Raw genomic sequence first — 57671 nt, forward strand, 5'->3', positions numbered from 1 at the left:
AGATGACAGTAATGCCTGATTTAAGCGTACCGTCATTATTGTAAGCACCTATGCCCTCCGAGCTGTTCCAGTGAGCGTAACCGCTGCGGTCATATGCCATTGTCTTGATATTGCAGCCTGCCGAGCCGTTTGAGCCCTGAATATTCACTGTATATTCAGTATTGCCCTTTAATCCGGGGATATCGACTCTTGTACCTCTTATGAGTGCAGAGTCAACTGCCGTATAGCTTGAAGAACCCGCAGGTGCATAGCTTACCTTTACATTATTGCCTATCTTTGAGCTGTCCCACTCAACAAAGGCTGTTTCAAACCAGCCGCCGCAGGTCTTTATTGCACCCTCAACGTTGGTTGAAGGCTGCTGGTCGTTATTTCCGCTCGAATCTCCTTCACCGTTAAGGAACGAAGGAGTCCAGTTGTTCATATAGCTCTTGATATTGATATTTGCAGCGTCATTGTCAGAAACTATATGACCCTTTCTCTGTGAAAGGTCTACTCTCTGACCGTTTGAAAGCTTTGTACCGTTCTCCTTGAAGCCGTCAACGCTCTCAGGCTGTACGCCGCTCATTGAAGTCCAGCCTGCACCTGTTATCATATTGCCGTTCTGGAGAGTTGTATTCACAAAGAGCACCTTTGCGGTCTGTCCCCACGGTCTGCCAAGATAGCCTGCGCTTACTGTGAGCTGTGAGTTTGCAGTTACCTTGCAGTCCTTGAAGAGATAGCCTGTATAAGGGCTTCCCTGCTCTCTTGCAGCTGTGATATAGCCGCCTACAGAGCCGCTGCTGTAGCCCTTCCAGCGAAGCTCGCAGCTGTCGAATACAGCGTTGCTGCCGCCGAAGATATAGTCTGTCTGACCTTCGATAAGGCAGTTCTTGTAATACTGCGGTGAACCGCCTGTGTAAAGTGTATCCTGACTTGACAGGAACTTGCAGTTAAGGAACTCGGCATACCCTGTATCTACCGAGAGAGCTGCCGCACGCTCTGTTGCAGCCTTTGAATTGGCATCTGTCCAGTTGTTTCTCACCTGAGTTATCTTTGTAACTGAGGTATCGCCTGTGAGCTCAACTCCGTCGGCAAGCTCCTCCTGAGTGATGTAACGGTTGAAGGAGTTCTCGAAAACGATATTCTTTGCCTTGAAGTTTGTAGCCTTTGGCCATAGCTGTACAGTTGCGCCCCAGCGGTAATTTGCAACGTTCTTGCCACTCTTTGCGTTTGCAAGATTAGCGTCGTAATAGCCCTTTGAGTTTGCACTGTAATACTTATAGCCGATGCCGTAATACCACGTAAGGACTGCGTCGCCCTTGCTGGGCTCGTCATTTACGAATGTAATGTAGGGGGTCTGTACGATTACCTGCTGTCTGTAAGTACCGGGGGCAATGTGTATGGTAACACGGGTCGCCTCCGATGAGGGATTAAGGCTTGCTGCCTTGTCAACAGCCGCCTGCACTGTGGAAAAGTTGTTGTTCCTGCCTGAGTATCCTACATACAGGTCTGTACCTGCCGCCTCGGATCTCAATGGCTGTATCACGGCAAGCGATGCCAGTAATACGATCATGGCTGAAACGAACGAAATGATCTGTAGACCGAGCTTTCGTTTTCTGTCCACCATTATTATCACTCCTTTGGAATTTTCGGGATCTGCGCTGCCTAAAGCGCGACCCTCAGCATGAAATTAATTACCTTAGCGCAACTCGCGCAGCCTACAGGGAACAGCCGCCGCAGAATATGCACCTATATACCATAATTATAACACATTCACTACAAAATGTAAATATGCTCATAAAATCTACACTCATTTTTGTGGATATGTACAATGGTGCATTACTCTCTTTGGGTAAAATACCCTTAAATAAAGCCTTATCATCAACGTTAAGAAAAATTTCTTACTTACTTTCTTATTTTCTTATTGACAATAGTTTACATAATGGTATAATAAAATTGGATAATTATTTCTGCTATTACTACTCAGGAGGATCATTATGAAATTTGACAGCGCAGAAGAATGGAAAAGTAAGATCAAGCGCGTCCTCATTTCCGAGGACGAGATACGCACGGCAATGAAAAAGGCAGGTGCGTACATCAATTCAATTTACGACGGTTCACCCATACTCCTTGTAAGCATATTAAAGGGAGCTTTCGTGTTCATGGCTGACCTTTGCCGCGAAGTAACAGTTCCATGTGAAATAGAATTCATGGCGGCAAAGAGCTATTTCGAGGGTACTGTATCATCAGGTCACGTTGAGATAACTATGGACTTAAAGCACGATATCAGCAAGTACCACGTTATCATTGTGGAGGATATCATCGACACGGGAAGAACTCTCAACGAGATAAAGAAAATACTCGGCGTGAGAAATCCCCTTTCTCTCAGGATAATGACTCTCCTTGACAAGCCCGACCGCCGTATTGTGGAGCTGAAAGCTGATTACTCCCTTTTCACTATCCCCGATTATTTCGTTATAGGCTATGGTCTGGACTACGGCGAGTTTTACAGAAATCTGCCGTATATAGCAGAATTCAGTGAATGAGGTGGCGGATATGGTCGAAAAACTGTTTAAGCTGAAGGAAAACGGAACTAACGTAAAAACCGAAATTGCGGCAGGTATCACCACCTTTATGACTATGGCGTATATCCTTGCCATAAACCCGAGTATCCTTTCAAGTACGGGTATGGACTCTACCGCTGTGCTCCTTGCGACCTGTCTTGCTTCGTTCATAGGCACGGTCTGCATGGCATTCATGGCAAACCTTCCCTTTGCTCTTTCCGCAGGCATGGGACTTAACGCCTATATGGCTTACACCGTATGCGGTTCCGATAATCTTGGATATTCCTGGCAGGTGGCTCTCCTTGCGGTATTTATCGAAGGTATCATATTCATAATCCTCTCGCTTACAAAGGTCAGGGAAGCTATTTTCGATGCTATCCCCCTTTCGCTGAAACGTGCGGTGTCCGTTGGTATCGGTCTTTTCATTGCTTTTATCGGACTCCAGAATGCAGGACTTGCAGTAAGCTCCTCCACTCTCGTAAAGCTTACCAACTTCCGTGAAAACTTCAATACCACAGGTATCTGCGCACTTCTTGCTGTCATCGGACTGCTTATAATGGCAGTGCTCTACATAAAAAGAGTAAAGGGGGCTATCCTTATCGGTATCTTCGTAACATGGATACTTGGTATTCTCTGCGAAATTACAGGACTTTATATACCCGATGCGGATAATGGTGTCTTCTCTCTTATCCCTTCATTCAAAATGACCGACTTCTCATCTATAAGCAAGACATTCGGTCAGTGCTTCAATGTGGATATGAACGCTGTCGGTATTTTCAACTTTGCTGTTGTAGTGTTCTCCTTCCTCTTTGTTGACCTTTTCGACACTCTCGGCACTCTTATCGGCGTAAGCACCAAAGCAGGACTTCTCGACAAAAACGGCAAGCTCCCTGCAATAAAGCCTGCTCTTATGGCTGACGCTGTTGCAACTACCGCAGGTGCTGTGCTTGGTACTTCTACCACTACTACCTTTGTTGAATCGTCCGCAGGTGCGGCGGCAGGCGGCAAAACAGGTCTTACAGCTCTTACTACTGCTGTACTTTTCCTGTTCTCCATGCTTCTTGCTCCTATATTCATATCTATACCTGCATTTGCAACTGCTCCTGCGCTGATACTTGTAGGCTTCCTCATGTTCAGCACAGTATCGGAAATAAAGGTTGACGAGAAGAATTACACCTCAGCTATACCTGCATATCTCTGCGTTATCGCAATGCCGCTGTTCTACAGCATTTCCGAGGGCATTTCTATCGGCGTTATCTCATACGTTGTGATAAATCTCGCCTGCAAGAAATATAAGGAGATAAATCCTATTATGTATATCCTTGCAGTACTGTTTGTGCTCAAATATATATTCCTGTAAATCTAAATTTGAGCCATTTGCAGGGGACGGTGTCCTCGACGTCCCGCATTTTGAACGCCCGTATGTAGGGGCTGATGTCCACATCAGCCCCTACATTGTGTCATTTACACTTGCATCGTTGCTCGCGGACTGCCAAAGGCAGTCCCTACATTGTGTCATTTACACTTGCATCGTTGCTTGCGGACTGCCAAAGGCAGTCCCTACAGTATGTCATTTATACTTGTATCGTTGCTCGCGGACTGCCAAAGGCAGTCCCTACATTGTGTCATTTACACTTGTATCGTTGCTTGCGGACTGCCAAAGGCAGCCCCTACAGTATGTCATTTACACTTGCATCGTTGCTTGCGGACTGCCAAAGGCAGCCCCTACATTGTGTCATTTACACTTGCATCGTTGCTCGCGGACTGCCAAAGGCAGCCCCTACAGTATGTCATTTACACTTGCATCGTTGCTTGCGGGGCGCACAATGTGCGCCCCTACAGGCTAAGGGCTAACGGCTAAAAAAGGACAGCTTACGCTGTCCTTTTTTAATGGTTCTTTCCGCCTTTATATTCCTTTGCGACTATTAGTATCTCCTCTTTTTCAACAAGCTCCCTGCCCTCGAATCCCATACGGATAATATATGGCATAAAGTCGATGATACGCATAAAATCATCTGCTCCGAAGCTGTTGTCGTAGTAGTGGAGTATAGTGCTGAGTGCAGTTCCGTGAGTTCCCACCATAATATTCTCATCTCTGTGAGCGTCAAGCATATCATTTACTGCGGCAATATTCCTGTCCATTACCGACTGTAAGCACTCGCCGTCGCTTTCACAGAAGCTAAGGTCTGCCCAGCGTTTACGGAACATCTCGGGATTATTGCTGTTTGCTCCGCTGATACGCTCGTGCAGTCTCTCGTCAATAATTATATCAAGTCCGTGCTCGTCTGCGGTCTGCTTTATGGTATCATAGCTCCGCTTATAGGGACTTGAAACAGCGCAGTCAATGCGGATATCCTTCATTGCACGTACTACCTCGGCAGTATCCCTCATGCCCTCCTCTGTAAGCGGACGATTTGCCGCATCGGAGCAGGTATGGTCGGGCTGTGCATGACGCACAAAGTAAATATTAGTCATTACAGTCTCTCCTTAAAATCAGCATAGCCGAAACTGCGCAGAGTCTCGAAGCTGCCGTCCTTTTTCAGAAGGAGTATTGACGGCAAAGGCATACCGTTGAAGGTATTGTTCTTGACCATAGAGTATATAGCCATATCACCGAATACCAGCCTGTCACCGATATGCAGCGGCTCGTCAAAGGAGTATTCTCCGATAGAATCACCTGCAAGACAGGTCTGCGAGCCAAGTCGGTAGCTGTACTTCTTCTCGCCGTTCTCACCCGAACCCACAAGGGGCGGACGATAGGGCATTTCCAGTACATCGGGCATATGACAGGCTGCGGAGGTATCAAGTATAGCCATAGGCATATCATTTTCCGTGATATCAAGGACTTCCGTTACAAGCCAGCCTGCATTCAGTGCGGCTGCCTCACCCGGTTCGAGGAAAACTTCAAGCCCGTACTTCTCCTGCATACGGCGTATGCAGCGTTCAAGCCTCGGTATATCGTAATCGGCACGGGTAATATGGTGTCCGCCGCCGAAATTTATCCACTCCATTTTTTCGAGCACATCGCCGAACTTCTCCTCCACAGCGTCAAGAGTAGCTTCGAGGTCATCGGAATTCTGCTCGCAGAGCGTATGAAAATGTATTCCCGTAACGCCGTCAAGGTCGTCTGTACGGAAGTTTTTCCGTGTAATGCCAAGACGCGACTTAGGTGAGCACGGGTCATATATCTCATGCCCCTCCTGAGTCGAAAACTCGGGATTTATGCGGAGTCCTATCTTCTTTCCAGCAGCAAGCACACGATCACGGTACTTGTCAAGCTGATTAAAGGAATTGAAGATTATATGTCCGCAGTAGTATATTATCTCGTCGATCTCGCTTTCGCGGTAGGCTGCCGAAAAGACATGATTTTCCTTTCCCATTTCCTCATATCCCAGCTTCGCCTCGAAAAGTCCGCTGCAAGCTGTTCCGTCCAGATATCCCTTCATAAGGGGATAGACATGATAACATGAGAAAGCCTTCTGAGCAAGTAGTATCTTAGCTCCCGTGCGCTGTGAAACTCCGCGGAGTATCTCCATATTCCGTATAAGAGCCGCTTCGTCTACAACATAGCAGGGAGTCGGTATTTTAGTATAATCAAACATAGGCTTATTCAAGGAAGTTGTTCATGGTGATCTTTACTCTGTGCCAGCCATTTGCATCAGGTTCGATCATCTCGACCTTTTCCATAACGATAGGTGTTGTCGGCTTTGACATATTTCCGTCACCGCCCTGTGTACGGGGAACTCTTGTAAAGTCCTCAACTACCTCCATACCCTCGGTAACGTTTCCGAATGCAGCATAATAGCCGTCAAGATCAGCAGTATAATTTCCCGTATAGCATATAAAGAACTGGCTGGAGGCACTGTCATAATCCTGAGCACGAGCCATTGATATTACTCCGCGCTGGTGCGAAAGCTCGTTGTTCACACCGTTTGCCTTGAATTCGCCTTTTATGGTGTTCTCGCTTCCGCCCATTCCTGTGCCCTCGGGGTCGCCGCCCTGAGCCATGAAGCCGTCGATCACGCGGTGGAATATAAGTCCGTCATAAAAGCCTTCTTTTACAAGCTTTTCAAAATTCTCGCAGGTTATCGGAGCCTGCTCCGCATTGAGTGTGATAATGATAGTATTTCCTGACTGTCCTGCTGCTGTAGTCGGTTCATTATTTTTCTTGTTCGATGAACTATTGCCGCAGCCCACCATCATAAGCATGGTTGCTGCAACAGCAGCTGTCATTACCTTTTTAAGGTTTCCGAGACACTTCATATTTTTCTATTCTCCTTATTAAAAGCTGATATCCGTAAATATCAGCTTTTTTACTATATTCAGCTTTGTAAAGGCAAAGCCAATGAACGCTCCCGAAATATTCAGGATAAAGTCGTCTATATCGCAGCTTCCGCGCATTGTAAGAAACTGAACTATCTCCGCACCTATGATAACTGCCGTAATTGTAAGTGCGAACACACCAAAGCTGCGCTGCTTCTTCCATAGAGCAGGGAAAAATATCCCCGCAGGCATAAATACAGCAAGATTGCCCCACAGATTGTCAAAGGACAGTTCTCCGTAAACTGCATCGTCTGCGCGAAAATACCTTACAAACTCAATAATTGTGCGAAAGGGCACGAAGTTGGTATTCTCACGAAAGTATTCACCATAGGTATAAAAGTTCAGCATACTGCTCCTGATATAAAATAGCAGATAATACACAGCGGCTGCATACAGTACAAAAAGAGCAAAAACTATAAGTCTTTTAGCTCTCATCTCAGTCAACGAGAGTAGGATCAAAGTCCTCCTCCCATGGGAGTCCCCACTTATTGAGAGCCTCCATGAACGGATCGGGATCGAATTCCTCGATATTGTAAACGCCAGCCTTCTTCCATGTGCCTGTCATTATCATCATAGCACCGATCATTGCAGGTACACCTGTTGTATAGGAGATAGCCTGTGAGCCAACTTCCTTGTAGCACTCCTGATGATCGCAGATATTGTAGAGGTAGTAGTTCTTATCCTTGCCGTCCTTCTTTCCGCGGAAGATACAGCCGATATTTGTCTTGCCCACTGTTCTCGGACCAAGTGATGCAGGGTCGGGAAGTACAGCCTTCAGGAACTGGAGAGGTACTATCTCCTTGCCCTCGTACATGATAGGCTCGATAGATGTCATACCTACGTTTTCAAGGCACTTCAGATGTGTGAGATAGCTCTGACCGAATGTCATAAAGAAGCGGATACGCTTGATGCCCTTGATATTGAGCGCGAGAGACTCAAGCTCCTCGTGGTGGAGAAGGTACATATCCTTCTCACCTACGCCTTTGAAGTTGTAAACACGCTTTATCTCCATAGGCTCAGTCTCTACCCACTTGCCGTCCTCGATGTAGCTGCCCTTAGCAGATACCTCACGGATATTTATTTCAGGGTTGAAGTTTGTAGCAAACGGATAACCGTGGTCGCCGCCGTTGCAGTCGAGGATATCAATGTAGTTTATCTCATCGAACTGATGCTTCATTGCGTATGCGGAGAATACTCCTGTAACGCCAGGGTCAAAGCCGCTTCCGAGGAGAGCTGTGATGCCAGCCTTTTCAAATCTCTCGCGGTATGCCCACTGCCACTTGTACTCGAATTTAGCAGTATCAAGAGGTTCGTAGTTTGCTGTATCAACATAGTGTGTCTTTGTAGCGAGACAAGCGTCCATTATTGTAAGGTCCTGATATGGGAGCGCAAGGTTCAGCACTACATCTGGCTTATAGCTGTTGATAAGAGCAACGAGCTCGTCAACATTGTCTGCGTTTACCTGTGCAGTCTCGATAACAGTCTTTGTTGTAGGCTGGAGCTTTTCCTTCAGCGCGTCGCACTTTGACTTAGTACGGCTTGCTATCATAATGCCCTCAAATACCTCGCTGTTCTGACAGCACTTGTGGATTGCTACTGATGCTACGCCTCCGCAGCCGATGATCATACATTTTCCCATTTTTTAATTCCTCCGTATCTTTAATAATATTATTTATGTTTATTATATGAATAACATCTGTATTTACTAAAACTCAGACAAGCTTTCCAAATAAGTTTTTGTCAGGTATATTCCCAGCACAACCAGCATTACAGCCCCGACAAATATACATATCCCTTTTATTGCCTGAATTCTGCCGTGTCTTTCTTCCTCAGGACAGATAAAGGAGCGTGGATTTTCAGGGTCTACCAGAAGCTCGACATGAGTTCCCGCAGGCTTCTTTTTTATCCACGAGCCGCTGCATTTGCCTGTACATCTGCATAATTCGCCCTTGTAGCTGTACTCATATACAGGCGCACGCTCTGAATATGTAGTATCTTTTTCTCTGTCATAAAAAGAAACATCGGTAAAATGAATTACTTCCGCAACAACTCTTTCGGTACATCTTGCTCTTTTTTTCTTTTCTTTCACTGCGCTCATTAACACCAAGAAAAGTATACTAACTGAAAACGCAATTGCTGCCAAAGCAATAAAAATAACAAGACCTTTTTCCAGTATTTTTTCTAAATCCATAGGCTCACCTGCTTTATAGTATCAACTTCATTGATATGAGAAGCAACTCCTTCTCAGCCGATGACAATACATTTTCCCGTTTTTAATTTCTCGTATCTTTGGTATTTTGCATACTATCCGAATAATTACCTTTCATAATTATTATTCCAACAGCAATGGAAATCACTCCGAAAATCATCAAAATTACAATGATAAGATTTTTTGGTGTCCTTCCTTTGAACAATATATTACATTCGGTTTGTCAGGGGCAACAAATATCTTGACCTTTTCACCTTCATCAAAAATCCATCTGCTGCTTTCGGTTCCGTTTACTCTTACAGATTTGCCCTCATAATTATACAAATATACAGGAGTATATGTAAAGCCGTCATCGTCACGTTTTTTGATTATCCTTTCAACTACAGCTTCAGTTTCAACAGTACATCTTTTTTTATTTCTGACTGATGAACTATTCAAAAAGTAACCTGAGATCAATAACAGAATTCCAATCAGCAGGAATACTATTCCTCCCAAACTGAAACATTTAAATAATCTTTTCATTCTATCAGACATACTCCTTCGTATCTCACATTGATTTTATCATACATATCATTATAAAAATCGGAAAAATAATAAGTATACTGCTCCATATTATAAAAGATGCCGTTTCCTTTGCATGAAAAAAATCACAAGGATTATCAGGATCTACCTTGATCTCTAAATGTGTACCTACAGGATACTTCTTTGCCGAAGCGGTATCATACGCTTGTTTATATACATTTCCGCAATAGTAATACTCTAAAACAGGGTGTTCGGTGTAATAATCTCCATTTTCACCTTCGTGCCGTTTAGATATCACATCAACTACTGTTGCGTCCGTACTTTCCGTACACTTTTTAAAAAGCTTGTATCTGCTTACTAAATAATAAACACCGATAGCCACGAAAAGCATGGGTATAAGAAATATAAACGATATAGAAAATATGAAAAATAAAATTATGATTATAACAAAAATAATACCTGCAACCATGTTTTCCTCTATTTAATGTTCAGCTTCATCGGTGTGAATGGTGATTTTTTATCCTCGAAGCCAAGCTTCTTATAAAGCGGATATCCGTCATTGGAAGCCTGAAGCTCGATATAGTCAAGCTCCATAGTCTTAGCGTCCTTGATAAGGAGTTCCATAAGCTCTGTAGCTATTCCCTGTCGGCGGTAGTCCGCATCGGTAAACACATTGAGTACCGTTCCTACTCGTCCTCTCGGGAAATTCGGGTTTGGCGGCATCTCCCTTACTGTAAGGAAAGCCGAGCCAACCAGCTTTCCGCCGTCCTCTGCAAGATAAGCAAAGAGGTCACAGTTAAGGTGATCCGCGTAATACCGCGGAAGCCTTGCCTTTATTTTTGCAGCCTCGGCATCTGTCATTTCGGGAAAGTCCTCACGAAGATACTTAATGCGTATGTCCGCAAGTCCCGAGGCATTCTGCGCTCTGAATATATTCATTTTTATCACCTGTAGTCGTCATTCGGATCTTCAGCATCTTCATCGCTGACGTTTGTTATATATACGTTATTCTGCGATCTTTTCTTCATTGCTGCACATACCGCGATCACAGCTATAGCAACAACTGCAAGCGGTACTATTATTATCACGAGCCAGAAGATCGAAAATTCGTGTTCTATATCCTTAAAGACCTTGTTTCGGTTGTATTCGGGATCGTACATCTTACCGGGGTCACCTTCGGATATCTTCACCTCAACCTTTTCGCCCACCTTATATTTTATTATGTTTGAGCTTACACTGCCCTCAACGTTATAGGTCCTGCCGTTGTATTCGTACTGATAAACAGGCGTATAGACTATAGATCTGCTGTCCTCAGTGACCTTTTCATGCTCACGGTTCTCGGATATGACAGCTGTTACAGATACGTTGTATATTGAAGTATCCTGCTTGACTGCGCCGTTTATCAAATTCTTTATTGCCACAAATGCCAGACCTGCAACAATGCCGAAAAATATCACGACAGCAGCGATAATAGCTCCAAGCTTCACGGCAACGCCTCTGTTATTTGGCTCATATCCATTGGAATTGTTATCCATTCACTGCACCTCTTATGAAAGGGCAAGAAGCATTTCTCTTATGATCTTGCAGGCAACTGCTGTAGAAACTCCGCTCTGATCGTAAACAGGGCTGAGCTCATTCACATCACAGCCAACGATATTGAGCTTGCTGCAAACAAGAGTTACAGCCTTTCTCAGCTCATCGAAGGTGACTCCTCCAGCCTCGGGAGTTCCCGTCCCCGGGAATATGGACGGGTCAAGCACATCAAGGTCAAGTGTGAAGTAAACATTCCTGCCCTTGAGCTTTTCAACTACCTCCTCAAGTCCGTCGAAGCTGAATTTATGCATCTCCGTATGCTCGTCCGCAAAGTAGAATTCCTCGCGGTCGCCGCTGCGGATACCGAACTGGAAGATATGGTCATCGCCAACAAGTTCATGACAGCGTCTTAATACACAGGCGTGAGAGAGCTTCTGACCGAGATAATCGTCGCGCAGGTCTGCATGAGCGTCAAAGTGAACGATATAAAGGTCATCGTACTTTTCCTTCACAGCCATTACAGAGCCGAGAGTAACAAGGTGCTCGCCGCCTATCATAAACGGGATTTTTTCATCTGCAAGTATAATATCCGCACGGTCAGTTATATCGGCTATGACGCTTTCAGTGCTTCCGAAGGGGAGCTCTAAATCTCCGCTGTCAAAATAGCTGTAATCCGTCATATCCTTGTTCTGGTAAGGACTGTAGGTCTCGATACCGAAGCTTTCATTTCTTATTGCCGAAGGAGCAAAACGAGTACCGGGACGAAAACTTGTAGTGCCGTCAAAGCCTGCACCGAAAAGGACTACCTTAGCGTCATCGTATTCAGCATCGCAGGCGATAAAGGTCTGTATATTCTTATTCAACATCTTTGAGAAGCTCCTCTACATAGCACGGAAGTGCAAATGCACCTACGTGAAGTCTTGGATTATAGTATCTGGTCTTTAAGCCCAGCATACTCCATTTTGTGCCGTTATAATCATTGGTGGGGTGATACTTCTTTGAAGCAAAGCCAAAAAGCCAGTGTCCCGACGGATAAGTAGGGATATGTGCCTGATAAACCTTGCTTATGGGGAAGCTCTCCACAATGCGCTTGTGCGAACGCTGCATAGCTGCTGCGTCCTCGTCATAGAAAGGACTTTCATGCTGATTTACCATGATACCGTCCTCACGGAGTGCCTTGAAGCAGCTTCCGTAGAACTCCTTTGTGAAAAGTCCCTCTCCCGGACCGAAGGGGTCTGTGGAGTCAACGATTATAACGTCGTATTTATCTGTACAGCGGCGAATGAACTTAACGCCGTCCTCATAGTAAACATGAACTCTCGGGTCATCAAAGCGGCAGGCTGTTGTAGGGAGGTACTTCTTGCAGACCTCAACAACAAGCTCATCTATCTCAACAAGGTCGATATTCTCGACAGAGGGATAGCGTGTGAGCTCGCGGACAACACCGCCGTCGCCTGCGCCTATAACAAGTATATTCTTAGGATTTGGGTGAACAGCCATAGGCACATGGGTTATCATCTCGTGGTAGATGAATTCGTCCTTTTCCGTCAGCATCATATAGCCGTCAAGAGTAAGAAAACGTCCGAACTCCTTTGAGTCGAAAATATCTATGCGCTGAAACTCGCTGTTTCCGCTGTAAATCTGATGATCCACCTTTATTGAAAACTTAACATTCGGAGTATGTCTCTCCGTGAACCATAATTCCATACTATACCTCCTATAGATAAAAATACAGCATAGCTGTATTTTTACCTGAGCCGTTAGCAATAAGCCCATAAACTGATTGTAGGGGCAGATGCCTACATCCGCCCGCTAAATGATGAAAATTAATCGGGGCGATGTGGGCATCGCCCCCTACAAAGCCGTTATATTTATTTTCTGTCAGCAGGAGGACCGCCAGCAGGAGGTCCTGACACACCATTCTTCTTCATAACGAATTTAAGGAATATAGGTGTTACGATGAAGATGACGATATATGCAGCAATAAGGCTGATTATAAGTGACTTGATAAACACAGGTACGAACGGCATCTTCTGACCGTGTGAGGTAGCCTGCTTGTAAGCCATGAACACCATTGAGAATGTAAGAATAGGTGTATAGATAAAGTCTGATACCAGTGTAGAAAGGAGTCTTGCAGGAAGGCTGTGCGGCTGAAGGTTGCATTTGCTCACGAGACCGTCCTCAACCTTTTTCATTGGAACTATCATACCTATAATAAAGCTTATGATCGTGCTTATTACGAAGCTTATAAGGAATGCGGGCACTGTGAAATGTCCTGATGAGAGCGTACCTATAAGCGAAAGGCAGAAACTGAGCGTAACCGCCATAAGTATATTCATCTGTAATCCTATCTTCTTCATATTCATAAAAATATCCTCCTAAAAATTAATACCCCATTGCTTTAAAACTGATTTATACCCCTTATATATCAAGGACATTCAGCCTTTCGATGCTGAGGTCCTCGGTTCCCGTCATCTGACAGCCCTTTTCCTTGGCATACTTTATATACTCGATTATTTCGGGAGTAATAAGCTCTCCGGGAGCGAGTATCGGTATTCCGGGCGGATAGCACATTACGAATTCGCTGCAAACCTCCCCTGCTGTCTCATCGAGTGGAAGTGAACGCTTTGTGGAGTAGAACGCCTTTCGCGGAGTTTCCGCAACAACAGGGCTGATATACTCCTGTGTGAGCATATTTGCTTCACTTTTGCCAAAACGCCGCTTTATCTCGGCTAAAGCACTGATAAGGCGCTCGATATCGCGTTTTCTGTCGCCTACGGAGATGTAAGCCAGCACATTGCCGATATCGCCGAATTCTATCTGTATATCGTACTCGTCGCGGAGAAGGTCATAGACCTCGATACCTGCAAGTCCGATAGGCAGAGTGTAGATACTCAGCTTTGACACATCGAAATCGTAAATACTGTCGCCGTTGATAAGCTCACGGGAATAAGCGTAATAGCCGCCTATCTCGTTTATCTCCGAGCGTGCGTACTCAGCCATTTCCACAGTCTGAGCAAATATCTCCCGTCCGCCGAGAGCAAGTCTCTTTCTGGAAATATCAAGGCTTGAAAGTAGCAGATAAGAAGCACTTGTGGTCTGTGTAAGGTTTATCACCTGACGCATATAGTCGGAATTGATATTCTTTCCCATAAGCAGGAAAGAGCTCTGTGTAAGGCTTCCCCCCGACTTATGCATACTTACCGACGCACAGTCTGCCCCTGCCGCCATAGCAGTCACGGGGAAGTTCTCGCCGAAGTAGAAATGAGTACCGTGAGCCTCGTCCACCAGTACGAGCATACCGTGAGCGTGAGCAAGCTCTGTAATTTTCTTCAAGTCAGAGCATATACCGTAGTATGTCGGATTATTGACCATTATAGCCTTAGCATCGGGATTATCGAGTATAGCCTGCTCCACCTGAGCCACCGACATACCCAGTGCGATGCCCAGCTTGTGGTTCACATCGGGATTTACATAAACGGGAACAGCTCCCGTGAGGATTATCGCATTTATCGCGCTCCTGTGTACATTTCGGGGCATGATTATCTTGTCGCCCTCCTTGCAGGCGTACATTATCATGCTCTGGACCGCAGAGGTAGTTCCGCCCACCATAAAGAAGGCATGAGCCGCACCGAAGGCTTCTGCCGCCAGCATTTCCGCGTCCTTGATAACGGAAACGGGGTGACACAGGTTATCCAGCGGCTTCATGGAGTTTACATCAACATTCATGCAGTCCTCGCCGAGAAACTCGGTAAGCTCCATATTTCCCCTGCCGCGCTTGTGACCCGGCACATCGAAGGGCACTACTCTCATGCGTCGGAATTTTCTCAATGCCTCATATATAGGGGCATTTACCTGGGAAAGCTCAGCCATTTCCGAACACGTTCCTTCCGCTGAAAATTTCTATCATCTCCCGCTGGAGCGCATTGGTTATCTCAAGTCTGCGCCTCGGCGGAAGCTCGTTCACATCTGTATTGAACAGATAGTTCTGGAGATCAAGCTCCTTTATAAGCATCTTTGTGTGGAACATATTAGCCTGATAGACATTTATATCCACAGCATCGTATTTATCAAGTATCTTTTCATCGATATAATTCTGTATAGAAGTTATATCGTGGTCGATAAAGAGCTTTTCGCCGTCAAGATTACGGGTAAAGCCTCTTACTCTGTAATCCATTGTGATTATATCCGAATCAAAGCTTCCGATAAGATAGTCAAGAGCGGTAAGAGGAGTTATCTTGCCGCAGGTGGCAACATCTATATCCACACGGAAAGTGGCGATAGATGTATCGGGGTGAAATTCGGGATAGGTATGCACGGTAACATGGCTCTTGTCAAGGTGAGCCACAGTTTCCGTACCGCCCGCCGGTATCATGGTATCATCGGCGATAAGGAAGGTAGCCGATGCGCCCTGCGGGTCATAGTCCTGACGGGAAACGCTGAGCACCTGTGCTCCTATCATCTCGGTTACATGAGTCATTATATCGGTTATACGCTCAGAATTGTACTGCTCGTCAACATAGGCGATATACTCCTGCTGAGAGCGTGCTGTCTTTGCATAACAGACATCATATATATTAAAGCTAAGTGATTTAGTCAGGTTGTTGAACCCATAAAGCTTGAGTTTATTCTCCATAATACCACACCTTTAAACAAAAAATGCACACAAAAGACCTTACCAGCCATTGTGTGCATGAAATATCACTGCGGTGCGCAGAAACTTCATTTACGGTTTCAGAGTCTATACAAGCAAGTACTACCTTTTACTACTCTTATTGACCTTTCACAAGCTGATGAGAACTTATAAAAACTTTATCGACGCACAGTCGAATCAATAAGGCAACAGAAGTTGCCAGCCGAAAAATCGGCGGTCGGCATTTGACCCGGCTGTCCGTATGGCCTCGACTCCGAAAAGGAGTGGTCAATAGTCTTGCTCCGAAACCTAAGCTTCTTTTGCAATTCAGTTTATTTTATCATATTTTGAGGTTTTTGTCAATACTTAGTACCGTATTTTATCATTGCAATTTCAGTATTTAAACCTGCATAAAAAAAAGACCTCTGATGCATCACAGGTCTTTTTCATATAATGTGCAAGGGGCGATGTCCACATCGCCCCCTGACTTCATTAGTATTATTATACAAAACGCAACTCGCAATTTCGTTAAAAACATAGAATTAAAAATTTATTTTTTCAATAATCAATGGTTTCCCGTTGATTTTTGCCATTTTTCTGCCCCTTTATAGAAAGGTGCTTTAATTCTTCCTTTGTTTTCTGCGTTTCTGCTTATCCTCATACATTTTTTCATCGGCAAAGCTGATATAGTCGTCGATAGTCTTTCCCTTTTCGGGAACACCGCAGAAAGCGCCCAGACTCGCGCTTACTTCGTAACGCTTGCCCGATGCGGCATTATATCTTTTGAAATAATCCCGTATATACTCAAAGTACTTTTTGACGCGTTCCTCTGAATAGTCGCCGCAGCCTATGAGCGCATATTCATCGCCGCCTATCCTTGCGCATACCTCATTCATACCGCAGCAGGACTGCAAAGCATTAGCAACTACAGTTATAGCGTTATCGCCTTCTATATGTCCGAAATTATCATTTATCATTTTAAGGCGGTCAAGGTCAACCATTATGACAAGGAGCGTTTCCTGCTCATCGCAGGCTCTGCGGAGTATTCCCTCAGCCATTCTCTTAAAGCCTTTTCTGTTATATACACCCGTAAGGGTATCACGGATAGAGCTCATAAGAATACGCTGATTCATACTCATAAGCTTAGTGCGTACACGAAGGTATTCAAGAGCCAGACCTATATTCCTGTTCCACTTTGCAAAGACTCTGCTCTCCACATTGCGGATATCATCAAATCTGAATATAGAATAGCCGAAGCATCTGTCCATATAATGCAGAGGGAGCAGAAAGAACGCCGAAGGTCCCTCGCAGTATTCTCCCATGAAATCAGGGATAATATCAGCCGAGCGGAACTCCCTGCCGATAAACTCCGTATGCTTTCTGGTATATATCATCTTTGCTTCCATTATATCTGCATAGCCTTCGCGGATATAGTCATCGTCGTTTTCATTCTCGATGTTGTCCCAGTTGCGGCAAAGGCAGAGCATATAGGTATCAAGACCTCTTATAGTATAAACAAAGCCGTTGAGCCTTCGTATCAGCCCCTCAAGATTTTCTTCCTCCATAAGGCTGTCCAGCATACAGCTCTTGTTATAGTAGTCGTCAAACCGTTCTATCCTGTTGCTGAAATCCTCGCCTGTTTTCACGCTGTAAATGGTATTGCTGCCGCAGCCGCAGGAACGTGCAAGTATAAGCCTGCCGCGCTCCAGTGTATCAAGAGGAGCAGCGTCCTCGCCTGTTATCTTCTTATGAAGTATACATACCGCATTTGCGCCCATTCGTATATTTTCAGGGCATACAGTAGATATGGAAGGTATTTCCAGCACAGCCCTGTTTGAACCGTCATAGCCCGATATCTTGAAGTCCTCGGGTATCCTGTAGCCGCCCTTTACCATTGAGTTGCACAGACTTCTTGCCATCTCGTCATTTGCGCATACAACAGCATCGGGGATAGGTCTTTCTCCCGTAATGAACTGCTTTGCAAGGCGCTGTGACACTATCTTCCAGAAGTCGCCGAAAATAATATCGTCCCCGGCAATTTCCAGCCCGTGCTTTTTCATAGAGCGTTTATAGCCTTCAAGCCTTGACATAGCAGGAGGACTTCCCTCAGGACCTGTAAGGCAGATTATCTTCTTACAGCCGTGAGCCTCGATGAAATGGTCTGTCATCTGCTCGAAAAGCTCGGTATCCTCAGCATAAAGGCTGTCGCAGAAATCGAAATCATGGTCGAGAGCCACAACAGGTATACCCCAGTGCGAGAATGTCTTCACGAATTTATCAACAAGATTCTGACTTGCAAGATTTCCTGCAAGCAGTATAACTCCGTCTATGACATCGGCTTTTATAAGGGAGAAGATATTTTCCTCGCCCTGCTGTATAAGTCCGCCGCTGTCCAGATTAAAAGCCATAAGAAATGTGAGCACATCATATCCGAGAGACCTGCACTGCTCGGAAATGCCGATAAATATTCTATTCATGTAGCTGTTGAATACATCAGCCGCAATGACTGCTATCGTTCTGCGTTTCTTCACAACAGATCCCCCTTTCCTGCAATTGAGCCTTGTATACATTATACACTAAAAGGCATATTTTTTCAACTCTTTCCAAAGAATTATAAAAAAAATATGCCTTTATCATATCAGTTATGTTATTGTTTTGCCATTATTTTACCATTCTCATGTCATTACTTCAGTTCAACAACGGTAACTCCGTCCTCACCCTCTCCGAAGAGTCCCAGACGGAAGCTTTTCACTGACGGGTGGGATTTTAGTCTCTTGTGAACAGCCTGTCTCAGCAGTCCCGTACCCTTTCCGTGGATTATAGTCACCATTGAGATATTGGACATAACAGCCTGATCGAGAAATGCGTCAAGCTGGTAAACTCCGTCATCGCAGGCACAGCCGCGGATATCGAGCTCCATTTTGCCCCTGCGCTCAGCCTTTACGCCTACCTTGTTCATCTTGCGGTTCGGACGTATGGACTTGTTAGCCACAGTTACCTTTTCAGGTTCTTCAAGGCGCAGACGGGAGATGTTCATTTTCGTTTTCATAACGCCCATCTGAACGTATACGAAGTCGCTTCCGTCAGGCTCGCCCGAGATTATGCCCTTGCGCTGTAAGTCCACAACATAGACCGTATCGCCGCGGCGGAGCTTTCTCGGAAGCACATAGCCCTCATTCGGGTCACGCTTGTCCACAGGATTAGCCGTATCGTACATCTTGTTGAAGCTCTGCTTCGACTTTGATTTAACGCTGGAAACATTTGCGCTGAAATCCTTTTTGTCCTTTTCCTTGCGAAGTCTTTCAAGCTCGTCGATAAGCTCATTGGACTCCGCCTTAGTCTGCTCAATAATAGTCATTGCGCGAAGCCTTGCCTTTTCAAGCTCCTCAGCCTTTGCGGCTTCAAGCTTTTCGCGCTCTATCCTTATAGCCTCCTCATGCTCGGCAGTCTGAGCTTTAAGGCGTGATATCTCCTCTTTCTGGCGCTCAAGCTCCAGACGAGTGCTTTCAAGCTTGCCTATAACCTCTTCAAGTCGGGTATTAGCCTCGCTCACTCTTGTTTTAGCGTCCTCGATTATGTCCGCAGGCATACCGAGACTTTCGGATATTGCAAAAGCGTTGGACTTACCCGGAGAACCTACTATGAGCTTGTATGTAGGTCTCAGAGTCTCGATATCAAATTCACAGGAAGCATTTTCTATGCCCTCGCCGTCAATAGCGAATACTTTAAGCTCCTGATAATGAGTAGTTACCATTATTTTCGCGCCGTTAAGCATAAGCCGGCGGATAATAGATATGGCAAGTGCCGCGCCCTCAACAGGGTCGGTACCCGAGCCAAGCTCGTCAAGGAGCACCAGCGACTGCTCATCGGCAGTTTTCAGTATCTCAATAACTTTATTTGTATGTGAGGAGAATGTAGAAAGGTTCTGCTCAATGCTCTGACTGTCACCGATATCAACAAGGATATGGTCGTATACGGATATCCTGCTGCCGTCAGCAACAGGAATAAGGAGTCCGCACATAGTCATAGCCGCAAGAAGTCCCGCAGTTTTGAGAGATACGGTCTTACCGCCCGTATTCGGACCTGTGATGATAAGTGCCTGATAGTCCTCACCGAGACTTATATCCACAGGCACAGCCTTGTTTTTGTCGATAAGAGGGTGACGGGCTTTTTTAAGATACATCTTGCCGTCATCGGTTATCTCGGGAAGTGAGCAGTTGAGCTTTGCGGCAAGGTTAGACTTGGCGAAATACAGGTTCAACTCAGTGCAGACCTTGTAATTCTCCGCAAGTATATCCGCATATTCGCCGCACTCACGGCACAGCTCGCGGACTATGCGCTCTATCTCCTCCTGCTCCTTAGCTTCAAGGAGCCTGATATCGTTATTAGCCTCGACAATTGCCATAGGCTCGATGAATATGGTCTGTCCCGTAGCCGAGGTATCGTGTATAAGACCACTTACCTGTCCGCGGTATTCGGACTTTACAGGCAGAACAAAACGTCCGTCACGGATAGTGACATTGCTCTCCTGCAAATACTGCTGTGTGGTCTTGTTCTTTATCATTTTGTCGAGAGTTTCGCGGAGCTGCATACCTGCGCGGTTTATCTTGCGGCGTATTGCGGCAAGCTCCGCACTTGCAGCGTCTGCTATCTCGTTTTCCGAGATTATCGAGCGTTCAAGCTTTTCAAGCAGCCAGTCATTGGGCTGCAATCTCGAAAACAGGTAGCTCAGCTCAGTTTCCATGTTTTCACAGTGAGCGTACCAGTCCGCCAAAGACTTTATCTGTCTCAGCATTGCTGCTATGTCCATAAGGTCGCGGAGAGATATAACTGCTCCCGACTTAGCTCTTGCAGCTACAGAGCTTATATCCTTGAAATTGCCGAAAGGCGGTGTTCCGAACTGCACCGAAAGAGATAATGCCTGTGAGGTCTTCAGACACTCATAGCGCACTCTTTCAAGGTCGTTGTCGGGACGTACCGCCAATGCCATGCGGTGAGTCTCCTCGTTTGAGGTAAGCTCCGCAAGCATTTCAAGTATCTTGTCCAGTTCAAGTGTTTTCAAATATTTATCCATAATCTTCCTTTATTCTGAAGCCCTTAGCCTTTAGCCCTTAGCTGTTAGGAAGTGGTTCGACCACTTGTTCATTGGAACGCCAAAGGCGTTCCCTACAACGGGCTAATTGCTAATGGCAAACTGCTAATGGCTCAAATGATTGTTTTGTAAAAGTCCAGTGTTCCGAAGCTGCGCTCCAGATGCGTAAGGGCATACATTTCCGTCAGAGCAGACAGCTTCTGCTGTACCTCCTCCGATACGCGGAAATTGAAAAGCCTGCTGAAATCAGCAAGCACTATATGCCGCACCGCACTCAGTACAGGCAGCTTTATCTTCATATAATTGTCTGATGACTCATTGTCAAAGCAGTCCGCACAGTAAAAGCCGCCGCTTTCCATGCAGAAATACAGCTCCGCAGGCTCGTATACACCGCAGCCACGGCAGGCAACCACATCGGGCATATAGCCTATCTCCGACATTAGTCTAAGCTCAAACACGGATTTCAGCAGTTTCTCATCGCGCTGACCGTTTTCCAGATAGTGGAGAGTATTCAGCAGAAGCCGCATTATATCGCCGTTCTGAGCCTCGGGCTTTATGCAGAAGCGCATTATCTCCGCAAAATAGCTCGCCAGCGATATCTTTGACAGCGAATCGCGAAGTCCGTAAAAAATATGTATCGGCTCTGCACTGTTGAGGTAAAGATACTTTCCTCTCTTGTCGATGCAGAACCGTGAATAGGCAAGAAGCTGAGTGGAGCTCCCCGATTTTCCGTTTATTTTCCTTGCGCCTTTTACGGAAACCTCGATGACTCCGCTCTCTCCTGTCAGTATATCTATGAATTTGTCCTGTTCACCCACAGAACGCTCTTTAAGGACGATGCCTTCAACAGTTGTCATGGTTATCTTCCTTATGTGCCGAATACCGCAGATAGTCCTCTACGCTGCCGCTTTCGGCGAATTTATTCCAAAGTATATCCTCTGACATATTTCCCTCCGCAATTTCTGATAAGAGCCTCAGCCCTGTCATTATCTTCTGCGGTACGGGATAAATTATCAGCGGAAATTATTTCTCGGAAAGTCCGAAGCTTCTGATGAGATTTTCTCTGTTTCGCCAGTCCTCCTTGACCTTTACCCAGCATTTAAGGTTGACCTTTATCTGGAAAAAGTCCTCCAGCTCTATTCTTGCTGCTGTAGAAGCCTTTTTCAGCATAGCTCCGCCCTTGCCGATGACTATGCCCTTGTGGGACTCCTTTTCGCAGTAGATAACAGCTGATATATCGAGGATATCCTTGTCCTCGCGCTCGCTCATCTGCTCTACGCCAACAGCAATACCGTGAGGTACTTCATCACTGAGGAGCATAAGGAGCTTTTCGCGTATCATCTCGGCTGCAAGCACCTTTTCGGGCTGGTCGGTTATCATATCATCGGGGAAGAAGTGTACCGACTCCTCAGATAATGCGATTATCTCATCTATTACTATGTCAACACCGCTGTTTTCGGTCACGCTTACAGGAACAACTGCCTGAAACTTCACCTTAGATGTAATGTCAGCGATAACAGGAGCAAGCTCGTCCTTGTTTTTCAGCAGGTCTATCTTGTTCAGAACAAGAATTACAGGCATTTTTGAAGCGTTCATGGACTTCAGCAGCTCAAGCTCCTGCTCGTTTATCTTCTTAGTGCAGTCCATAACAAAGACTACAGCGTCGATGTCGCTGACAGACTCCTTGACTGTATTCAGCATATGCTCGCTGAGCTTGTTCACAGGCTTATGCAAGCCCGGAGTATCAAAGAATACCAGCTGTACATCGTCGATATTGCGTATACCCGTGATACGTGTACGGGTAGTCTGCGGCTTGCTGCTGACAGAAGCTATCTTCTCTCCTACGATAGCGTTGAGGAGAGAGGATTTTCCTGCATTTGTGCGTCCTGCGATAGTAACGAAAGCGGTCCTTGACATCAGTTATTTTCTCCGTTCACAACGAAAGTAACATCACGGGAAATGCCCAGCTTTTCGAGCACGGACTCTTCCTTCTCGCGCATGATGCGCTGATCCAGCTGGCTTGTCTCGTGGTCATAGCCCAGAAGGTGGAGCATTGAATGTACTGTAAGGAAGCCTACCTCACGCTCAAGTGAATGTCCGTAGTTCTGAGCCTGCTTTACAGCAGTTTCAAGCGAGATAACAACGTCGCCCAGCTGTACTGCGCCTGTCTCAGGATTTACCTCAACAGTTCCGTCCTCGCTTGTGAGCGGGAATGAGAGAACATCTGTAACGCTGTCCTTGTTTCTGTATATCTTATTGAGATTTTTTATCTCGTTATTGCTTACGAATGAAACGCTTACTTCAGCGTCCTTGCCGAAATTTTCTGTAGTGAGGACTGCCTGACAGCATCTTCTGATAAGCAGTCTTATTCCAACAGGAACCTTCACCTCTGTCTGATTATTCTTAACATATACCTTTAACTTAGCCATGAATATTTTTTCTCCCTTCGTTATATTTTTCATAGGCTTTGATAATATCCTGTACAAGTCTGTGTCTTACAACATCTTTTTCGGTAAAGCGGTGTATCTGAATATCGTCGATACCTTTAAGTACCTTTATAGCTTCAACTAAGCCCGATTTTCTTGTATCAGGAAGGTCGATCTGTGTAATATCGCCTGTAATGACCATTCTGCTCTCGTTTCCGAGGCGGGTAAGGAACATTTTTATCTGCTCCGAAGTAGTATTCTGTGCTTCATCGAGTATTATAAAGGCTTCATCAAGTGTGCGTCCTCGCATATATGCAAGGGGAGCTACCTCGATTATGCCCTTTTCCATGTATCTTGCAAAGCTCTCTGCTCCGAACATATCGAAAAGTGCGTCATAGAGCGGACGGAGATAGGGGTCTACCTTATCCTGGAGATCACCGGGAAGAAATCCCAGTTTTTCGCCTGCTTCAACAGCAGGACGGGTGAGGATTATCTTCTTTATCTTATGCTCGCGGAAAGCCTTTACAGCCATAGCGACTGCAAGGTAAGTCTTGCCCGTACCCGCAGGACCTATACCGAGAACGATAGTATTCTCCTTTATTGCGTCTGTATAGCGCTTCTGACCGACTGTACGAGGACGGAGTATCTTACCCGAAGCTGTAACACATATACCATCTCCGCCAAGCTCCTGAAGCTCCTGCTCTGCGCCGTCAGCCACCATAGACGAGACATAGCGCACTGTCTGCTCGTTGACAGCGTTGCCCTTATCAGCCATGGTCATCAGGGCTCTGAGAGCCTTTTCCGCACCGCTGATATTCTCTTCATCTCCGATTATTTTAATGCCGCCGTCCCTGCTTACCACAGTGACATTGAAGTTTTTCTGTATTCTGTCCACATTTCCGTCAAGCTGTCCGAAAAGAGCGGAAAGCTGCTCGGGACTGTCTGCGGGCACAAATTTTTCTGACATCAACTGATTTCTCCATTCTATTGCTCGGGAAAAGCTCCTGCCTTTGCAAGTGCAGCATTTGAATAGCGCACATCGTCCGAGACCTCTTTCACTACCTTCACATTATCGGGGAAATCTATCTCCTGCTCGGGCGAACCGAGCTCAAGCTCCATTATTGCCAGCTTATCCGAAAACGGATAGGTATCCAGTTCAAAAAGCTGGTCGTGATAATCAAAGCAGTAACGCACCTTTTCTATAGGCGGACAATCTCTGCGCGCACCATTGAGAAGGCTGTGATACTCCTCTGCGCTTATCTCGAATTCATTCTCTTCCCTTGTAACATGGGTGTGGAAGATCTTTTCCGTGTAAGTATACTTTATCCTGCCGTCTTCATCGACCGATCTTACCCTGCGCTGAGAACCATTCTGCCCGCTTTTGAGGTAAGTCTGGACTATACCGATCCTGCGCCTTACATCAAGGGTGGAAATATCGGGGAACTCAACGAGAAATTTTCGTTCGATCTCGTATGATATACTCATAAAGCACTCTCCAAAAAGCAAAAAATGCTGCTCCGTATATGTTGAAATCTTTCAACATATACATTATACAACTTTTTTTGAATAATGTCAACAAAAATCCTGTTTTATTCTGTCTAAATTGCTAAGTTTTATCATACTGTCACACAGTTGTCACCTATTATGGGGGATATCTCTCAGCATGAGATTGAACGGGTCGAAGAAGGTATCGCCCAATTCGGGAGAGGGCGCTTCCAGTACTGCTGATTTTTCTCCTTCAGCGAGCGGTATTACGGCAGTTATCTCATCACCGCTCATCTGTGCTTCTGCACCGATACGGACAGCAAGTCCCTTCACGGTCTCATCGGGATAGGTCTCAAAAACATCGGGCAGACCGATACATTCTCCGTCCACAAATGTCCCTGAGGCTCTGATATGGATTTTGACATTTTTACCAGTTTCCTCACAAAAGGCTTCAAATTCATTTATGTCGGCATCGTTCGCAAGACTGTATCTCCTGATAAAGCTGAGCAGCAGCAGTCTAAGGATATTGCTGTCGGTACGTACCAGCGAAGCTGAACATTCACCGAGCACTATCCTGCACCTTCCTGCCGTGACTGCTCCGCAGTTTGCAGCAAGGTCTGCAAGAAAAGCATCCGTCCTGACAACGCCGAAGCAGCTTTTGCTGTCGGGATCAGAGATAAGAGCCTTGCTGAGCTCGGCATTCCTCATAAGCTCGCAGCACATAGTCATTATGCCCTCTATGAGCTCACTGTCCTTTTTCGTGCCCTGCTTGTCGGCAAGCTCCCTCAGAAGCTCGCAGGAAGCCGATATCCCCGTTACCGAACGCCTTACAAGATACTCTGTATAGGCTATATAATCCTCAGCAAAGGAGCTTTCAAAGAAGTCGTGAAGTCCGTATTTCCCGTCCATATTTTCTCCGTTTCCGATGTTTGTATACAAATAATGAATATATCAACGAATATATTTTATTATACTACATTTTAATATAAAATGGAATAGCCTGAAGCAAATTTGATACAGGGAAATTTGCAACAAAAATATTCGCAAGGTATTTCCGACATTTGTTTAATATGTACTTTTACAAAAAAATCTGTTATTTTTTTATCGAACCACTTGAAAAATTTTCCGAGTTGCGGTATAATTAATCTATACAAATTTTTAGGAGGTATATCCAATGTCAGTTAAAGTTGCTATTAACGGTTTCGGCCGTATCGGTCGTCTTGCATTCAGACAGATGTTTGACGCTCCAGGTTATGAGGTAGTTGCAATCAACGACCTTACAAAGCCTTCAATGCTCGCTCAGCTTCTCAAGTATGATACAGCTCAGGGCGGTTACTGCGGAAAGATCGGTGAGAACCTTCACACAGTTTCTGCTGATGACGAGAAGGGCACAATCACTGTAGACGGCAAGACACTTACAATCTACGCTAAGGCTAACGCTGCAGAGCTCCCATGGGGCGAGATCGGCGTTGACGTAGTTCTCGAGTGCACAGGTTTCTACTGCTCAAAGGACAAGTCACAGGCTCACATCGATGCTGGTGCTAAGAAGGTTGTTATCTCAGCTCCTGCTGGTAACGATCTTCCTACAATCGTTTACAGCGTAAACGAGAAGACTCTTACTAAGGACGACAAGATCATTTCTGCTGCTTCATGCACAACAAACTGCCTCGCTCCTATGGCTAAGGCTCTTAACGATTATGCTCCTATCCAGAGCGGTATCATGAGCACAATCCACGCTTACACAGGCGATCAGATGATCCTTGACGGTCCTCACAGAAAGGGCGACTTCAGAAGAGCAAGAGCTGGTGCTGCAAACATCGTTCCTAACAGCACAGGTGCTGCTAAGGCAATCGGTCTTGTTATCCCAGAGCTCAACGGCAAGCTCATCGGCAGCGCACAGAGAGTTCCTGTTCCTACAGGTTCTACAACAATCCTCACAGCTGTTGTTAAGGGTGCTAACGTAACTAAGGAAGGCATCAACGCTGCTATGAAGGCTGCTGCTTCTGAGTCATTCGGCTACAACGAGGATCAGATCGTTTCTTCTGACGTTATCGGCATGAGATTCGGTTCACTCTTCGATGCTACACAGACAATGGTTGCTGAGATCGGTGACGGCCTCTACGAGGTACAGGTTGTTTCATGGTATGACAACGAGAATTCTTACACATCACAGATGGTAAGAACAATCAAGTACTTTGCAGAGCTCGGCTAATAGCTGATATATATGCAATATCAAAGGGCGTTCATTGCGAACGCCCTTTTTGTATGTCAGTATACAAAGAAAAGGCACTCGTTTTGAGTGCCCTTTATAATTATTCTTCGCTTTTTTCTTCGGTTGCTTCTTCGCTTTCTTCAGTATCTACAGAGAAATATGTCTCACCCATTCGTGAAACGCTATATTCAGAACCTGTTGCCTTCAAGGTTGCCTGATCGAATTTTAACTTATACTCAACTAACGGACAATAATTATATAAATTCGGTTCAGCGCCCTTCATTTGAATGAAGAAAGCCTCTTTCCATTCTTCGTATGCATCACCGTAATACACATATCCGTTAAACATCTCATACTTTGCGAATTCACCATCTTCTTCAAACCCCTGCTCAATACAAAATGCTTTTGCATCTTCATAATCCATTGGCTTTAAATCCTGCGGATAAAAAATCAGCTCGCTGCTTATGTCATCAAGGTTAACAGAATCAGGGAAATAACCCATTTTACCTGTTTCAGTTAAATATACATCATCAATAGTTGCTTCAGTAACTTTTACTCGTGCGTTTTTTTCCGCATCAAATTTACCATAATATACAGTTAATTCAAGTCGCGGATCGTCAAATGATTTAATCCTTTTAGCGTCCGTATAAGCTCCTACGTTATCCGTTGTAAGATATTCGTCAACAGGAATTTCAGACATATCGAATTTGTCACCGTATTCCTCAATAAACTCTGCAACCGTCATATAATTTCCGCGTCTGAATACAGTATCACCTATCTGGATATAGCCTGAATTGAGAGCAGCCTTTTTTATCTCGTCTGTAGCTTCATACTTTATCTCAGCAACGGTCGTCGGCTCTGTCTCAGCTTCTGTTGCTTCTTCTTTCTCCTTTGCTGTCTCCTTGTCGAGCTTGCCAAGAGCTTCTTCAAGGTCTTTTTCTTCTATGTCCTCAGCAGATTTTGAACTTGTCTTTGTCTTCTTGTTGTCCTTGCTGTCGCCGCAGGCTGTCATTGAAACTGCACCTAAGCATACCGCAAATAAGAATGCAGCAATTCTTGTTTTTTTCATAATTATTTTCCTTTCAAATAAATATACTTGTATAAGTATAAAGCTGAAATGTGATGATTTAGTGAAAGCAGCAATATTTCAGCAATAATGTACTTCCACATCAACATCATTGACAATTTTTGACAGGTGATGTATAATTTAAGTGATCAGTGAATAGTAATTAGTCGGGACGACCTCTGACCCAACGTTTGCCCGATCATACTTATAAAATAATTATACGATGCCCCCTGCTTACGGAAGGAGCATCGAAAGGAGCTATAAATGCAGAATAAATGGAAAAAGGTCACTGATGAGCTTCATAAGCTGACCGATAAATATACAGCAATGAAAAAACTGCCGCAGTCACAGATACACGAGGATATACTTATAAGAGCATTGAAGCTGCTTGACGAAACAGCTCCCGAAGCCGCTGAGCTCATACGTCCTCAGCTGAAAATAATGCTCCCTTACACCGTGATCGCTGATGACAACGACGACCGCGAAAACGGTGCAGGCAGACATTATTACTGCGCCTGCAATACAAACGGCAAGCCTCAGCGAACTATCTGCGGCTACTACCGAAACGGAAAGGACCTTTTCGCAAAAAGCGCCCGAACTATGTTCGAGGAAGATTATACAATGGCTCTTACCATGCACCAGAACGGCTTTGTAAAACAGGGTGCGGTATATCTCGCAAGAGCCGTACATATGATGTCGGATATGTGCTGTCTCCCACACGCTGCTAAAATGACCTATTTTTCCAAGATGCGCAGCGTCCATATCCGCTATGAGGACCTCGCCCGCGCTATGTACCCCGAGTTCGTTCCCGAACAGCACATAACCTACGACCACCTCCGCCGCTTTTCTATGCGCAGCAGCTTCTCAACTGCCATAAATGCCAATTCTGCTGCTATATGCCGAGATGTGCATAAGCTTTTCACAGCTCCCGTCGAGGCAATAATAAATCGTCTTTACGATACCGAACAGGCTGTTGCTGCTCTGCTGTACCGCTTTTACCGCGATACAAAGGTAACTCCCCTGCGCGGACACTACATCGTAAGCGGCATGGTTTGTCACCCGTTTTCGGATATGCCTGCACTGAAGGTCAAGGTGACCGAAAAGGGCATAAGCTTCGAGCATGAGGGGATACCCGTAAATACTCACATCGGCAGCACATTCAGAGCTGCCCACCGCAGGAACGGACTTTTCTCGCTGTCTCCTCTCGGTAATCCCAGCGGCTATGTACTGTCCCGTCAGTCGCGTAAGCTGGTGCCCTTTGACCCACGGGACGAAAAACAGCTTTTCGGAATAATATAAAGAAAGCAGCCATTATGGCTGCTTTTTTCTTAGTATAAAGGTATAGATGCGCCCTTTCTCCTCTACTGCTCAGTTCTAAATCTCGTCCATATTTCCGTAGGAGCTTCTCTGTCTTTCTTCCATTTTTATAGCGTAAGGATCTTTTATGGACCGCTGGACTCTGTTCATGTCGTACTCTTTCAGCTTCGGCTCAAACTGCGGAAAACCGTCCTGCTGTTCAAGCCATTTGTACTTCTTTATATTATTGAAGTTTCTGACAGCAAACACAATGAATACGCCTGCCAACACAAATCCCAGGAGCGTGACAAATCCAAAAAAGAATACCCCTATCATCTCCGCAACGAGAAACACTCCTGACACTATGGCAAGAGCAGAATCCTTCCTGTATGCGCTGAGGAAACCAATTACCGAAGCGGCTGCCCCAAAAATCGAGGAAAACAGTATCTTTTTGTCAAACGACATAAAAAAAGCTATGAAAAGCCATATTGCCATTATCATATTCACAGCAAATACTATAAAAATCACAGTATCTTCTTTCTTTATTCTTTTCATTGCAGTCCTGTTCTGTTTGTATTCTTCTTCAAAATCCATTATATATGCCTCCAATAATATTTCATCAAGGAAAATTTTATCATTTTTCCGCAAAAAAGTCAATACGCCGCGAACTAAGAAACAGGCATTTTTCAGGCATACAGCATCAAAGATCTTTTTAACAGCTTAATATCAGCCCCTGCACCTTCAGTTCTTCAACACACTTTTTCAGAAATTCAAGAAAACTATTGACTATTTCAGCATTTTAGTTTATTATAGTATTGTATGACTTCTGACATATAATAAAGTCAGAGGATTCCATTTCTTGATAATAAAAGAAAATTCGGAGATGTGGGGAGTTGTTTCCGTTTATATGCATACTGTTTTACGCAATATTTTGTGTACTCTGATAGGCGGTTCCCTTATGGGTACTGCTGCCGCAGGAGCTTTGTTCTTTTCCACGGCTAAGGTGAATAAGGCGAAATATCCTGTTTTCGGCGTTGATGTCTCAAACTATCAGGGCGATATAAACTGGCAGGAACTGGAGTCTCAGAATGTCTCCTTTGCCTTCATAAAAGCTACCGAGGGAAGCGGTCACACCGATGAATCAGTGCGCAGGAACCTTGACAGAGCTGCCTTTACAGGAATAAAGGTCTCAGCCTATCACTTCTTCAGCTTTGACAGTGCAGGAGATACTCAGGCTGATAACTTCATCTCCTCTGTCAGCCCCGATGAGATCGACCTTCCTCCCGTTATCGACATAGAATATTATGCAGACAAACGCAGCAACAAGCCTTCAAAGGAGGAGACCGAGAAAATACTCTGTCCCCTTATCTCACGGCTTGAGGAGCATTACGGAACAAAACCCATTATATACACCACCCTCCCCGTCTACCTGAGATATATCAAGGGAAGCTTTTCGGACTGTCCGCTTTGGATAAGAAGCGTAAACTGCGAACCTGACCTCATAGACTGGAAGTTCTGGCAGTACAGCGACAAGGGCACTCTCACAGGCTATGACGGTGAAGAGGAGCACATCGACTTGAATGTTTACAACGGCTCTGTGGAGGACTTTGAAAAGGAATTCCCAAAGCCGAACAATAAAAAAGCATTATCATAACAGAAAGGTACTATCGTGAAACCATTTTTACTCAATGCACCTATTAAGGACTATATCTGGGGCGGTACAAAGCTCAGGGATATCTTCGGAAAGGAAAGCGACCTCGAACGCCTCGCAGAAAGCTGGGAGCTGAGCTGTCACCCCGACGGCGAGTCAATCGTCAGCGGCGGCGAATTTGACGGTATGAAGCTCTCGGAGCTGATACAGAAGCACCCCGAGATACTGGGAAAGAACTGCAAGAAATTCAGCGGATTCCCCGTGCTCGTAAAGCTTATCGACGCTAAAAACGACCTTTCAGTACAGGTACACCCCTGTGACGAATACGCTCACAAGTACGAAAACGACAACGGCAAGACCGAAATGTGGTATATCATTGACGCTGAACCGGGCGCAGAGCTGGTCTACGGCTTTAAGGAGAAGATAACAAAGGAAGAGTTCAGAAAAGCTATCGAGGATAACACCCTCATGGATAAGGTGAACCGCGTTCCTGTCAAGAAAGGCGATGTTTTCTTCATAGAGCCCGGTACTCTCCACGCTATCGGCAAGGGTATACTCATTGCGGAGATACAGCAGAGCTCAAATGTCACATACCGCGTTTACGACTACGGCAGACTCGGTGCCGACGGCAAACCGCGACAGCTCCACATCGAAAAGGCTCTCGAAGTAACAAACACCGAGCCCCTTGACCCCAAAAGACCTGTCTACGGCATGGAGCTCGACGGCGTTGTTATACAGCTTCTTGCAGAATGTGACTACTTCAACGTCAACAGGGAGAGACTGATAAAGGAAGCAAAGCTATTTGCAGATGACAGCTCCTTCTCTCACGTTCTCGTTATCGGCGGAAGCGGCGAGCTCAGCTTCGACGGCGGCAGCCTTGAACTGAATATGGGCACAAGCGTTTTTGTTCCCGCAGGCACAGGAAATTACGTTATAAAAGGAAATTGTGATGTCATTATCACCACAATTCCATAAGGAGGATATAAAATGAAATATTATGTAGGAATTGACCTGGGCGGTACTAATATCGTTGCAGGTGTTGTTGATGAAAAATATAACATCATCTCAAAAGCAAGCACAAAGACCAATTGTCCACGTCCCGAAAAGGAGATCGCTGACGATATGGCAAAAATGGCTATCGAAGCTGTTAAGAATGCAAAGCTCACTATGGACCAGATCGAATGGATCGGCGTTGGTACACCAGGTATCGCCAACAGCGAAAAGGGTATCATCGAATACTCAAACAATCTTGGCTTCAAGAACACTCCTATGGTAAAGTACATTCAGGAGACTATCGACAAGCCTGTATTCATTGAAAATGACGCTAATGCTGCTGCATACGGCGAATTCGTAGCAGGTGCTGCAAAGGGCGCAAGAAACGCTGTTTGCATCACTCTCGGAACAGGTGTTGGCGGCGGTATCATTATCGACGGCAAGATCTACTCAGGCTCAAACTTTGCAGGTGCTGAGATAGGTCACACTGTTGTTGAAGTAGACGGCGCACAGTGCTCATGCGGCAGAAAGGGCTGCTTTGAGGCTTACTCCTCAGCTACAGGTCTTATCCGCATGACTAAGGAAGCTATCGCCGAGCACCCTGACTGCATCATGGCTCAGTCCGAAAAGGAAAAGGGCAAGGTGACTGCACGTACTTCCTTCGATTGCATGAGAGCTGGCGACAAGTACGCTAAGGCTGTTGTTGACAAGTACATAAAGTACCTTGCAGCAGGCATCACAAATACTATCAATATCTTCCAGCCTGATGTACTCTGCATCGGCGGCGGCGTATGCAACGAGGGCGATCCCCTTCTCCTCCCTATGAAGGAGCTCGTTGCAAAGGAAGTTTATACCCGCAACTCTCCTAAGAATACCGAGATCGTTATTGCCAAGCTTGGCAACGACGCAGGTATTATCGGTGCTGCATTCCTCGGACGCGCAAACCAGTAATGAGCCGTTAGCGTGTATGGACGCGCATTGCGCATCTGAATGATACCATATATGAAAAACATTCGGGGCGATGCGAGCATCGCCCCCTGCATATTTAATTCGGCGTAATATAATAACGCACCGCTAAAGCCATAGCATTTCCCATGCTATGGCTTTTTTGTTGACATATCAATATTTTTAGGTTATAATTTCAGTATAATAAATCGTAACTAAGAAGGCAAACCCATGAAAAAACTTAATATAGTCGCCAAAACAGGCATATCTATTGAAATTGCCGCTTTGATTGTCATGTTGGTATTTTTAATTTCAGGCGGTCCTGTTCCGAAATGGGCAGTATTGTTATTATTTGCAGGAGCAATAATATGTTTTATATCAGGATTTCTCCCTGAAAAAGCGATAAATCCTGATATGCGCTCAAAAACAAACCCGAAAGCGTTCGGATAAACAGCTTTCGGGTTTTGTGGTTTATTTATGCAGTCATTATTGAACGGGCGAGCTTAACTCGCTCCTACATTCCCAATTCAGCTAACGACTCGGGACGTCGAGGACGCCGTCCCCTACACGTTAAAAGATGAAACGCCGCCCCTACACGTTAACGGCTCATTTAGCCATATTTCGGTACTGGTTAGGCGTTACGCCTACAGTTGCAAGGAACTGGCGCAGGAAGTATTTACTGTCCACATAGCCGCACTGCTCGGCAATTTCTGCCATACTCAGCGGCGTTACCGTCAGGCAGTAGGTAGCCTTTGCCATTCGTGCGTTGATGCAGTCCTTATGTATGCTCACGCCGAAGCACTTCTTGTATACCTCGCGGAGATGTCCTGCACTGTACGGATAAAGCTTGCGCAGCTTCTCCGACTCAAAGCTGTCCTGCGGATTGCTGTAGATATAGCTCCTGATACTGAGCATATCCTCATAGTGCGGACGCATACGCATCTCCATTTTCTCGCGCTGACGCTCGGCAAGTATATCCGTACACGCTGCCGTAAGCTTTGTGTACGACTTCTCCTTGCACTTTAGCGCAGCACATACAAATGAATCAAGTCCGTACTGGTCTATATAGACAGTGTGCTGGAGCATTATGGATATCAGTCTGTTTTCAAGGAGCTCGGTATCTGTTTCGCCCTGTATTATGCAGGCAAAGGTATTGTCATTTACTCTGCCGCAGATATCATTGCTTCCGCAGAACTGATTTATTGCCTCAGCTGCGTCCATAACAGCAGGTATCTTGCCGTTGAGCTCGTAAAAGCCTGCATTGGATATACCTATCCTTAGCATAACGACAGCGTACTCCTTATCGTCAAGATCAAGTGTATGATAAGCCTTTCTCATACCTGTCTCGTTATACATTCCCGTAAGTGTATCACGCATATCCGACAGATTCTGACACTGAGTAAGATACTGTATATCGTTTTTCATGCGCAGGAACTCGAGTCCGTTTGACATGGATTTGAGCCAGTTTCTGTAGATATCATCATAGGTATCGGGATCATGGTATTTCAGCACAAGATGACCGAAAAGCCTGTCGTTGAAAAACAGCGGATTGAAGTAATAGACCGCAGGCTCATAATTCTTGGAAAGAAGTGCAGCAAAATTGAACTTGTGCATATCAAATGGAGTTCTGTCCTCCCATTTCACCATACTCTGACAGGAAAGTATCTCGCTCAGCTCTGCATCTGTATCATACCAGTTTTTGTAAAGGCACAGATAAAAGCTCTGGATACCGCGCACCTGCCAGTGATACTCACTGCATATATCAGTGAATTCGCCCAGAGTACGGCACTCTGTCAGCTTCTGATCAAGAGGATTGAACAAATTCCAGTTGTCGTATTCCTTTTTACTGCGGGCAGTTTTCAGCTCGTCCTTGTACTGTACACGGTTCACGCCGCAGGTGCAGCTTGTACCGCATATCATCTCTCCCTTTGGCGGAGCAAAGAGGAATTCACGTTTTTTGATACGGCTGTACACAAGATTTGCCGCGTCCTCACCTATAGTTTCGCGGTTTCTCTTGTAGGTCGTGAGCAGCGGCGAATGCATAAAACGATCACCTACGAATTCGTAGCCTACTACGGTAACATCGTCGGGGACTTTTATGCCCAGCTCATCAAATTTGTCTATAAGTCCGTAAGCCATATAATCGTTGGCGCAGACTATAGCCTGTGGCAGAGGAAGCTCACCGCTGTGGTAACGCTCGGCAAGCTCTTCACCTGAATTCATCCAGAAATTTCCGTAATGTACCCGCTTTTCATCGTACTCGATACCGTGCTTTTCGAGAGACTTCCTGTAGCCGTTTACTCTTAAATTAGATGCTTCGATAAAATCATAGCCTGTTATGATATCTATTTCTGTAAAGCCATGCTTTTCTACAAGATGATCGGTAAGGTCCTCGATATCATTTTCGTCGCTGGTATTTATAAATGTACACTGCGGCATATCAAGCTCGGCAAGGTACGTGCCTACAACGACTATCGGTATCGTAGTCTTGCGCGAAAGAAGATCTGCTATGCCCTTGCGCAGGTCTTCATTTACGAAGGATTCTGAAATAATGATCAATGCGTCGATCTCTTCAGACATGATAAGATCATATATCCTGTTTTCACAGAAAAGCTCCTTCTCCTTTACATTAGGATTGTAATTGTTGGAGAAAATGATCGTATCTATTCCGACACACTGATCGAACCTTGCAATTCCCTTTATGATCTGACGCTGTTCAATACTGTTCGCCTCAGCAGCTACAACGCCAAAGATCATTCTCTTTTTTTTGATCAAGTTTCCCACCCCTATATTAGAAGTTACCTTTATTATACATTATTTATTAAGAATTGTCAATGAGATTTTCTGCGTTTTTTCCACCATAAGAGTATTTTTGTGGGTTGAATATTTATATACCGTTATATACAACAATCAGAAGATTAATATTTTGTTAATTTTGCTGATTTGTATTGTTGATTGCAACAATTTGTATTCTCAGCGACACATAGTTTATGAATTCGAATTCAAAAGGAGGGATCCATATGAACGACTACTCAGCAGATGTCCGACTTGCACAGGAAGGAAGTACAGAGGCTTTCGCAAGACTGTACGCTACAGTTTACGAAGACCTTTACCATATAGCACTTTACAGCCTGCGAAGTACGCATGATGCTGCCGATACAGTAAGCGATACCGTACTGGACGCATTCTGTTCGATCAAAAAATTACGCAGTCCCGAGAAATTCAGAAGCTGGATAATGACTATACTTGCAGCAAAGATAAAAAGAAAACAGCGCTCCTATTTTGAGCCTGCCGATGAACTCAACGAGAATACAGACATTACAGAAAGCTTCAGCTTTGAAAATGTTGAGCTTCATGAAGCCGTAGATAATCTGGATAATGAATCCCGTCTGCTGCTTTCCATGTCTGTGCTTGAAGGCTATTCAAGCGATGAGATATCCCGCGTCTGCGGTATGAAACCAGGCACAGTCCGCTCACGGCTGGCGCGGATAAAGCAGAAGCTCAGACTGGAGCTTACCCCCGAAATATGAATCCGAAAGGAGAATACATATGAACAATGACGAAAAGCTCAAAGAGATGATAACAAAAGAACCTATCCCCGACTCTCTCAAACCCGAGAATATAAAGAAGATGCTTGACGAACAAGCACCAAAGAAAAAGAGAAGCGGCATAAAGCTTGCAGGACGCATAACCGCTGCTGCGGCTGCCTGCGCAGTTATCGGCGGTACCGCCGCATATACACTGAACAATGGAAGTACAAATAAATTCAAGGACGAGGACGTGGTTGTTACCGAGCCTTCAACAGTACACGATATCCTGACAAACAGCGACCTGATAACAAAGAAGCAGGCAAGCTATATGAGCGGTGCCTCGGACTATGAGCAGGTATACACCATGTTCAAAAAGGCTTACAACAAAGCCAAAAAGAACGACTCACGAATAAAATACAAGGACGATATTGTGTATGAAGCTATTGCTGATGAAGAAACGGTTTCCGGAGATGACTCGCTTGCCACAAACGGCAACGCTTCTTATACCGGAGATGCCAAGGGCGGCGGAGATATGCACATAGCCGATCCCGAAACTCCTGTATTATCAACTCCTGATAACGGCGAGCCCACAACTGCTCCTGCATCTGAGCTTACCGAGCCTTCTACAGCATCAACAGAGCCCGATATAGAGCCTTCAACCGCTACGGAGGATCCCGATATTGAAGATACAACAGCTAATGTTGAACCCGAGGAGACAGACCCCGAGCACTCTGATACCTATAATCAGGAACAGGATATCCTCGAAGCAGATATCGTAAAGACTGACGGAAAGCATATCTATTATATCGCAAATCCTACGGATTTTTCATTCTCCAACACATATCTCCATGTTGTAAACGCTGAAAACGGCAAGTTCACAGGCAATGTGACTATTGACCTGAACAAAGACCTGAATATCAACAAAAATGATATGAGGCTCTCTGCAAATGATATGTATATCTACAATGATATGATAGTCGTAATATGCTCAGGCAACAACTACCGCAGTTCAGATTGCGCTTCATTTGCCGCTTTCTATACCACAGACGATGAGCCAAAGCTTATAGACGTTTACAAGCAGAGCGGATACTACAAAGATGTAAGAATATCCCCTGACGGCTATATGCTCCTCATTTCGGAACACACTTGCTTCTTTGAGGAAAACAGCGATGATGTTACAAAATATATCCCAAGCTGCGGTTTTTCCGAAAAATATGAAACTATAGCTCCCGAGGATATACTTCTCCCCGACTGCGGCTTCGGAAGCACTTACTATCTCACCTACAGCGTTATCGGAAGTATCGACCTTAACAAATCAGGTGAGCCGACTCCTCACGATATAAAGACTCTTGCAGGCTGTACAGGTGCGCTCTACTGCTCATCAGAAAACCTTTATGCTGCAAATGAGCGTTACGATGAAGACGATTTAAATACCACCGACATCACACGTATTTCTATTGCTGACGGAAATATCGTTCCTATGGCTGGCACAACTATAAAGGGCTACGTTAAGGATCAGTTCTCAATGAGCGAATACAACGGATACTTCCGCGTTGCTGCTACCTACAATGAAGAGGAAAAGGTCTTCAACAAGTACAGCGACTATGACAGCTCCTTCATCGAGGGCTTATGGGACACTATCACAGGCGATGGTGAAGGCTACTACACATATCAGCACATCAAGACAGATACCCGTGTATACGTACTTGATATGGATATGAATTTAGTGGGCGAGGTCGGCGACTTAGGCGTTAACGAGCAGCTCAAGTCCGCAAGCTTCAGCGGCGATATGGCATATATTGTTACATTCCGCCAGACTGACCCGTTATACGCTGTTGACCTCAGCAACCCTGCCGACCCTGTAGTTCTTGACGAATTCAAGATTAACGGCTTCAGCACCTATATGCAGAGCTGGGGCGACGGTCTGCTTCTGGGCTTCGGTCAGGACGCCGACGAAAACGGCAGGATAACAGGTCTGAGACTGACTATGTTCGATAACTCTGACCCCAACAATTTAAAGGCTGCCGATGTATTCACATGGAACAACATTGACGACTTTGATTATAATTATGAAGACCTTGATAACGCTAACAGAAAATGGTATTCTTCAAGTGCCGTATGGGAAAGAAAGAGTCTCCTTATAGCTCCCGAGAAAAATCTTATCGGTATTCCGGTGTCAATTACCGAAAGCCATTACGTAAATCAGAATAGACTTACACAGGAATACGATTATGGATCATGGAGCTACGATTATACATCACAGTATGTATTCTTTAGCTTTGAGGACGGCAAATTCGTCGAAAAAGGAACTATCTCAGACCATTACGACATTGAAGAGGACGATTATTATTACGGCGAGGACCATGAGTTCAACAGAGCACTCTATATCGGAGACTACGTTTACGCCCTTTCAACGCATAAATTCGTTGCCGCTGATATAAATACTCTTGAAGTAACAGATGAACTGATATTCTGATATATGTAAAAACCTCCCACGGTTAACCGTGGGAGGTTTACTTTACCTCATAAAATAATGCTGCACATCGGGCATGGAACGTGACATGGAATGCATCTGAATAAAACAGAAAATGATATACAAAAAAACAGATACAAACATAGTGATAAATGCAACTGTAAAATAAACTTTTGCACCCTTTGGACGTCCCGACATCAGATTTATAAAAAACATCAAAAATCCTATAGGCGGGATAATCGACAGCATGACCATAAACTTGTTTGGCTTGTCATTCGGGTCATTTTTTACGGGAAATCCCATTTTCTGGAAAGTCTGCTGAACATCTTCTATATTGGCTGTCTTTTTCTTATGGTCAATATAGGAATCGCAGTAAGGACATTTCTCCTCATTCTCGGATATTGAAGCTGCGCAATGTGGACAGATCATACATATACCTCCTTATTAAACAAAGCATTTCCTTTTTACAGGAAAAATGTGAAAAACGAAAAGAAATGGAAAATGAACGCAAATACCAGAAACAGTATTATAACATACCTTGCCGCAGCTGCCAGTAAATAGGCGTGACCTGCCTTTTTCTCGTTGTTTTTAAGGCAGATGCAGCCGAATATTATACCTACCAGCGGCAAAAGCAGTGAAAGTATAACTATTCCCGTTTCCGCAGGAGTTTCACTGGTATCATAGTATGGTACACCATTCTGGTCTACAGGGGGCATCAAGCCGTGAAACTGAGAATTGTTCACGCCTGCTCTCGGCGTTTTGCAGTATGGACAGCAGGACTGTCCGTCCTCGTACACAGAACCGCATTTCTGACAATACACAGCTATTCCCCTCCCTTTACCTCATAAATATATACGTTGTATATCCTGCGTAAGCCGCAAGCATAAGTGCTCCGTGCCACCTGAAAAGCTTTTTCTTAGGCATACACATTACCAGTACCAGCAAGCTCATTGCAATAAGGACTGCCGTATCTATAGTATTCTGCATAGTAAAGGCTATAGGCGATATAGTTGAAGCTATGCCGAGCACGAACAGGATATTGAATACGTTTGAACCGACTACGTTTCCCAGTGCCATATCTACCTCGCCCTTTCTTGCGGCTACGATAGATGTAACGAGCTCGGGGAGACTTGTTCCCAGTGCGACAATGGTCATGCCTATAAGGTTGTCCGACATACCGAAAGCACGGGCAATATCCGAAGCTCCGTCAACGACCATTTTTCCGCCAACTGCTATTGCAGCAGTTCCTCCGACTATACATACAAGACATTTCCACACAGGCATTATCTTGTATTCGTCCTCCTCTGTAAGCTCACCCGCAGCTCTTGCTTTTTTTGCCGAGCTTATCATCATATAAAGGAAGAATACAAACAGTGCAAGCAATATTGCTCCGCCCCAGCGCATAACAGTTCCCGTTACAGTTCCGAGAGCAAGCAGCACACCTGCAACTATTATGGAAAAAGGCAGGTCTTTTTTGAGGGTATCCTTGCTTATCGCCATAGGACAAAGCACCGCACAGACTCCGCACACTACCATAAGATTGAATATATTCGACCCAACAGCGTTGCTTATGGCAAGGTCATTCTTGCCCAGTACAGAAGCACTTACGCTTACCGAGGTCTCGGGAAGGCTCGTTCCCATTGCAACTATGGTCATACCGATTATCAGCGCAGGTACCTTCAGACGTTTCGCCACAGCTGAGCTTCCGTCAACAAAAAAATCCGCCCCCTTAATAAGCAGTATAAATCCGACTATGAGCAAAATATATTTTACCATTTATTGTTCTCCTAACAGCAGTTTTATTATAGGTTCACGTGAACTCCTTACAAGTTCTTTAAATCCTTAATCTGCTTATATTATTATATCACATTATTTTTGAAAAAGCAAGATGCGCAGTAAAAAAATTTCACGATTATTTTTTCGCACATCTTGTAAGGGCTTGCGGGCGCATACTGTACGCCCCTACATATGGTTATTCACAGTTGCTGCGAAGCTGGCGGGACGTCGAGGGCGCCGTCCACTACATGGATAATGCGTCATTTGCGCATCTTTTAAGGGCGCTTTCGGGCGCACACTGTGCGCCCCTACATATGGTCATTCACAGTTGCTGCGAAGCTGGCGGGACGTCGAGGACGCCGTCCCCTACATGGATAATGCGTCATTTGCGCATCTTTTAAGGGCTTTCGGGCGCACACTGTGCGCCCCTACAAGCTAAGGGCTAACGGCTAAAGGCTAACGGCTGTATTACCGACACAATAACAAAAAAATCCTCACTTTTCGCTTAAAAAGGTACAGCTTATCCAAAATTCGCGTTTTCTCAAAAAAAATCAATAATTGCCTTGAATTACACTTCCTTTTGTGCTATAATTCGCTATGGTGTATTTTTCCTATTTAAATAGGAAAGAATTTAATTCGCGGAACGGTTCCGCACTTTTGGAGGTTTTTATGACAACAGCACAGGTATTCGCCGTTGTTATCTTCGTGGGAATGTTCATAATGATAGTTCTCGACAAGATAGAAAGGCACTATGTAACTCTCGGCAGCGGTATCCTCACGCTGACAGTCGTTTTCGGTATTTGCATGAAAAACGGCACAGCTATCATGGATACGCTGGCTCTGAAAAATTTCGCTTCCAAGGACTTCTGGTATCAGGTCACGGAAAGTGAAAGCAAGGGAATAAACTGGGCTACCATAATATTTATCGCCGGCATGATGGTAATGGTAGAAGGTATGGCAAAAGCAGGCTTCTTCCGATGGCTTTGCATGAAGATCGCCTATCTCGTAAAATGCAGGACTATCCCAATATTCATCACCTTTATGGTAATGTCGGCATTCCTCTCAATGTTCATTGACAGCATTACGGTCATCATGTTCCTTGCAGCTGTTACCGTAGAGCTTGCATCACTTCTCAAATTCAATCCGGTACCTATGATACTTTCCGAGATATTCTGCGCTAACCTTGGCGGCTCGGCAACAATGTGCGGTGATCCTCCGAACATCATCATCGGTACATCACTTGGCTTCTCATTCTTCGATTTTCTTACAAATACAGGTCTCTGTGCAGGAATATGCCTTGTAGTATCAGTCATTTTCCTCTACTTTGCCTTCCGCAAGGAGCTTGCAGGCAACACCTCCGCTCCTGTGGATATGAGCAAATTCCCGAAGCCATCAGAGGCTATCACAAATAAAAAGGATTTCGCAATAAGCTGTATCATCTTTGCCTGTGCTGTTATACTTCTCGTTACACACGCAACTACTCATCTTACCGTTGCTACTATCGGTCTTTTCATCGCAGCAATAACCCTTATAGCTTTCGGAAAGCACGCTTTAGAGCTTATCAAGAAGGTGGATTACAAAACTCTCATTTTCTTCATCGGACTTTTCATCGTTGTAAGCGGACTTGAAGAAACAGGCATACTCAAGCTTATCGCAAACTTCATCGGCGACATCAGCGGCGGCAATATAAAGCTTATGATAGCTATTATCCTCTGGGTATCCGCTGTCGCAAGCGCATTCGTGGACAATATCCCGTTCGCAGCAACTATGGTGCCTATCATTCAGAGCCTTGCAGAGACATCTGGCGTGCCTATCTCAACTCTTGCATGGTCACTGGCTATCGGTACCGATATCGGCGGAAGTGCAACTCCTATCGGAGCATCTGCAAACGTTGTTGGTACTTCTGTTGCACAGAAAAACGGCTATCCTATCGGCTGGGGAAGATACTGCAAAAAGATCGCTCCCGCAACCGTTATAGTACTTGCTATATCAACTGTTTATCTATTTGTACGTTATTTATAATTTTATCAAGGGGGAATCAATATGTCACAGGTAATCATTTCAGTAGGTCGTGAGTTCGGAAGCGGCGGTAAGAATATCGCTGAAAAGCTTGCAAGACGTTTCAGAATACCGATCTATGACCGTCACCTCATCACAGAGATCGCCAACAAAACAGGTCTTACTCCCGAGGAGATCGAAAAGTACAACGAAAAGCCGAAAAATCATCTCCTTTCACGCAGAGTAAACGGCTACAGCAACTCTATCGAGGATAATATCGCAGAAATGCAGTTCAACTTCATAAGAGAAAAGGCTGCAAGCGGCGAGTCCTTCGTAGTTGTGGGACGCTGCTCCGAGACTAAGCTCCGCGATTTCAAGTGCCTTGTCTCGCTGTTCATACTCGGTGACATGGACGAGAAGATCAAGCGCGTAATGAATATCTACGAGCTTTCCGAGGACAAGGCAAAAGCCTTCATCGACAAGAAGGACCGCAAGAGAAAGCGTTATCACAACTATCACTGCGACGGTCACTGGGGCGACTCAAGACTCTATGACCTCAGTATAAACAGCTCTCGCCTCGGTATCGACAGAACTGTTGACATACTTGAGGAATACATCAAGGCAAGAATGGCTGAGGACTGATCAGCCATTTGCAATTAGCCGTTAGCGAGGACGCCCGATGGGCGTCCTTTTTCATGTATGGATCATTCTCTTGTAGGGACGACCATTGGTCGTCCGCATAAATAACATCATTCAACAAACGGACGCGCAATGCGCGTCCCTACAATGTGTCATTTGGGATTTTACGGATTATTAGCGGGCGGATAATATCTGCACCTATATTTACGAATAAAAAAAGCTGCACAGTTGTGCAGCTTTTTCGTTTTATTTTGCGGACGGATCAAGTGTATCTATCTTGTTAAGAAGATATTCCTGTATCCTCAGTGCATCGTTTGATGTGATGCCTGCACTTGATCTGTCAACGTCTGCAAGATCTGCACCTTCTTTAATAAGATGATACGGATCGGTGCCTTCAAGTCCGTACTTGTTGGGATTTGCAAGAGACTGCATTATAAGCACAACATCGCTCATATCAACTTCGCCGTCATAGTTTGCATCGCCCCATACAGGTTCAAGAGCACCGCCCATTAAGTAATGGAAATCACAGCTTTCGATAGTATACGGCTGGTCTACTGCCTTTTCTGTAGCAGAATTCCATACATTCGACCACCATACCTGAACCTCGCAGGTCTTGAAGGTATCAGGCATTTCCTTGAGGTCAACTGCGACTGTGAGATTTCCGTCCTTATCGGCAGTTCCCTTCCACTCGATGTTCTTCCAGTCGTCGGCAGTTGTGCCAAATCCGACAGCACCGCCGATAGAAGCATTAGGTGCGCCCGTAAGCTTTATCAACATCTGCTTGCCAACAGCAAGTGCAGGCTTTTCAGGGATAGTTACGCTCTTCTTCTGGATAGAGAACTTATAAGGCGCAGTTGTGGTAGTAGTGGTTATGCTTGGGTCTGATGTGGTCGTGGTAGTAGTTGTGGTCTTGGAAGGATCGGGGGGAGTGATGCCTTCCTTCTTGTAGAGATCCTTCGGGAGCTCGTCAAGAGTTATGCAGTAATCACTCTGATACATTGCGATAGTGTCTTCCTTTGTGTTGAATACGGGATTTGTAAGGAAGTTATTGTTATCGCTGCCGCCGTCGTACCATGTACAGAAGTAGAGCCAGCCAGCCTTTTCCTCCTGAAGCTTGTCAGGTGTTGAGAAGCAGTCGTTCTCAGCCATTGCCACCATTTTTGCTCCGTCATACTTATCTATGATACCGTAGAATGTGGAGCTTATAGGGCTGTCGTCATGTCTGAGCGAAGCCTGCCAGCCGTTCTCTTCAAGGTAAACGGTGCAGTTGTACTTATCATAGCCGATTATATCAACATAAGCATCGCCCGGATACCAGTTAGCGGAATTAGCGTAGTTATAGCTGTTCCACTCCCAGATAAGGTTATGGCATTTAAGGTCATTGGTCAGGGTATTGTAGGTGTATATCCAAAGCTTCTTGTAAGCCTCAGAGCCTTCTCTGCCCCACCAGAACCATGAGCCGTCCTCACCGCCGCCGCCTTCGGCTTCGTGGAGAGGTCTCCATATTACAGGTACTCCCTCAGCTTCAAGCTTGTTGAACTCCGCAGCAAGTGTTTTCAGAGTTGAGAGATAATACTCGTTCTCCTTTGTGCCCGGAGTTGCAGCCTTTGAAGGTGAGAAATCCGTATCCTTAGCGGTATATGTGGACAGTGACCAGTCCATTTTCGTGCCGATAGTATAGTTTGCGAAATCCTTCGGTACATTAATATGATATGAAGCTGTTGCGATACCACCCTTGTTCTTTACCCAGTCAATGATACGCTTTGTTGAGCCGTCATCGCTGCCGTAAAGCGGACAGCAGAAATTACCGTAGTCAAAGCCGCGGATAGCAGGATAATGTCCTGTTGTTTCCTTCAGATATTCAAACTCGGTTTCGAGCCCGTGAGGACCGCCGCTGTATATCTCCTGCTGACCTGAGATTATATTCTTTCCGTAGACCTCGGCAAGATAAGCCATAAGACTCTGTGTCTCCACTGTTGCCAACTGGTCGCAGGGAGTTGTCTGCTTAGCCTCGATCTTTGTTGCGCCCATTGGCTCTACTTCGAGACAGTCGAACTGTGACCAGCCCCATGACTTGTCGATAGTAATTGTGTTCTCACCTGCTTTGAGTACGATGGCAGGAAGTGCTATCTCCTGATAATCTGTACCCTCGGGAATACCAAGTGCGCCCTGTGAGGTGCCGTTGACGCTTAAATTCTGCTGCTTGTCGGTTCCTATTCCGAAAGCGTGGAATATAAGCTTGTAAGGACCTGCCTCGTCTACAGTGACTGTCATGGTGATAGTTCCGCTGTCTGTCATTTTAAGTGCAGAGCCGCCGCTTGCATTTGCGTCCTTTTCAACGGTTATAGTGCCTGTGTACTTTGCGTCCTCAAACTCGAATTTAAGGGGCGCATCGGCTGCCGTTACAGTCGGGGCAGTGTATACAGCACAATTGAGCATAAGTGCTGCTGACATGATAGCAGTGCCTGCTTTTTTAAGAATTTTACAACCCATGTTTAATATCCTCCTATTAAATAAAATTTTCTGTACTTTAATTATACTTATAATTTCAGTTAAAATCAATAAGCACATCAAAATGTTATCAGAATGGATATAATTTTCGTATACACGCACAATTGGAAGAAATCAAGTTTGACATATAATGCAAAAAACCGCTTAATTTAAGCTTAAATTACTAAAGTGTTAATAAAGTCATTTTTTCTACATATTTTTCTGCTTTCCTATTGACATAATTCATAAAAAGGTGTATAATTTCATTAGAGTTTCGTTAACTTTGTTCATGGAGCGTGAGAAAATGACCGAGTACCTTACCAATTACATGAAATATATTCAGCAGCGTCTTGAAGGCTGTTCAAGCCTTGAGGAGTTGGACGAGATAATGTCCGAGCATAAGGACAAAATCGCCTTCATGCAGCACGAAAGGATAGTTCACTTCCTCGTTACCATGCTTTTTGCAATTATTCTCACTATATTCATGGCTGTTACTATATTCAAGTCAAGTATCCCCGTACTCATTCTGGTCACTATGATACTTGTACTGCTCGGCTTTTACATAAAGCATTACTACTTCCTTGAAAATACGGTGCAGAAGATGTACAAGGTATACGACGGGATACTCGAAAAACAGAAAAAGCTGAAGGAGTCCGATAAATGACCAAAAAGGAAATAGCAGAGCTTGCAGTAAAGGAGCTTGAAAAGCTTTATCCCGATGCTGCGTGTACGCTGAACTATACAAAGCCCTATGAGCTTATGTTCGCTGCCCGACTTGCGGCACAGTGTACCGATGCAAGGGTAAATGTGGTCACAGAAACGCTGTTCAAGAAATATCCTACTCTTGAAGCCTTTGCCAATGCGGATATCACAGAGCTTGAACAGGACGTAAAGCCCTGCGGCTTTTATCATAACAAGGCGAAAAGCCTTAAAGAAATGGCTAACCAGCTAATTAACGACTTCGGCGGCGAGGTTCCCGATACTATGGAAAAGCTCCTTACGCTTTCGGGTATCGGCAGAAAGACTGCAAACCTTATGCTCGGAGACGTTTTCGGCAAGCCTGCAATGGTCACAGATACCCACTGCATACGCATCACAGGCAGGCTTGGACTTACTAAGAATAAAGAGCCTGCAAAGGTGGAAAAGGACCTTGTGAAGCTCATACCGCCCGAGGTATCATCGGATTTCTGCCACAGAACAGTTGAATTCGGCAGAGATATCTGCAATGCAAGAAAGCCCAAATGCGATATCTGTCCGCTGAATTACTTCTGTAAGTTTTATAGCAGTAAATAATAAACGCAACGCTTAACATATCAGGCGGCGGAACGCCGCCCCTACAATCGGCTAACGGCTCTTGGCTAAGGGCTAAAGGCTAAAACCGAAAGGAGTTTTTGATATATGTTATTCAATTTCAAGCTTAGTACCCCTGCTGAGGGGCTTGTAGATATAACCCGCGAGGTAACAGAATCTGTCAAGGAGAGCGGTGTGCTCGAAGGAATATGCATAGTTTACTGTCCGCACACCACAGCGGCAATAACTATCAACGAAAACGCCGACCCCGATGTTCAGACCGATTTTATCCACGGTATAGATAAGGTGTTCCCTGACTTATCTATTTTCAAGCACGCAGAGGGTAATTCCGACGCTCACCTCAAATCATCAGCCGTCGGAGCAAGCGAAACAATCATCATAAGCGGCGGAAAGCTCCTTCTCGGTACATGGCAGGATATCTACTTCTGCGAGTTCGACGGTCCGAGAACAAGAAAGTTTTTCGTCAAGGTCATAGGAGATTAAGCCATGGACAATATCGAAAAGCTTGCGGATATAGTCAAAAACTCCCAGCGCATAGTCTTCTTCGGTGGTGCGGGAGTATCCACTGAAAGCGGCATACCCGATTTCAGAAGTGTTGACGGTCTGTACAATCAGCAGTGGAAATATCCGCCCGAAATTATCCTCAGTCATTCCTTCTTTATGGAAGATACTGAGGAATTCTACCGCTTCTACAGAGCAAAGATGCTGTGTCTTACCGCAAAGCCCAATGCCGCTCACTTAAAGCTTGCACAGCTTGAAGCTGAGGGTAAGCTCTCCGCCGTTGTAACGCAGAACATCGACGGACTTCATCAGGCAGCAGGAAGCAAAAAAGTATATGAGCTCCACGGAAGCGTACTCAGGAATTACTGCACAAAATGCGGTAAATTCCACGATGTTGAGTTTATCGCAAACTCAGAGGGCATACCAAGATGCGAATGCGGCGGCATCGTAAAGCCCGATGTAGTCCTCTACGAGGAGGCTCTCAACGATGACACGGTAAGCGGCGCTGTACAAGCTATAGCAAACGCTGATACCCTCATCATCGGCGGCACATCACTCAACGTATATCCTGCCGCAGGACTTATACGCTATTTCAAAGGCAACAGCTTAGTTATCATCAATATGGCACCTACCAAAATGGACAGTAATGCAGATCTTCTTATCTGCGACAGAATAGGAGAAGTTTTCTCCCGAATTTAGGAGGCTTTATATGAAACGACTGGTCACAGCCGCTTTGTCTGCCATTATGCTCATCGGCTGTGTTTCACGCTCATCGGAAAACGAGTCTGAAATACCGCAGACTGAGCCCAGCGTTACATCAACAGAAGCTGCAAACAACACTTCATCAGCTCCTAAAAAGCTCGCGGCAAGCTCTATAATCTACCGCGAAAAGCTTTATAATATCAATTCTGATATCATATCCGACCTTTTTATCCAATCAGACGGCAGAGTATGGTGCGGTTTCTACATGAATGAAGAGGGCACTATCGACAAATTCAACCGTTTATGGACAAGCGATACCTCGTATTCATCGGATTATCAGCTTGCTGACGATCTATGGCTCGAGGCTATGCTTTCCGAAGACAAGGAAGACGATTTCGTGCTCTTCAATGATATCTCCGAGCTCGCAAAACTCGATGAAAGCGGACTCGAAAATATCAGTTCTATTATCGGCGGCACAGATCCCTTCAGTGCAAGCAGTGTGTATACTGCTTCCGAAGCCGCTGCCGATCCGGATACCCCCGAAACTGAGTACAGCTTCATAGACCTTGTTATAGGCAAAAATGTCTGTCGTGCCTATGAGTACACTCAGTCCTACCAAAGCTCGATACAGGACAAAAAAGCTGCCGATGTCATCGACATCATACACAGCCAGAGCTTCTACGACAGCTGGCGTGAAAAATGCAGCAAGAAACTCCTGCCGCGCAAAAACACAGAGGTATAAAAGAAGTCCGAAAGCACATTCCCCCCGTGCTTTCGGACTTTTTGCGTTATATCATTCCGTTTGCCTTCTTGAAGTCGATAAACTCCTCATAGGTGCCCTGTCTGTCAAGGCAGCCCTCAGGAAGTATCTCGATTATACGGTTTGCAGTGGTCTGCATTATCTCATGGTCGTGAGATGCAAGGAGCACAACGCCCTTGAAGTTTATAAGGCTGTTGTTTACGGCTGTTATGCTTTCGAGGTCAAGGTGGTTTGTCGGGCGGTCAAGGAGAAGCACATTCGAGCCGAAAAGCATCATTCGTGAGAACATACATCTCACCTTTTCGCCTCCCGAAAGTACATTTACAGGCTTGTATACGTCGTCGCCCGAGAACAGCATACGTCCCAGGAAACCGCGGAGATAGGTCTCTGTTTCGTCCTTTACGGAATACTGTCTTATCCAGTCAAGTATGGAAAGCTCGCAGCCGTTGAAGTACTCTGAGTTATCAACAGGCATATAAGAAGTAGTAACTGATACGCCCCACTTGAAGCTGCCGCTGTCGGGCTGCTCCTCCTCCATGAGTATCTTGAAGAGCATGGTGATAGCCTGCTCGCTTTCGCCTACGAATGCGACCTTATCAGTCCTGCCAAGTGTGAAGCTTACATTGTCAAGGAGCTTTACGCCGTCAACAGTCTTTGAGATACCGTCCACCTGCAATATATCCTTGCCAAGCTCTCTGTCCATATCAAATCCAATGAATGGGTATCTTCTGCTTGATGCAGGGAGCTCCTCAACAGTGAGCTTTTCAATGAGCTTACGGCGTGATGTAGCCTGATTTGACTTTGATTTATTTGCCGAGAAACGTGCGATAAAGTCCTTGAGTTCCTTTATCTTTTCCTCGTTCTTCTTGTTCTGCTGCTTTATCATGCGCTGTATGAGCTGGCTTGACTCGTACCAGAATTCGTAGTTACCAACGTACATTTTTATCTTGTTATAGTCGATATCAACGATATGTGTGCAGACATTATTGAGGAAGTGACGGTCATGGGATACCACGATAACTGTACCGAAGTATTCGGAAAGGAATTCCTCCAGCCAGCGGACTGCGTCGATATCGAGGTGGTTGGTAGGCTCGTCAAGGAGTATGATATCGGGATTGCCGAAAAGAGCCTGTGCAAGCAATACCTTTACCTTTTCGTTACCCGAAAGGGTTGCCATCTGAGAATAGAGTATATCCTCGGAAAGTCCAAGACCCTGTATGAGCTTTGATGCATCGGACTCTGCCTCCCAGCCGTTGAGCTCCGCAAATTCGCCTTCAAGCTCGGAAGCCTTTACACCGTCCTCCTCGGAAAAGTCCTCCTTTGCGTAAAGTGCGTCCTTTTCCTGCATTATCTCATAAAGGCGGGCATTACCCATTATTACCGTATCAAGAACGGTATACTCATCGTATGCAAAGTGATCCTGTTTGAGGACGCTCAGACGCTCCTCCTTTGGCATTACCACCTCACCCGATGCAGGCTCCAGCTCGCCGCAGAGCACACGGAGAAATGTGGACTTACCTGCTCCGTTTGCGCCGATAACACCATAGCAGTTACCGTTAGTGAATTTAAGATTTACATTTTTGAAAAGTGTAGAGCCGCCGAACTGCACGCTCACATTGCTTACTGTTATCATTTTTTCTCCCTCCGCAAATCACATTTGTCATTGCCGAATGTGATTTAGTTAAGAGTTGAGAGCGGAGAGTTTAGAGTTAATGTATTCATCGCAAACAACGTCATACCCTTCAACTCTCAACTTTATGTTTATATGCTGAATTATGATTTTTCGCACAACAAAAATAATTATATCACATTCAGTAAGACTTGTAAAGGAAAATCCGCTGTATATGGTCATACGCCGTTACTTTTTCAAATAATCGCCAAATTACCGTCCCAAGTCCGCGATTATTTATATGAAGTACCAAAACCGCTCATACCGTCTTTACACCTTGAAATAATTATGCTATTATAAGTTTATCATCTATGTAAAATACTGAAAGAGAGGAATTTTTTATGAACAAACGGTTTTTCAGAGGTATTCTTGCAGGTCTTGCTGCTGTTTCAATGATGTCGGCTGCAACAGGCTGTGCTGACCCTAACAAGGAAGCAGACAAGTCTGCCTCTAAGACAACTACAGAGCCATATACAAAGTATTCAGCTGAAGAGGAAGCAGAGAACGATAACTCCTCAAAGCTTGATCCCTCGCTCCAGAAAGTATACGATAATAAAAAGCTGGTGCTTGGACTTGATGCAAGCTTCCCGCCTATGGGCTTTACAGATGAAAGCAATGAGATAATCGGCTTTGATATCGACGTTGCGCAGGAGGTCTGTGACAGAATGGGCATTGAGCTTGTAAAGCAGCCTATCAACTGGGATACAAAGGAGGAAGATCTCAAGGTCGGCAAGATCGACTGCATCTGGAACGGTATGTCGATAAATCCTGCAAGAGCTGAGGTAATGAACCTTTCAGAACCTTACATGAAGAACGAAATGATCTTCGTTGTACCTGCTGACAGCGATATCAAGTCAATGGACGACCTCAGCGGAAAAACTGTAGGCGTTCAGACAGGCTCATCTGCTCAGGATATCCTCGAAGCCTCCGACCTTTTTGAAAATATCACAGAAACTCCCCTCGAGGACAATGTTACCGCACTCAATCAGATGGAGCTTGGCTTCTCGGACGCTGTGTTCCTTGACTCTGTCGTTGCAAATTACCTTATAACTTCTCACAACAAGAACTACGTTATCCTCGACGGCAACCTCGAATCAGAGGAATATGCTATCGGCTTCAGAAAGGAAGACCAGACTCTCCGCGACGAAGTGCAGAACCAGCTCCACGCTATGAAGGAGGACGGCAAGCTCGCCGAAATATCAACAAAATGGTTCGGCAGCGACGTTACTACAGTACAGTAAAAAATCCATTATACTGCAATACGCATAAAGAGTATATATGTAATTATCGGGGAAAACCTTTCTGAGGAAAGGTTCTTCCCCGAACCCCTTTCCAAAGACTTTTAGCTGATTTTTTCTCAGATAGGGCACACCCTGCATTACCTGCAGGGCTTTTTTATTATCAGTGTGCCCTATCTGAGAAAAAATGAAACCAAGAGCCACTGAAAAGAAATAGGGAGACCTTTTTCAAAAGGGTCTCCCTGACAGTTTGCATACACATTCTATATACGTATTACATTATCTGTACTGCTCTGTGCCGAATAAAACCTTATCGAAGAAATCCTTAGTCTTATCCTTGCCAAGCTGTTTTTTGAACACATCTGTTGAAACTCCGCCCTTATCAACGAGGTTATCGCAGTACTCCTGAGTAATTGCCAGCTTATTTATTTTTTCAGCGTCCGAAAGAGGTTTAAGCTCCTTTGCAGCTTCCATATAGCAGCGTATAGCATCGCAGAACATCTTCTCCACTTTTTCGTCATCATCGCGCTTTGCAGCCTTATGGAGCACAACTGTCAGGTACTTATCATACCATGCAGGATCGGTCTTAATGTCCTCCATGTCGCTGTAGCTGCTCTCGAATCCCTTTATCTTCTCAATAACGCCCTCATATTCAGAGCTGTCAGTATCGCTTACAAGGTCATAAAACTCCGCATATGCCTTGCGTTTTCCGAGGATATACATGAAGTCCATAGAAAGCATGGGCATATTCTTTTTATAAGGAGTAATGATGTAAGATACCATCTGCATAAAGCCCATATTGACCTTCATTACCGAAAGGTTGCCTATGTCCTCTACATCGTACTGCTCCACATCAAATTTAAGGAGCCCGTACATTTTTATCTGCTTGTACTCACCGGGGTCAACAGGGGTAAGCTTTGCGTACTCCGATATAGTATCCATACCTGCATCGAGAGTCCTGTTCATTACCTTCATATTCTTTGAAGCGTTATAACAGACAAAGCCTATGACAGCACCGATGATAATAAATATCACCAGCAGCACCTTAGGCCACCGTTTCTTCTTTTTAACCTCTGAATTTTTCATACCATCTCTCCTTTTGTCTTTATACAATTGTCTGCAATTGAAGCGATTTTATTATATCACGGCATATTTCTTATGTCAAGATAAAAAAATCCCGACACCGAAGAACACTGAAACTTCGGTATCGGTTCAATGAGGATGATTTATTTAAGCCCTCGCAGGCTTCAGAGAAAGCATCAAGTGCTCTCTACAGAAAACAAATTCTGATGAATCTGTTCTCTGATAGTATAATACCATGTAATCATGTCAAATACAACTCATTTTTTGCAGATTAAGTGTAAAAAACGATGAAACCACGTTCTGCCTTACAAAAAAGGAACGCCGCGGACGGCGTTCCCTGAAAAATCTTATAATACAGCCTGCATCATGCTCTCTTTGCAGCTATTTCCTTTTCGATCTCCTCTGCTCTGAGAAGTGCAGTGTCGATATGGTCGCAGAAATTCTCCTTGCCCACCTGCTCGATAAAGCCTGCCTTAGTCATTACCTTCATAGGCTGTTCGTTTACGTGAGAGAATACCACCTTCACGTTATGTCTCTGACAGCGCTTAACGATACGCATGAGAGCCTCAACACCTGTAGCGTCTATAGCAGGAACGTTTCTCATTCTGATACAGAGTACATCTATTTCCTTGTCGCTGAGGACGTATTTGTATTTATCTGTAGCCGCAAAGAACATAGGTCCGTTTATCTCGAAAACTCTTGTATTCTGAGGTATCTTCTTGAGAAGGATATTATCGGGGTCAGTGTCCTCATCGTCCACATCTACCCATGCATGAGCCTCTGTAACGTCTGCCATACGCTTCATAAAGAGAAGTGCAGCCATTACCATTCCCACACCGATAGCAACAACAAGGTCAAATACAACTGTAAGTATCAGCGTTACGAAAAGTACAGCGATATCGCTCTTAGGAGCAGTCTTTACAGTATTTCTGATATTTCTCCAGCCGCACATATTATAAGCAACGATAAAGAGTATAGCTGCGATAGTGGGCATAGGTATAAGTGAAGCATAAGGCATGAGCACAACAAGTATAACAACGAGCACAATGGAATGTACCATACCCGAAATAGGAGTACGTCCGCCGTTCTTTACGTTAGCAGCAGTACGTGCGATAGCACCTGTAGCAGGGATACCGCCGAAGAATGCAGAACCGATATTTGCAGTACCCTGAGCGATAAGCTCCATATTCGAGCGGTGCTTTGAACCTACCATACCGTCTGCAACAACGCAGGAGAGAAGGGACTCAACTGCCGCAAGAACAGCGATAGTGAAAGCATTTGGGATAAGTGCCCTTACCCTTGAAAAAGTTACTTCGGGTACTGTGAGCTTTGGAAGTGAATTGGATATATGATAGAGGTCGCCGATAGTATTTACCTTGATGCCGCTGAACTTTACGATAGCGGAACATACGATAACTGCGATAAGTGAAGCAGGTATCTTTTCCAGCTTTTTCGGCCAGAGTATGAGTATTACCAGCGAAGCCATACCGATAGCAAGAGCCTGCCAGTTGATAGTGTCGATAAACAGACCTATTGCCCTTACCTTTTCAACTGTCTCGATAGGCGAAGTAAATCCCAGTTTTTCCTGCATAATATCCTTATCGAAGGTCAGACCGAGGAAGTCCTTGACCTGTCCGAGGAGGATAGTCACGGCAATACCGAAGGTAAAGCCTGTGGTAATAGTACCAGGTATGTACTTGATAAGCGCTCCGAAGCGGCAGAAGCCCATAATAATAAGGATAATACCTGCCATTATTGCCGATATGGCAAGACCGCTCATGCCCTCTGTAGCCACAATGCCTGCAACAGTTGTAGCAAATGCTGCTGTAGGACCTGCTATCTGCACACGGCTTCCTCCTAAGAATGAAACGATGAAGCCTGCGATTATAGCGGTATAAAGTCCCTGCTCAGGACCAACGCCCGAAGCAAGCGCAAGTGCTATTGAAAGGGGAAGCGCAATGATAGCAACGATTATACCTGCGATTATATCCTTAATGAACTGTTCCTTTGAATAAGTTTTCATTACCGAGAAAAGCTTTGGTTTGAGCTTTTCTTCTGTTGGTTTCAATGCTTTTTCAGCCATTTTTCTAACCTCTTTTTCTCAAATTCTCAATAAAAGACACGCAACGTTTACTATTATACTACTAAAAATAGCGGTTTTCAAGAGATTTCAGACAGGCGGAAAAATTTTGTCGGTTTATATATATTCCCGTCCGCGGTTGAAAAAAACTGTAGCAAAAAAACGTAGGGGCTGCACTGAACGCGAGCCTTTAGCCGTTAGCTTGTAGGGGCGCACAATGTGCGCCCGCAAATCTCAAAATAACTATAAATGACCAACTGTAGGGACGACCATTGGTCGTCCGTCGATTCTGCAAAATGTGCAGAGAGTCGCGGCTCCTGTAGGGAGTTCCTCCGTCCGCCACCCCCTACAGACTAAAAGCTAAGGGCGGATAATATCCGCCCTACTGACCACCATTCTGCACAAAAACAAGCATCTAACTTTGTCAAAAACGCAGAATACAAAAATTATTTTTTCAATAATCAATGGTTTTCCGTTGTTTTTTCATCTTTTTTGCCCCAATTATAGAAGGAGCTGTTTCAGCTTTCCTTTTCGGGTACAGCCTGCAAATATGTGCCGAAGAACCATATCACGACCGCATACAGCAGAGGCTCTGTCATGGCGCGTAATGCGATAGTATAAGTAGTATTGCCGAATATGCCCGTGAAGCTCCTGTCGAACAGGTCTGTCTCGAACCAGCCTGCGATATTAAGTATCAGCGATGCTGCTAAAAGCAGGAGCATTGAACTGCGCAGAAGCTTTCTGTTTCTCCTTGTATTCAGCTCGCCCTTTGCATTATTGAGCAGTACGCGGACAAACGCCCATACAGCACCGCCTGTAAGTGCAAACACAGGCAGGTCGCGGAGATATCTGAACAGCACTACATTCTTATAAGCCTGCGCCGAAACTGCGTCCTCAAATGGCAGTCTGCACATATATCTCTCGGATGTTTCCATTAAAGTAAAGGGCAGCCATACGCTGTATTCATCTCCCGACATAACGCGTATAAGCTCATATGTACGCACTCCGAGCCGCCATACTATGAAGCCTACCGAACCTGCTATGATAACAGCCGAAAGCACCTTCAAAGCCCTTGATACTCCTACTGTATCCTTGTTTTCAAGCTGTTTTTCGTGCATAAGCAGCATAAAAGCTCCGCATATCATTATAAATGGTATGCCAAGTATATCATATATCTGGAAATACTGCCGCCGCTCGGTGAAAACACCTGTCATGCCGTCAAAATCCGAGATGCTGCTCAGAAAATTCGTCTTAAAGTATCCCCATAGATTGCCGACACCGTAAAATGCACCTCCCACAAGGAAGTAACGCCATGCTCTGCCGCTGAAAATACGCTTCTTATCGCCGCTGCGCAAAGCCAATATCATAAGAGCGATCAAAACCAAGCCCGGTATCATACCGAGATAGCCCATTGCTTTCTCTGCCGCCGTTTCCTCTACAGGTGCGTTTATACGCTCTAAATAAGCCGAATAATCCGCATCTGAGGCAAAGGAATTATCGCGGTCGAACTCCACAAAGAATGTACCGCAGTACTGGTGGAACAGGAACGGCGACTCCTCTGTCCCTTTGTCGGGAAGTCCCATTATTCTGGTAAACAGAGAAATATACAATATCAGAAAAATCGTGGCTGCTATCAGACATTTCAGTGTAAAATAAATCAGATGAAGCCTTTTGTGTATCTTCTCGGTTATAACATCAGTCTGTATTTCCGTTTTTTTCATAATATCGCCCCCTTTAACAAAATTGTATCATATCCAAATCGCCAAAGTCAACGAAATAAGAAAGATTTAAGAAAATGATAAGAAATGACTGCATAACACTTCATTCAGCCACTATAATTCAAATCCGTCCGCAAAGCGGACACAATAATTCCGAATTAATAATTACGCATTGACTATACACAGCCCTTTACCGATAACTAAAAGGGCTGGCATTTCTGCCAGCCCCTAAAAACTATATCATGTGATCTTACTTTTGTTCTTTAACTATTGACTTGCTGCCGAAGAATGTGAGGAGGAAATATCCGCCGTATATCAGCACAACAACTGCTGCTGTAAAGAACATAGGCTTTGTGAAGCTTCCAACCACTACCATATCAAGTCCGAATTTTCCAAGTCTCATTCCAAAGTAGGAATGGAGACAAGCCAGCAGAAGCGGCAGCAGGAAGAATATACCTGTCTGGAGGAATATGGACTTTGTTATATCCTTTTCCTCTACTCCAAGCTTACGGAGCATAGTATATCTCGGCATACTGTCAACGCTCTCGGAAAGCTCCTTCAGCGCAAGTATCGCACCGCATGAAACAAGGAATACGAAACCTATATAGAGTCCGAGGAAGGTAACGAGGGCACTTACACCAACAGCCGAATTTGCAGCCTCTATCCTTGTATTTGTATAGTATGAATAACCGACATTTTCCTCGCCCATTATGTTGCCCATAACGTTTTTCCATTTTTCGAGGACTTCTTTCTCGATCTTCTCGGTTTCTTTCT

Annotated in this window: 54 protein-coding genes (2 of these 54 cut by a window edge); 18 read left to right on the forward strand and 36 right to left on the reverse strand. The window is 45.0% G+C overall.

Going from position 1 to position 57671, the window contains the following annotated elements; translation table 11 throughout:
* A protein-coding gene (locus BUB28_RS06190) for a pectinesterase family protein (protein ID WP_072949864.1) crosses the window boundary here: on the reverse strand, positions 1 to 1606 show its 5' end (the start). 1817 nt of this gene lie to the left of the window's left edge; the window shows 1606 of its 3423 coding nt (coding positions 1-1606); the start codon lies at positions 1604 to 1606; its stop codon lies off the left edge, out of view.
* A gap of 370 nt (positions 1607 to 1976) precedes the next feature.
* Here BUB28_RS06190 and hpt point away from each other — a divergent pair, with 370 nt between their 5' ends.
* Complete coding sequence (hpt, locus tag BUB28_RS06195) at positions 1977 to 2525, forward strand: hypoxanthine phosphoribosyltransferase (RefSeq protein WP_072949866.1); 549 nt, start codon at positions 1977 to 1979, stop codon at positions 2523 to 2525.
* A 10-nt stretch (positions 2526 to 2535) separates the two neighbouring features.
* The gene (locus BUB28_RS06200) at positions 2536 to 3903 is read left to right on the forward strand and encodes an NCS2 family permease (RefSeq protein WP_072949868.1); all 1368 of its coding nucleotides are present in this window, start codon (positions 2536 to 2538) and stop codon (positions 3901 to 3903) included.
* A 527-nt stretch (positions 3904 to 4430) separates the two neighbouring features.
* Here BUB28_RS06200 and BUB28_RS06205 read toward each other — a convergent pair.
* From BUB28_RS06205 to BUB28_RS06315, 23 genes are all read right to left on the reverse strand, one after another.
* Positions 4431 to 5018 carry a histidine phosphatase family protein gene (locus BUB28_RS06205; protein ID WP_072949869.1) on the reverse strand — a complete coding sequence of 196 codons (588 nt, stop codon included), beginning with the start codon at positions 5016 to 5018 and terminating at the stop codon, positions 4431 to 4433.
* A complete protein-coding gene (nspC, locus tag BUB28_RS06210; RefSeq protein ID WP_072949980.1) occupies positions 5018 to 6145 on the reverse strand; it encodes a carboxynorspermidine decarboxylase in 1128 nt (375 codons plus the stop codon). The genes BUB28_RS06205 and nspC overlap by 1 nt, the downstream gene beginning before the upstream one ends.
* 4 nt (positions 6146 to 6149) lie before the next feature.
* A complete protein-coding gene (locus BUB28_RS06215; protein ID WP_072949871.1) occupies positions 6150 to 6806 on the reverse strand; it encodes a peptidylprolyl isomerase in 657 nt (218 codons plus the stop codon).
* 18 nt (positions 6807 to 6824) lie between these two features.
* Positions 6825 to 7301 carry a VanZ family protein gene (locus tag BUB28_RS06220; RefSeq protein WP_072949873.1) on the reverse strand — a complete coding sequence of 159 codons (477 nt, stop codon included), beginning with the start codon at positions 7299 to 7301 and terminating at the stop codon, positions 6825 to 6827.
* A 1-nt stretch (position 7302) separates the two neighbouring features.
* Positions 7303 to 8505 (reverse strand): saccharopine dehydrogenase family protein, encoded by a 1203-nt coding sequence (locus tag BUB28_RS06225; protein ID WP_028517030.1) that lies wholly within the window; start codon positions 8503 to 8505, stop codon positions 7303 to 7305.
* A 66-nt stretch (positions 8506 to 8571) separates the two neighbouring features.
* Positions 8572 to 8964: a DUF3592 domain-containing protein gene (locus BUB28_RS06230; protein ID WP_242939947.1), complete on the reverse strand. Its 393-nt coding sequence runs from the start codon at positions 8962 to 8964 to the stop codon at positions 8572 to 8574.
* A 276-nt stretch (positions 8965 to 9240) separates the two neighbouring features.
* Complete coding sequence (locus tag BUB28_RS06235) at positions 9241 to 9597, reverse strand: DUF3592 domain-containing protein (RefSeq protein WP_072949876.1); 357 nt, start codon at positions 9595 to 9597, stop codon at positions 9241 to 9243.
* Positions 9598 to 9622: 25 nt separating this feature from the next.
* Positions 9623 to 9979 (reverse strand): DUF3592 domain-containing protein, encoded by a 357-nt coding sequence (locus BUB28_RS06240; RefSeq protein ID WP_207647085.1) that lies wholly within the window; start codon positions 9977 to 9979, stop codon positions 9623 to 9625.
* Between the two features lie 95 nt (positions 9980 to 10074).
* Entirely contained in the window at positions 10075 to 10536 is a 462-nt protein-coding gene (locus BUB28_RS06245) for a GNAT family N-acetyltransferase (RefSeq protein ID WP_072949880.1), read from the reverse strand.
* Between the two features lie 5 nt (positions 10537 to 10541).
* A complete protein-coding gene (locus BUB28_RS06250; RefSeq protein ID WP_072949881.1) occupies positions 10542 to 11132 on the reverse strand; it encodes a DUF3592 domain-containing protein in 591 nt (196 codons plus the stop codon).
* A 12-nt stretch (positions 11133 to 11144) separates the two neighbouring features.
* A complete protein-coding gene (gene speB / locus BUB28_RS06255) occupies positions 11145 to 11996 on the reverse strand; it encodes an agmatinase (RefSeq protein WP_072949883.1) in 852 nt (283 codons plus the stop codon).
* Positions 11986 to 12837 (reverse strand): polyamine aminopropyltransferase, encoded by an 852-nt coding sequence (gene speE, locus BUB28_RS06260; RefSeq protein ID WP_072949884.1) that lies wholly within the window; start codon positions 12835 to 12837, stop codon positions 11986 to 11988. The genes speB and speE overlap by 11 nt, the downstream gene beginning before the upstream one ends.
* A 164-nt stretch (positions 12838 to 13001) precedes the next feature.
* A complete protein-coding gene (locus BUB28_RS06265; protein WP_072949886.1) occupies positions 13002 to 13496 on the reverse strand; it encodes a hypothetical protein in 495 nt (164 codons plus the stop codon).
* Between the two features lie 55 nt (positions 13497 to 13551).
* Positions 13552 to 15003 (reverse strand): aminotransferase class I/II-fold pyridoxal phosphate-dependent enzyme, encoded by a 1452-nt coding sequence (locus tag BUB28_RS06270; protein WP_072949888.1) that lies wholly within the window; start codon positions 15001 to 15003, stop codon positions 13552 to 13554.
* Positions 14996 to 15766 (reverse strand): adenosylmethionine decarboxylase, encoded by a 771-nt coding sequence (gene speD, locus BUB28_RS06275; protein ID WP_072949889.1) that lies wholly within the window; start codon positions 15764 to 15766, stop codon positions 14996 to 14998. The genes BUB28_RS06270 and speD overlap by 8 nt, the downstream gene beginning before the upstream one ends.
* Before the next feature lie 617 nt (positions 15767 to 16383).
* Positions 16384 to 18294 (reverse strand): diguanylate cyclase, encoded by a 1911-nt coding sequence (locus tag BUB28_RS06280; RefSeq protein WP_072949891.1) that lies wholly within the window; start codon positions 18292 to 18294, stop codon positions 16384 to 16386.
* 152 nt (positions 18295 to 18446) lie between these two features.
* Positions 18447 to 20837, reverse strand: a complete 2391-nt coding sequence (locus BUB28_RS06285) for an endonuclease MutS2 (protein ID WP_072949893.1) — start codon at positions 20835 to 20837, stop codon at positions 18447 to 18449.
* Positions 20838 to 20968: 131 nt separating this feature from the next.
* The gene (gene recO, locus BUB28_RS06290) at positions 20969 to 21712 is read right to left on the reverse strand and encodes a DNA repair protein RecO (protein ID WP_072949895.1); all 744 of its coding nucleotides are present in this window, start codon (positions 21710 to 21712) and stop codon (positions 20969 to 20971) included.
* A gap of 166 nt (positions 21713 to 21878) precedes the next feature.
* Complete coding sequence (gene era / locus BUB28_RS06295) at positions 21879 to 22772, reverse strand: GTPase Era (protein WP_072949896.1); 894 nt, start codon at positions 22770 to 22772, stop codon at positions 21879 to 21881.
* On the reverse strand, positions 22772 to 23284 hold the full coding sequence (gene ybeY / locus BUB28_RS06300; RefSeq protein WP_072949898.1) for an rRNA maturation RNase YbeY: 513 nt from the start codon (positions 23282 to 23284) through the stop codon (positions 22772 to 22774). Before ybeY ends, era begins: the two co-directional genes overlap by 1 nt.
* The gene (locus tag BUB28_RS06305) at positions 23277 to 24248 is read right to left on the reverse strand and encodes a PhoH family protein (protein WP_072949899.1); all 972 of its coding nucleotides are present in this window, start codon (positions 24246 to 24248) and stop codon (positions 23277 to 23279) included. The genes ybeY and BUB28_RS06305 overlap by 8 nt, the downstream gene beginning before the upstream one ends.
* A gap of 17 nt (positions 24249 to 24265) precedes the next feature.
* Positions 24266 to 24766: a CYTH domain-containing protein gene (locus BUB28_RS06310; protein ID WP_072949901.1), complete on the reverse strand. Its 501-nt coding sequence runs from the start codon at positions 24764 to 24766 to the stop codon at positions 24266 to 24268.
* A gap of 150 nt (positions 24767 to 24916) precedes the next feature.
* Positions 24917 to 25675, reverse strand: coding sequence for a hypothetical protein (locus BUB28_RS06315; RefSeq protein WP_072949903.1), 759 nt, complete (start codon positions 25673 to 25675; stop codon positions 24917 to 24919).
* 265 nt (positions 25676 to 25940) lie between these two features.
* Between BUB28_RS06315 and gap the strand changes: the two genes are divergently transcribed.
* Positions 25941 to 26978, forward strand: a complete 1038-nt coding sequence (gene gap, locus BUB28_RS06320) for a type I glyceraldehyde-3-phosphate dehydrogenase (protein WP_028517049.1) — start codon at positions 25941 to 25943, stop codon at positions 26976 to 26978.
* Between the two features lie 100 nt (positions 26979 to 27078).
* Here gap and BUB28_RS06325 read toward each other — a convergent pair whose 3' ends face one another.
* The gene (locus BUB28_RS06325) at positions 27079 to 28047 is read right to left on the reverse strand and encodes a hypothetical protein (protein ID WP_072949905.1); all 969 of its coding nucleotides are present in this window, start codon (positions 28045 to 28047) and stop codon (positions 27079 to 27081) included.
* A 261-nt stretch (positions 28048 to 28308) separates the two neighbouring features.
* Here BUB28_RS06325 and BUB28_RS06330 point away from each other — a divergent pair, with 261 nt between their 5' ends.
* Positions 28309 to 29343 carry a phospholipase C/P1 nuclease family protein gene (locus BUB28_RS06330; RefSeq protein ID WP_072949907.1) on the forward strand — a complete coding sequence of 345 codons (1035 nt, stop codon included), beginning with the start codon at positions 28309 to 28311 and terminating at the stop codon, positions 29341 to 29343.
* 75 nt (positions 29344 to 29418) lie between these two features.
* Here the strand turns inward: BUB28_RS06330 and BUB28_RS06335 are convergent, their stop codons facing one another.
* A complete protein-coding gene (locus tag BUB28_RS06335) occupies positions 29419 to 29934 on the reverse strand; it encodes a hypothetical protein (protein WP_072949908.1) in 516 nt (171 codons plus the stop codon).
* A gap of 313 nt (positions 29935 to 30247) precedes the next feature.
* Between BUB28_RS06335 and BUB28_RS06340 the strand changes: the two genes are divergently transcribed.
* The 4 genes from BUB28_RS06340 to BUB28_RS06355 all read left to right on the forward strand — a co-directional run bounded on the left by BUB28_RS06340 (position 30248) and on the right by BUB28_RS06355 (position 33379).
* Positions 30248 to 30994 (forward strand): GH25 family lysozyme, encoded by a 747-nt coding sequence (locus BUB28_RS06340; protein WP_081373415.1) that lies wholly within the window; start codon positions 30248 to 30250, stop codon positions 30992 to 30994.
* A 15-nt stretch (positions 30995 to 31009) separates the two neighbouring features.
* Positions 31010 to 31966, forward strand: a complete 957-nt coding sequence (locus BUB28_RS06345) for a type I phosphomannose isomerase catalytic subunit (protein WP_175547809.1) — start codon at positions 31010 to 31012, stop codon at positions 31964 to 31966.
* Positions 31967 to 31978: 12 nt separating this feature from the next.
* Positions 31979 to 32935: an ROK family protein gene (locus tag BUB28_RS06350; RefSeq protein ID WP_072949912.1), complete on the forward strand. Its 957-nt coding sequence runs from the start codon at positions 31979 to 31981 to the stop codon at positions 32933 to 32935.
* 225 nt (positions 32936 to 33160) lie between these two features.
* Positions 33161 to 33379, forward strand: coding sequence for a hypothetical protein (locus tag BUB28_RS06355; RefSeq protein WP_072949914.1), 219 nt, complete (start codon positions 33161 to 33163; stop codon positions 33377 to 33379).
* Positions 33380 to 33535: 156 nt separating this feature from the next.
* Here the strand turns inward: BUB28_RS06355 and BUB28_RS06360 are convergent, their stop codons facing one another.
* Complete coding sequence (locus BUB28_RS06360; RefSeq protein ID WP_242939948.1) at positions 33536 to 35704, reverse strand: substrate-binding domain-containing protein; 2169 nt, start codon at positions 35702 to 35704, stop codon at positions 33536 to 33538.
* A gap of 245 nt (positions 35705 to 35949) precedes the next feature.
* Here BUB28_RS06360 and BUB28_RS06365 point away from each other — a divergent pair, with 245 nt between their 5' ends.
* A complete protein-coding gene (locus tag BUB28_RS06365) occupies positions 35950 to 36459 on the forward strand; it encodes an RNA polymerase sigma factor (RefSeq protein ID WP_072949916.1) in 510 nt (169 codons plus the stop codon).
* 19 nt (positions 36460 to 36478) lie between these two features.
* Positions 36479 to 38935 (forward strand): beta-propeller domain-containing protein, encoded by a 2457-nt coding sequence (locus tag BUB28_RS06370; protein ID WP_072949917.1) that lies wholly within the window; start codon positions 36479 to 36481, stop codon positions 38933 to 38935.
* 42 nt (positions 38936 to 38977) lie between these two features.
* Here BUB28_RS06370 and BUB28_RS06375 read toward each other — a convergent pair whose 3' ends face one another.
* The 3 genes from BUB28_RS06375 to BUB28_RS06385 are packed head-to-tail and all read right to left on the reverse strand — an operon-like array spanning position 38978 to position 40708.
* The gene (locus BUB28_RS06375) at positions 38978 to 39361 is read right to left on the reverse strand and encodes a hypothetical protein (RefSeq protein WP_072949919.1); all 384 of its coding nucleotides are present in this window, start codon (positions 39359 to 39361) and stop codon (positions 38978 to 38980) included.
* Between the two features lie 35 nt (positions 39362 to 39396).
* Positions 39397 to 39753: a hypothetical protein gene (locus BUB28_RS06380; RefSeq protein ID WP_072949921.1), complete on the reverse strand. Its 357-nt coding sequence runs from the start codon at positions 39751 to 39753 to the stop codon at positions 39397 to 39399.
* Between the two features lie 16 nt (positions 39754 to 39769).
* Positions 39770 to 40708 (reverse strand): calcium/sodium antiporter, encoded by a 939-nt coding sequence (locus BUB28_RS06385; protein ID WP_072949922.1) that lies wholly within the window; start codon positions 40706 to 40708, stop codon positions 39770 to 39772.
* A 669-nt stretch (positions 40709 to 41377) separates the two neighbouring features.
* Between BUB28_RS06385 and BUB28_RS06390 the strand changes: the two genes are divergently transcribed.
* Together BUB28_RS06390 and BUB28_RS06395 are read left to right on the forward strand one after the other, a co-directional pair.
* Positions 41378 to 42730, forward strand: a complete 1353-nt coding sequence (locus tag BUB28_RS06390) for an ArsB/NhaD family transporter (RefSeq protein WP_072949924.1) — start codon at positions 41378 to 41380, stop codon at positions 42728 to 42730.
* 21 nt (positions 42731 to 42751) lie between these two features.
* Positions 42752 to 43348 (forward strand): cytidylate kinase-like family protein, encoded by a 597-nt coding sequence (locus BUB28_RS06395; protein WP_072949926.1) that lies wholly within the window; start codon positions 42752 to 42754, stop codon positions 43346 to 43348.
* Between the two features lie 243 nt (positions 43349 to 43591).
* Here the strand turns inward: BUB28_RS06395 and BUB28_RS06400 are convergent, their stop codons facing one another.
* Positions 43592 to 45838: a glycosyl hydrolase gene (locus BUB28_RS06400; protein WP_072949928.1), complete on the reverse strand. Its 2247-nt coding sequence runs from the start codon at positions 45836 to 45838 to the stop codon at positions 43592 to 43594.
* Positions 45839 to 46124: 286 nt separating this feature from the next.
* Between BUB28_RS06400 and BUB28_RS06405 the strand changes: the two genes are divergently transcribed.
* The 5 genes from BUB28_RS06405 to BUB28_RS06425 all read left to right on the forward strand — a co-directional run bounded on the left by BUB28_RS06405 (position 46125) and on the right by BUB28_RS06425 (position 49091).
* A complete protein-coding gene (locus BUB28_RS06405) occupies positions 46125 to 46499 on the forward strand; it encodes a hypothetical protein (RefSeq protein ID WP_242939949.1) in 375 nt (124 codons plus the stop codon).
* Positions 46496 to 47128, forward strand: coding sequence for an endonuclease III (gene nth / locus BUB28_RS06410; protein WP_072949931.1), 633 nt, complete (start codon positions 46496 to 46498; stop codon positions 47126 to 47128). Before BUB28_RS06405 ends, nth begins: the two co-directional genes overlap by 4 nt.
* 105 nt (positions 47129 to 47233) lie before the next feature.
* Entirely contained in the window at positions 47234 to 47629 is a 396-nt protein-coding gene (locus BUB28_RS06415) for a secondary thiamine-phosphate synthase enzyme YjbQ (RefSeq protein WP_072949933.1), read from the forward strand.
* Positions 47630 to 47632: 3 nt separating this feature from the next.
* Positions 47633 to 48346, forward strand: coding sequence for an NAD-dependent protein deacylase (locus BUB28_RS06420; RefSeq protein ID WP_072949935.1), 714 nt, complete (start codon positions 47633 to 47635; stop codon positions 48344 to 48346).
* Positions 48347 to 48356: 10 nt separating this feature from the next.
* Positions 48357 to 49091 carry a hypothetical protein gene (locus tag BUB28_RS06425; protein WP_072949936.1) on the forward strand — a complete coding sequence of 245 codons (735 nt, stop codon included), beginning with the start codon at positions 48357 to 48359 and terminating at the stop codon, positions 49089 to 49091.
* Between the two features lie 46 nt (positions 49092 to 49137).
* Here the strand turns inward: BUB28_RS06425 and BUB28_RS06430 are convergent, their stop codons facing one another.
* A complete protein-coding gene (locus BUB28_RS06430; RefSeq protein ID WP_072949937.1) occupies positions 49138 to 50742 on the reverse strand; it encodes an ABC-F family ATP-binding cassette domain-containing protein in 1605 nt (534 codons plus the stop codon).
* Positions 50743 to 51119: 377 nt separating this feature from the next.
* On the opposite strand from BUB28_RS06430, the gene BUB28_RS06435 reads away from it, so the two are divergent.
* Positions 51120 to 52019, forward strand: coding sequence for an amino acid ABC transporter substrate-binding protein (locus tag BUB28_RS06435; protein ID WP_072949939.1), 900 nt, complete (start codon positions 51120 to 51122; stop codon positions 52017 to 52019).
* 276 nt (positions 52020 to 52295) lie between these two features.
* On the opposite strand, the gene BUB28_RS06440 is transcribed toward BUB28_RS06435, so the two are convergent.
* From BUB28_RS06440 to BUB28_RS06455, 4 genes are all read right to left on the reverse strand, one after another.
* Positions 52296 to 53102 (reverse strand): hypothetical protein, encoded by an 807-nt coding sequence (locus BUB28_RS06440; protein WP_072949941.1) that lies wholly within the window; start codon positions 53100 to 53102, stop codon positions 52296 to 52298.
* Positions 53103 to 53463: 361 nt separating this feature from the next.
* Positions 53464 to 55182 carry a SulP family inorganic anion transporter gene (locus BUB28_RS06445; RefSeq protein WP_072949942.1) on the reverse strand — a complete coding sequence of 573 codons (1719 nt, stop codon included), beginning with the start codon at positions 55180 to 55182 and terminating at the stop codon, positions 53464 to 53466.
* Positions 55183 to 55697: 515 nt separating this feature from the next.
* Positions 55698 to 56900 carry a hypothetical protein gene (locus BUB28_RS06450; protein ID WP_072949950.1) on the reverse strand — a complete coding sequence of 401 codons (1203 nt, stop codon included), beginning with the start codon at positions 56898 to 56900 and terminating at the stop codon, positions 55698 to 55700.
* A 247-nt stretch (positions 56901 to 57147) separates the two neighbouring features.
* On the reverse strand, positions 57148 to 57671 hold the 3' end of the coding sequence (locus BUB28_RS06455) for an FtsX-like permease family protein (RefSeq protein ID WP_072949951.1). It continues 1555 nt past the right edge of the window; 524 of the gene's 2079 nt are visible here — the last part of the coding sequence; its start codon lies beyond the right edge, outside the window — the gene reads right to left on this strand; the stop codon is at positions 57148 to 57150.

The organism is Ruminococcus flavefaciens, assembly GCF_900143025.1.
GTDB classification, from domain to species: domain Bacteria; phylum Bacillota; class Clostridia; order Oscillospirales; family Ruminococcaceae; genus Ruminococcus; species Ruminococcus flavefaciens_I.

Coding starts and splice junctions, on each gene's coding strand:
- BUB28_RS06325 (WP_072949905.1), bottom strand. CDS start 28,047: ATGAAAAAAACAAGAATTGCTGCATTCTTATTTGCGGTATGCTTAGGT.
- BUB28_RS06400 (WP_072949928.1), bottom strand. CDS start 45,838: ATGGGTTGTAAAATTCTTAAAAAAGCAGGCACTGCTATCATGTCAGCA.
- BUB28_RS06375 (WP_072949919.1), bottom strand. CDS start 39,361: ATGATCTGTCCACATTGCGCAGCTTCAATATCCGAGAATGAGGAGAAA.
- BUB28_RS06385 (WP_072949922.1), bottom strand. CDS start 40,708: ATGGTAAAATATATTTTGCTCATAGTCGGATTTATACTGCTTATTAAG.
- BUB28_RS06270 (WP_072949888.1), bottom strand. CDS start 15,003: ATGGCTGAGCTTTCCCAGGTAAATGCCCCTATATATGAGGCATTGAGA.
- BUB28_RS06230 (WP_242939947.1), bottom strand. CDS start 8,964: ATGAGCGCAGTGAAAGAAAAGAAAAAAAGAGCAAGATGTACCGAAAGA.
- BUB28_RS06450 (WP_072949950.1), bottom strand. CDS start 56,900: ATGAAAAAAACGGAAATACAGACTGATGTTATAACCGAGAAGATACAC.
- BUB28_RS06205 (WP_072949869.1), bottom strand. CDS start 5,018: ATGACTAATATTTACTTTGTGCGTCATGCACAGCCCGACCATACCTGC.
- BUB28_RS06245 (WP_072949880.1), bottom strand. CDS start 10,536: ATGAATATATTCAGAGCGCAGAATGCCTCGGGACTTGCGGACATACGC.
- BUB28_RS06215 (WP_072949871.1), bottom strand. CDS start 6,806: ATGAAGTGTCTCGGAAACCTTAAAAAGGTAATGACAGCTGCTGTTGCA.
- BUB28_RS06405 (WP_242939949.1), top strand. CDS start 46,125: ATGGAGCGTGAGAAAATGACCGAGTACCTTACCAATTACATGAAATAT.
- BUB28_RS06370 (WP_072949917.1), top strand. CDS start 36,479: ATGAACAATGACGAAAAGCTCAAAGAGATGATAACAAAAGAACCTATC.
- BUB28_RS06445 (WP_072949942.1), bottom strand. CDS start 55,182: ATGGCTGAAAAAGCATTGAAACCAACAGAAGAAAAGCTCAAACCAAAG.
- BUB28_RS06395 (WP_072949926.1), top strand. CDS start 42,752: ATGTCACAGGTAATCATTTCAGTAGGTCGTGAGTTCGGAAGCGGCGGT.
- BUB28_RS06350 (WP_072949912.1), top strand. CDS start 31,979: ATGAAATATTATGTAGGAATTGACCTGGGCGGTACTAATATCGTTGCA.
- ybeY (WP_072949898.1), bottom strand. CDS start 23,284: ATGGCTAAGTTAAAGGTATATGTTAAGAATAATCAGACAGAGGTGAAG.
- era (WP_072949896.1), bottom strand. CDS start 22,772: ATGTCAAGGACCGCTTTCGTTACTATCGCAGGACGCACAAATGCAGGA.
- gap (WP_028517049.1), top strand. CDS start 25,941: ATGTCAGTTAAAGTTGCTATTAACGGTTTCGGCCGTATCGGTCGTCTT.
- BUB28_RS06285 (WP_072949893.1), bottom strand. CDS start 20,837: ATGGATAAATATTTGAAAACACTTGAACTGGACAAGATACTTGAAATG.
- BUB28_RS06340 (WP_081373415.1), top strand. CDS start 30,248: ATGCATACTGTTTTACGCAATATTTTGTGTACTCTGATAGGCGGTTCC.
- BUB28_RS06250 (WP_072949881.1), bottom strand. CDS start 11,132: ATGGATAACAATTCCAATGGATATGAGCCAAATAACAGAGGCGTTGCC.
- BUB28_RS06435 (WP_072949939.1), top strand. CDS start 51,120: ATGAACAAACGGTTTTTCAGAGGTATTCTTGCAGGTCTTGCTGCTGTT.
- BUB28_RS06420 (WP_072949935.1), top strand. CDS start 47,633: ATGGACAATATCGAAAAGCTTGCGGATATAGTCAAAAACTCCCAGCGC.
- BUB28_RS06200 (WP_072949868.1), top strand. CDS start 2,536: ATGGTCGAAAAACTGTTTAAGCTGAAGGAAAACGGAACTAACGTAAAA.
- BUB28_RS06220 (WP_072949873.1), bottom strand. CDS start 7,301: ATGAGAGCTAAAAGACTTATAGTTTTTGCTCTTTTTGTACTGTATGCA.
- BUB28_RS06365 (WP_072949916.1), top strand. CDS start 35,950: ATGAACGACTACTCAGCAGATGTCCGACTTGCACAGGAAGGAAGTACA.
- BUB28_RS06390 (WP_072949924.1), top strand. CDS start 41,378: ATGACAACAGCACAGGTATTCGCCGTTGTTATCTTCGTGGGAATGTTC.
- nth (WP_072949931.1), top strand. CDS start 46,496: ATGACCAAAAAGGAAATAGCAGAGCTTGCAGTAAAGGAGCTTGAAAAG.
- BUB28_RS06310 (WP_072949901.1), bottom strand. CDS start 24,766: ATGAGTATATCATACGAGATCGAACGAAAATTTCTCGTTGAGTTCCCC.
- BUB28_RS06415 (WP_072949933.1), top strand. CDS start 47,234: ATGTTATTCAATTTCAAGCTTAGTACCCCTGCTGAGGGGCTTGTAGAT.
- BUB28_RS06440 (WP_072949941.1), bottom strand. CDS start 53,102: ATGAAAAATTCAGAGGTTAAAAAGAAGAAACGGTGGCCTAAGGTGCTG.
- BUB28_RS06335 (WP_072949908.1), bottom strand. CDS start 29,934: ATGGATTTTGAAGAAGAATACAAACAGAACAGGACTGCAATGAAAAGA.
- nspC (WP_072949980.1), bottom strand. CDS start 6,145: ATGTTTGATTATACTAAAATACCGACTCCCTGCTATGTTGTAGACGAA.
- speB (WP_072949883.1), bottom strand. CDS start 11,996: ATGTTGAATAAGAATATACAGACCTTTATCGCCTGCGATGCTGAATAC.
- hpt (WP_072949866.1), top strand. CDS start 1,977: ATGAAATTTGACAGCGCAGAAGAATGGAAAAGTAAGATCAAGCGCGTC.
- BUB28_RS06265 (WP_072949886.1), bottom strand. CDS start 13,496: ATGAATATGAAGAAGATAGGATTACAGATGAATATACTTATGGCGGTT.
- BUB28_RS06430 (WP_072949937.1), bottom strand. CDS start 50,742: ATGATAACAGTAAGCAATGTGAGCGTGCAGTTCGGCGGCTCTACACTT.
- recO (WP_072949895.1), bottom strand. CDS start 21,712: ATGACAACTGTTGAAGGCATCGTCCTTAAAGAGCGTTCTGTGGGTGAA.
- BUB28_RS06330 (WP_072949907.1), top strand. CDS start 28,309: ATGCAGAATAAATGGAAAAAGGTCACTGATGAGCTTCATAAGCTGACC.
- BUB28_RS06355 (WP_072949914.1), top strand. CDS start 33,161: ATGAAAAAACTTAATATAGTCGCCAAAACAGGCATATCTATTGAAATT.
- speE (WP_072949884.1), bottom strand. CDS start 12,837: ATGGAATTATGGTTCACGGAGAGACATACTCCGAATGTTAAGTTTTCA.
- speD (WP_072949889.1), bottom strand. CDS start 15,766: ATGGAGAATAAACTCAAGCTTTATGGGTTCAACAACCTGACTAAATCA.
- BUB28_RS06315 (WP_072949903.1), bottom strand. CDS start 25,675: ATGGACGGGAAATACGGACTTCACGACTTCTTTGAAAGCTCCTTTGCT.
- BUB28_RS06425 (WP_072949936.1), top strand. CDS start 48,357: ATGAAACGACTGGTCACAGCCGCTTTGTCTGCCATTATGCTCATCGGC.
- BUB28_RS06225 (WP_028517030.1), bottom strand. CDS start 8,505: ATGGGAAAATGTATGATCATCGGCTGCGGAGGCGTAGCATCAGTAGCA.
- BUB28_RS06305 (WP_072949899.1), bottom strand. CDS start 24,248: ATGTCAGAAAAATTTGTGCCCGCAGACAGTCCCGAGCAGCTTTCCGCT.
- BUB28_RS06235 (WP_072949876.1), bottom strand. CDS start 9,597: ATGAAAAGATTATTTAAATGTTTCAGTTTGGGAGGAATAGTATTCCTG.